The sequence below is a fragment of the Halomonas sp. NPDC076908 genome (genome assembly GCF_050269715.1).
Lineage (GTDB): Bacteria > Pseudomonadota > Gammaproteobacteria > Pseudomonadales > Halomonadaceae > Vreelandella.
The window spans coordinates 1-57,671 of sequence record NZ_JBNNIW010000018.1 but is presented as its reverse complement, the minus strand read 5'-3'; the positions used below and the strand labels follow the sequence as shown (position 1 = coordinate 57,671).

The 57,671-nt window shown below is 52.7% G+C and carries 52 protein-coding genes, 1 tRNA gene, 1 other RNA gene and 1 pseudogene; 22 read left to right on the top strand and 33 right to left on the bottom strand.

Features of this window, described 5'->3' with window-relative positions; translation table 11 throughout:
- Positions 1-12: 12 nt before the first annotated feature.
- The 4 genes from ACQKE4_RS12035 to ACQKE4_RS12020 all read right to left on the bottom strand — a co-directional run bounded on the left by ACQKE4_RS12035 (position 13) and on the right by ACQKE4_RS12020 (position 2,077).
- Positions 13-615, bottom strand: coding sequence for a DUF1819 family protein (locus ACQKE4_RS12035; protein WP_427388602.1), 603 nt, complete (start codon positions 613-615; stop codon positions 13-15).
- 205 nt (positions 616-820) lie between these two features.
- Positions 821-917, bottom strand: an RNA gene (ffs, locus tag ACQKE4_RS12030) — signal recognition particle sRNA small type.
- Between the two features lie 57 nt (positions 918-974).
- Positions 975-1,051, bottom strand: a tRNA-Met gene (locus ACQKE4_RS12025).
- 87 nt (positions 1,052-1,138) lie between these two features.
- A complete protein-coding gene (locus ACQKE4_RS12020) occupies positions 1,139-2,077 on the bottom strand; it encodes a choline ABC transporter substrate-binding protein (RefSeq protein WP_427388601.1) in 939 nt (312 codons plus the stop codon).
- A gap of 205 nt (positions 2,078-2,282) precedes the next feature.
- Here ACQKE4_RS12020 and betI point away from each other — a divergent pair, with 205 nt between their 5' ends.
- The 11 genes from betI to ACQKE4_RS11965 all read left to right on the top strand — a co-directional run bounded on the left by betI (position 2,283) and on the right by ACQKE4_RS11965 (position 17,263).
- Positions 2,283-2,879: a transcriptional regulator BetI gene (gene betI, locus ACQKE4_RS12015; protein WP_427388600.1), complete on the top strand. Its 597-nt coding sequence runs from the start codon at positions 2,283-2,285 to the stop codon at positions 2,877-2,879.
- 49 nt (positions 2,880-2,928) lie between these two features.
- Positions 2,929-4,398, top strand: coding sequence for a betaine-aldehyde dehydrogenase (gene betB / locus ACQKE4_RS12010; protein ID WP_427388599.1), 1,470 nt, complete (start codon positions 2,929-2,931; stop codon positions 4,396-4,398).
- A 221-nt stretch (positions 4,399-4,619) separates the two neighbouring features.
- Entirely contained in the window at positions 4,620-6,293 is a 1,674-nt protein-coding gene (gene betA / locus ACQKE4_RS12005) for a choline dehydrogenase (RefSeq protein WP_427388598.1), read from the top strand.
- A 206-nt stretch (positions 6,294-6,499) separates the two neighbouring features.
- Positions 6,500-8,986: an acyl-CoA dehydrogenase gene (locus ACQKE4_RS12000; RefSeq protein ID WP_427388597.1), complete on the top strand. Its 2,487-nt coding sequence runs from the start codon at positions 6,500-6,502 to the stop codon at positions 8,984-8,986.
- Positions 8,987-9,363: 377 nt separating this feature from the next.
- Entirely contained in the window at positions 9,364-10,461 is a 1,098-nt protein-coding gene (locus ACQKE4_RS11995) for an ABC transporter ATP-binding protein (RefSeq protein WP_427388596.1), read from the top strand.
- Positions 10,454-11,554: an ABC transporter ATP-binding protein gene (locus tag ACQKE4_RS11990; RefSeq protein ID WP_427388595.1), complete on the top strand. Its 1,101-nt coding sequence runs from the start codon at positions 10,454-10,456 to the stop codon at positions 11,552-11,554. The genes ACQKE4_RS11995 and ACQKE4_RS11990 overlap by 8 nt, the downstream gene beginning before the upstream one ends.
- Positions 11,547-12,434 carry a carbohydrate ABC transporter permease gene (locus ACQKE4_RS11985; protein WP_290835663.1) on the top strand — a complete coding sequence of 296 codons (888 nt, stop codon included), beginning with the start codon at positions 11,547-11,549 and terminating at the stop codon, positions 12,432-12,434. Before ACQKE4_RS11990 ends, ACQKE4_RS11985 begins: the two co-directional genes overlap by 8 nt.
- 1 nt (position 12,435) lies before the next feature.
- Entirely contained in the window at positions 12,436-13,332 is an 897-nt protein-coding gene (locus ACQKE4_RS11980) for a carbohydrate ABC transporter permease (protein WP_427388594.1), read from the top strand.
- 12 nt (positions 13,333-13,344) lie between these two features.
- Positions 13,345-13,617: a DUF2160 domain-containing protein gene (locus tag ACQKE4_RS11975; RefSeq protein WP_427388592.1), complete on the top strand. Its 273-nt coding sequence runs from the start codon at positions 13,345-13,347 to the stop codon at positions 13,615-13,617.
- 94 nt (positions 13,618-13,711) lie between these two features.
- On the top strand, positions 13,712-15,490 hold the full coding sequence (locus tag ACQKE4_RS11970; RefSeq protein ID WP_427388590.1) for an ABC transporter substrate-binding protein: 1,779 nt from the start codon (positions 13,712-13,714) through the stop codon (positions 15,488-15,490).
- 126 nt (positions 15,491-15,616) lie between these two features.
- Positions 15,617-17,263: a glycerol-3-phosphate dehydrogenase/oxidase gene (locus ACQKE4_RS11965; protein ID WP_427388588.1), complete on the top strand. Its 1,647-nt coding sequence runs from the start codon at positions 15,617-15,619 to the stop codon at positions 17,261-17,263.
- A 96-nt stretch (positions 17,264-17,359) separates the two neighbouring features.
- Here ACQKE4_RS11965 and ACQKE4_RS11960 read toward each other — a convergent pair whose 3' ends face one another.
- The 5 genes from ACQKE4_RS11960 to ACQKE4_RS11940 form a co-directional block, all read right to left on the bottom strand.
- Entirely contained in the window at positions 17,360-17,584 is a 225-nt protein-coding gene (locus tag ACQKE4_RS11960) for a hypothetical protein (RefSeq protein WP_290835673.1), read from the bottom strand.
- Positions 17,585-18,221: 637 nt separating this feature from the next.
- Positions 18,222-19,709: a glycerol kinase GlpK gene (gene glpK / locus ACQKE4_RS11955; RefSeq protein WP_427388585.1), complete on the bottom strand. Its 1,488-nt coding sequence runs from the start codon at positions 19,707-19,709 to the stop codon at positions 18,222-18,224.
- A 121-nt stretch (positions 19,710-19,830) separates the two neighbouring features.
- The gene (locus ACQKE4_RS11950; protein ID WP_427388583.1) at positions 19,831-20,589 is read right to left on the bottom strand and encodes a DeoR/GlpR family transcriptional regulator; all 759 of its coding nucleotides are present in this window, start codon (positions 20,587-20,589) and stop codon (positions 19,831-19,833) included.
- 114 nt (positions 20,590-20,703) lie between these two features.
- The gene (locus ACQKE4_RS11945) at positions 20,704-22,638 is read right to left on the bottom strand and encodes an SLC13 family permease (protein WP_427388581.1); all 1,935 of its coding nucleotides are present in this window, start codon (positions 22,636-22,638) and stop codon (positions 20,704-20,706) included.
- Positions 22,639-22,918: 280 nt separating this feature from the next.
- Positions 22,919-23,896 (bottom strand): NADPH:quinone reductase, encoded by a 978-nt coding sequence (locus ACQKE4_RS11940; protein ID WP_427388579.1) that lies wholly within the window; start codon positions 23,894-23,896, stop codon positions 22,919-22,921.
- Between the two features lie 187 nt (positions 23,897-24,083).
- Between ACQKE4_RS11940 and ACQKE4_RS11935 the strand changes: the two genes are divergently transcribed.
- Together ACQKE4_RS11935 and nfo are read left to right on the top strand one after the other, a co-directional pair.
- On the top strand, positions 24,084-24,839 hold the full coding sequence (locus tag ACQKE4_RS11935) for a glycerophosphodiester phosphodiesterase family protein (RefSeq protein WP_427388578.1): 756 nt from the start codon (positions 24,084-24,086) through the stop codon (positions 24,837-24,839).
- A gap of 28 nt (positions 24,840-24,867) precedes the next feature.
- On the top strand, positions 24,868-25,704 hold the full coding sequence (gene nfo / locus ACQKE4_RS11930) for a deoxyribonuclease IV (RefSeq protein WP_427388576.1): 837 nt from the start codon (positions 24,868-24,870) through the stop codon (positions 25,702-25,704).
- 10 nt (positions 25,705-25,714) lie between these two features.
- On the opposite strand, the gene ACQKE4_RS11925 is transcribed toward nfo, so the two are convergent.
- Positions 25,715-26,335 (bottom strand): helix-turn-helix domain-containing protein, encoded by a 621-nt coding sequence (locus ACQKE4_RS11925; RefSeq protein ID WP_427388574.1) that lies wholly within the window; start codon positions 26,333-26,335, stop codon positions 25,715-25,717.
- Positions 26,336-26,482: 147 nt separating this feature from the next.
- On the opposite strand from ACQKE4_RS11925, the gene ACQKE4_RS11920 reads away from it, so the two are divergent.
- A complete protein-coding gene (locus ACQKE4_RS11920) occupies positions 26,483-27,676 on the top strand; it encodes a benzoate/H(+) symporter BenE family transporter (RefSeq protein WP_427388572.1) in 1,194 nt (397 codons plus the stop codon).
- Between the two features lie 9 nt (positions 27,677-27,685).
- Positions 27,686-28,539, top strand: a protein-coding gene (locus ACQKE4_RS11915; RefSeq protein ID WP_101146791.1) for an IS5 family transposase whose coding sequence is annotated in 2 segments (ribosomal slippage) — positions 27,686-28,028 and positions 28,028-28,539 — 855 coding nt in all. Because the reading frame shifts where the segments join, the coding sequence is not laid out codon by codon here.
- Positions 28,540-28,898: 359 nt separating this feature from the next.
- On the opposite strand, the gene ACQKE4_RS11910 is transcribed toward ACQKE4_RS11915, so the two are convergent.
- Positions 28,899-29,351, bottom strand: a complete 453-nt coding sequence (locus ACQKE4_RS11910; protein WP_290835691.1) for a hypothetical protein — start codon at positions 29,349-29,351, stop codon at positions 28,899-28,901.
- 258 nt (positions 29,352-29,609) lie between these two features.
- Between ACQKE4_RS11910 and ACQKE4_RS11905 the strand changes: the two genes are divergently transcribed.
- Together ACQKE4_RS11905 and ACQKE4_RS11900 are read left to right on the top strand one after the other, a co-directional pair.
- Positions 29,610-31,328 (top strand): proline--tRNA ligase, encoded by a 1,719-nt coding sequence (locus tag ACQKE4_RS11905; protein WP_427388570.1) that lies wholly within the window; start codon positions 29,610-29,612, stop codon positions 31,326-31,328.
- An 85-nt stretch (positions 31,329-31,413) separates the two neighbouring features.
- Positions 31,414-31,974 (top strand): transglycosylase SLT domain-containing protein, encoded by a 561-nt coding sequence (locus tag ACQKE4_RS11900; RefSeq protein ID WP_427388569.1) that lies wholly within the window; start codon positions 31,414-31,416, stop codon positions 31,972-31,974.
- A 4-nt stretch (positions 31,975-31,978) separates the two neighbouring features.
- Here the strand turns inward: ACQKE4_RS11900 and ACQKE4_RS11895 are convergent, their stop codons facing one another.
- The 6 genes from ACQKE4_RS11895 to ACQKE4_RS11870 all read right to left on the bottom strand — a co-directional run bounded on the left by ACQKE4_RS11895 (position 31,979) and on the right by ACQKE4_RS11870 (position 36,396).
- Positions 31,979-33,187: a PqqD family protein gene (locus tag ACQKE4_RS11895; protein ID WP_427388567.1), complete on the bottom strand. Its 1,209-nt coding sequence runs from the start codon at positions 33,185-33,187 to the stop codon at positions 31,979-31,981.
- An 8-nt stretch (positions 33,188-33,195) separates the two neighbouring features.
- Positions 33,196-33,579 (bottom strand): hypothetical protein, encoded by a 384-nt coding sequence (locus ACQKE4_RS11890; protein WP_427388566.1) that lies wholly within the window; start codon positions 33,577-33,579, stop codon positions 33,196-33,198.
- Positions 33,580-33,732: 153 nt separating this feature from the next.
- A complete protein-coding gene (locus tag ACQKE4_RS11885; protein ID WP_427388619.1) occupies positions 33,733-34,788 on the bottom strand; it encodes a diguanylate cyclase domain-containing protein in 1,056 nt (351 codons plus the stop codon).
- Positions 34,789-34,874: 86 nt separating this feature from the next.
- Positions 34,875-35,375: a hypothetical protein gene (locus tag ACQKE4_RS11880; protein WP_427388565.1), complete on the bottom strand. Its 501-nt coding sequence runs from the start codon at positions 35,373-35,375 to the stop codon at positions 34,875-34,877.
- 225 nt (positions 35,376-35,600) lie between these two features.
- Positions 35,601-35,723 (bottom strand): cytochrome c oxidase subunit CcoM, encoded by a 123-nt coding sequence (gene ccoM, locus ACQKE4_RS11875; protein WP_290695011.1) that lies wholly within the window; start codon positions 35,721-35,723, stop codon positions 35,601-35,603.
- A 154-nt stretch (positions 35,724-35,877) separates the two neighbouring features.
- Positions 35,878-36,396 carry an FKBP-type peptidyl-prolyl cis-trans isomerase gene (locus ACQKE4_RS11870; protein ID WP_427388564.1) on the bottom strand — a complete coding sequence of 173 codons (519 nt, stop codon included), beginning with the start codon at positions 36,394-36,396 and terminating at the stop codon, positions 35,878-35,880.
- A 96-nt stretch (positions 36,397-36,492) separates the two neighbouring features.
- Between ACQKE4_RS11870 and ACQKE4_RS11865 the strand changes: the two genes are divergently transcribed.
- Positions 36,493-37,863, top strand: a complete 1,371-nt coding sequence (locus tag ACQKE4_RS11865) for an AmpG family muropeptide MFS transporter (protein ID WP_427388563.1) — start codon at positions 36,493-36,495, stop codon at positions 37,861-37,863.
- A gap of 31 nt (positions 37,864-37,894) precedes the next feature.
- Here the strand turns inward: ACQKE4_RS11865 and ACQKE4_RS11860 are convergent, their stop codons facing one another.
- Together ACQKE4_RS11860 and ACQKE4_RS11855 are read right to left on the bottom strand one after the other, a co-directional pair.
- Complete coding sequence (locus ACQKE4_RS11860; protein WP_427388561.1) at positions 37,895-39,712, bottom strand: SEC-C metal-binding domain-containing protein; 1,818 nt, start codon at positions 39,710-39,712, stop codon at positions 37,895-37,897.
- Positions 39,713-39,833: 121 nt separating this feature from the next.
- The gene (locus tag ACQKE4_RS11855; RefSeq protein WP_427388560.1) at positions 39,834-41,075 is read right to left on the bottom strand and encodes an ABC1 kinase family protein; all 1,242 of its coding nucleotides are present in this window, start codon (positions 41,073-41,075) and stop codon (positions 39,834-39,836) included.
- A 166-nt stretch (positions 41,076-41,241) separates the two neighbouring features.
- On the opposite strand from ACQKE4_RS11855, the gene ACQKE4_RS11850 reads away from it, so the two are divergent.
- Positions 41,242-43,164, top strand: coding sequence for a DNA topoisomerase III (locus ACQKE4_RS11850; protein WP_427388559.1), 1,923 nt, complete (start codon positions 41,242-41,244; stop codon positions 43,162-43,164).
- 78 nt (positions 43,165-43,242) lie between these two features.
- On the opposite strand, the gene ACQKE4_RS11845 is transcribed toward ACQKE4_RS11850, so the two are convergent.
- From ACQKE4_RS11845 to ACQKE4_RS11790, 12 genes are all read right to left on the bottom strand, one after another.
- A complete protein-coding gene (locus ACQKE4_RS11845; protein WP_427388557.1) occupies positions 43,243-43,797 on the bottom strand; it encodes a GrpB family protein in 555 nt (184 codons plus the stop codon).
- 33 nt (positions 43,798-43,830) lie between these two features.
- Complete coding sequence (locus ACQKE4_RS11840) at positions 43,831-44,361, bottom strand: MgtC/SapB family protein (protein ID WP_290835122.1); 531 nt, start codon at positions 44,359-44,361, stop codon at positions 43,831-43,833.
- A gap of 102 nt (positions 44,362-44,463) precedes the next feature.
- Positions 44,464-44,703 (bottom strand): hypothetical protein, encoded by a 240-nt coding sequence (locus tag ACQKE4_RS11835; protein WP_427388556.1) that lies wholly within the window; start codon positions 44,701-44,703, stop codon positions 44,464-44,466.
- Between the two features lie 72 nt (positions 44,704-44,775).
- Entirely contained in the window at positions 44,776-46,095 is a 1,320-nt protein-coding gene (locus tag ACQKE4_RS11830; RefSeq protein ID WP_427388555.1) for a S8 family serine peptidase, read from the bottom strand.
- Positions 46,096-46,299: 204 nt separating this feature from the next.
- On the bottom strand, positions 46,300-46,701 hold the full coding sequence (locus tag ACQKE4_RS11825; RefSeq protein WP_427388554.1) for a DUF2784 domain-containing protein: 402 nt from the start codon (positions 46,699-46,701) through the stop codon (positions 46,300-46,302).
- A gap of 22 nt (positions 46,702-46,723) precedes the next feature.
- The gene (locus ACQKE4_RS11820) at positions 46,724-48,661 is read right to left on the bottom strand and encodes a M48 family metallopeptidase (protein ID WP_427388553.1); all 1,938 of its coding nucleotides are present in this window, start codon (positions 48,659-48,661) and stop codon (positions 46,724-46,726) included.
- 56 nt (positions 48,662-48,717) lie between these two features.
- Complete coding sequence (locus ACQKE4_RS11815; protein ID WP_427388552.1) at positions 48,718-49,314, bottom strand: LemA family protein; 597 nt, start codon at positions 49,312-49,314, stop codon at positions 48,718-48,720.
- Positions 49,315-49,481: 167 nt separating this feature from the next.
- Positions 49,482-49,979 (bottom strand): DinB family protein, encoded by a 498-nt coding sequence (locus tag ACQKE4_RS11810; RefSeq protein ID WP_290835108.1) that lies wholly within the window; start codon positions 49,977-49,979, stop codon positions 49,482-49,484.
- 15 nt (positions 49,980-49,994) lie between these two features.
- Positions 49,995-50,690: a hypothetical protein gene (locus tag ACQKE4_RS11805; RefSeq protein ID WP_290835107.1), complete on the bottom strand. Its 696-nt coding sequence runs from the start codon at positions 50,688-50,690 to the stop codon at positions 49,995-49,997.
- A 270-nt stretch (positions 50,691-50,960) separates the two neighbouring features.
- Entirely contained in the window at positions 50,961-51,713 is a 753-nt protein-coding gene (locus ACQKE4_RS11800; RefSeq protein ID WP_427388551.1) for a Crp/Fnr family transcriptional regulator, read from the bottom strand.
- Positions 51,714-51,973: 260 nt separating this feature from the next.
- The gene (locus tag ACQKE4_RS11795) at positions 51,974-52,510 is read right to left on the bottom strand and encodes an arsinothricin resistance N-acetyltransferase ArsN1 family B (protein ID WP_427388550.1); all 537 of its coding nucleotides are present in this window, start codon (positions 52,508-52,510) and stop codon (positions 51,974-51,976) included.
- 44 nt (positions 52,511-52,554) lie between these two features.
- On the bottom strand, positions 52,555-53,181 hold the full coding sequence (locus ACQKE4_RS11790; RefSeq protein WP_427388549.1) for a LysE family translocator: 627 nt from the start codon (positions 53,179-53,181) through the stop codon (positions 52,555-52,557).
- A 140-nt stretch (positions 53,182-53,321) separates the two neighbouring features.
- Here ACQKE4_RS11790 and ACQKE4_RS11785 point away from each other — a divergent pair, with 140 nt between their 5' ends.
- Together ACQKE4_RS11785 and ACQKE4_RS11780 are read left to right on the top strand one after the other, a co-directional pair.
- A complete protein-coding gene (locus ACQKE4_RS11785; RefSeq protein WP_427388548.1) occupies positions 53,322-53,480 on the top strand; it encodes a phosphatase PAP2 family protein in 159 nt (52 codons plus the stop codon).
- A 216-nt stretch (positions 53,481-53,696) separates the two neighbouring features.
- Complete coding sequence (locus ACQKE4_RS11780; RefSeq protein WP_290835102.1) at positions 53,697-54,227, top strand: invasion associated locus B family protein; 531 nt, start codon at positions 53,697-53,699, stop codon at positions 54,225-54,227.
- Positions 54,228-54,320: 93 nt separating this feature from the next.
- Here ACQKE4_RS11780 and ACQKE4_RS11775 read toward each other — a convergent pair whose 3' ends face one another.
- Entirely contained in the window at positions 54,321-55,115 is a 795-nt protein-coding gene (locus tag ACQKE4_RS11775; RefSeq protein WP_427388547.1) for a 2OG-Fe dioxygenase family protein, read from the bottom strand.
- 343 nt (positions 55,116-55,458) lie between these two features.
- Here ACQKE4_RS11775 and ACQKE4_RS11770 point away from each other — a divergent pair, with 343 nt between their 5' ends.
- Positions 55,459-57,249: a putative bifunctional diguanylate cyclase/phosphodiesterase gene (locus ACQKE4_RS11770; protein WP_427388546.1), complete on the top strand. Its 1,791-nt coding sequence runs from the start codon at positions 55,459-55,461 to the stop codon at positions 57,247-57,249.
- 212 nt (positions 57,250-57,461) lie between these two features.
- On the opposite strand, the pseudogene ACQKE4_RS11765 reads toward ACQKE4_RS11770, so the two are convergent.
- A pseudogene (locus ACQKE4_RS11765) lies at positions 57,462-57,671 on the bottom strand (hypothetical protein); the annotation flags it as partial.

The following is a 57,671-nucleotide window of genomic DNA, read 5'->3' as shown; positions in this document are numbered from 1 at the left end:
TGATATGAGTACCTATCTCAGCAAGCGACAACATGCGTTTAAGCGAATGTGCTGGTAGGTCTCAAGCAGGATTTTTATCTCTGGCCGAAGCAACAGTGGCTGTAATTTGCGCGATCGGCTGGATTCCAATACGCCAACTTCCGTCAGCATACGATATACCACCTGACCCATTTTACGCCTGGAGCTCTCCGCCCACCCTGCGATTGCTTTATCGCGATGAGTACGCTCGGCTAAAAAGTCAGCCCATTGGTAGGCCTGAAGCGTTTCCGCCTGCGTTAAAAATGCATCAGCGACGACACTTTCGAGGAATTCAACGAGCAGCAGATTACGTGCCATGGCCGCACAGAAAGACACCTGCCTGGCGAGCTGATCGTCGCCATCGCGCAGCGCTTGCCAAAACGGTGGCTCCAGCTTCTCCAGACGCTTGCGAATCGCCTGCCCTGTACGCTTGGCAGTGGCGGGACGGTTCTTCTGAAGGCGGTTATCAACGATGATTGCTTGATGCCACTGCTCTTCATCGGCATCAGACAGCAGCAAATCGGCAACGGCGCGGCTCTCGCGCACCATCAGCCCACCGCCGATCAAGTCAGAATTGTAGCTGAAAGAACCAGTCACTGAGTATTCACCTATACCGTTCGTGTAGCGTCCTATTCCTATTAGGGCGCAGCTCAATAAACAGCATCATCGTATTGATGCATGATCGCCAGGAATCAGTGAGTCAAAGGGGCTCTTGAGGGGAATATAGAGCCAACTTGCAAGTAGTATTCGGCATACTCAGCGGCAATAGCTGGAAATAATAGTAGACCAGAAATGGAGGCGGCCCCAAAAGCCACATCCCGGCACACGCAGCCACCACTACCGTTGCTCCCTTCCGGGCCTGGCGGGGTTCGCAGTTTAGCGTTGCGGGAGGACCTAAGGGGCCACCATAACGGCACATTCTGATGTCTTGCAAAGTGAATGTGCTAAAGCTGATGTGGTGGCTACGCCCTGATTTGAACAGGGGACCCCATCATTATGAGTGATGTGCTCTAACCAGCTGAGCTACGTAGCCTTTCCGTCATCAACGGGTGCAGATTATGCCTACCTTAACTACGAAAGGCAAGCCGGATTCCAGCTTGCCTTCCTCAACTAAATTGGCTTATTGAATGGCAGCACGCACTGCTTCGGCACCAGGCTCACCATCGCGAGTAGTTACGCCCTCTAACCACGCATCCAGCACCTCATCATTGGCTTTTAGATAGCTGCGCGCCGCATCACGAGGATCTACGCCGTCATCCATAATGGCGCTCATCAGCTCGTTTTCCATTTCCAAGGTAAATGTCATGTTGTTTAACAGCGCACCCACATTCGGGCATTCATCTACAAAACCCGCTCGGGTGTTGGTGTAGACCGTGGCACCGCCTAAGTCTGGGCCAAAGTAGTCATCTGCCCCAGAAAGATAGGCCATTTCGAAGTTAGTGTTCATGGGATGAGGCGCCCAGCCTAAAAACACCATCCACTCTTCATTCGGCACCCGAGAACGCAACTCAGCCAGCATGCCTGCTTCGCTGGAATCAACAACCTGCCAATCGCCTAAACCATAGGCGTCGTCGTCAATCATCTGCTCGATCAGCTCGTTGCCATCATTGCCCGCTTCAATGCCGTGAATATTGCTTTCAAATTGGTCAGCGTGCTCCGCTAAATCGTTGACCGATGTAATACCTGCATCATAAACGTACTGCGGCACTGCCAAGGTGTACTTGGCCCCTTCTAGGTTGGCCACTAAGCGCTCGACTTCACCACGCTCAATATACGGATCGCTAATCGATGCCATAGAAGGCATCCAGTTGCCTAAGAAGACATCAAAATCATCATTACGCATACCGGCATAGGCAATCGGCACGGAAACCGTGTCTACCCGTGGCTCATAACCAAGACCTTCCAGTACCTCACTAGCAAGCGCCGTGGTCGCGGTGATATCGGTCCAGCCGACTTCTGCAAAGCGCACGCTGCTGCACTCGTCTGCGTAAGCCACTGCCGGTAAGCCGGCGGCCAGCAATAAGGCACCTGCATAGCGTGTAGAGTTTTTGCTTATCATCGTTGTCCCCTTAAATTGTCTAAAACAAACATCCATTGTACGCAGCTGAGCGCTACATGTAGAATCTATCCCTACCTCTTTATTGATTGAACGTTCAATAAAAAAATGCCATTATGTTTAGGTAATCATGCCTAACCTCCCGTTTCAAGCATCAGCCCTGGTTAAGCATTCAACGTATTAGGTAGAGCCTTTGTAGGAGGTCACCGTGCCAAAGGTGGGAATGGAACCGATACGCCGTCAGCAGTTAATTAACGCGACCATGGCCGCTATTGATGAAGTCGGCTTGGCCGAAACGACCGTCATGCGCATTGCGCGTCATGCTGGGGTCTCCGCTGGCATTATCAGTCACTACTTCGGTGGCAAAGATGGCTTACTTGAAGCGACCATGCGGCAAATATTGACCGACCTAACCGATGCCGTTGCCGTGCGCCGCAACGCGTTAAATGACGACACTCCTCGGGCTCATATTGAGGCAATCATTGAGGGCAACTTTGACCGCACCCAAGTGACAGGCCCCGCTGCCAAAACATGGCTGGCGTTTTGGGCTAGTAGTATGCACAAGCCTATGCTACAGCGTTTGCAAAACGTCAATGACCGTCGCCTTTACAGCAATTTATGCCACCAGTTCCGGAGGGCGATGCCTGCTACTGAGGCACGAAATTCCGCTCGCGCGTTGGCGGCCATGATTGATGGTCTGTGGTTACGCGGCGCCCTCTCCCCTGAAGGTCTTAATGCCGATCAAGCTCGCCTGCTTGCGCGCAATTATTTAGATCAACTCTTTGCCTACCACGGATGCAAATAGTCAGCATCCAACCGTTAACACTAATTTTTATACCTTTTAGGAGACCAGCATGGCCGCTCTAGATGTTCAGCCTCTTTATATTGATGGTCGCCAGGTAAATGCCACCTCAGGCAATACCTTTACTGTTACCAATCCATTTGATGGCAGCCTGCTAGCCACTATTGGCCAAGCTAGCCAAGCCGACGTTGATACCGCTGTCATCTCTGCGCAGCGAGGTCAGCGCGAATGGGCTTCGATGACCGGCATGGAGCGTTCACGTATTATGCTGCGCGCCGTGGCGCTGTTAAGAGAGCGCAACGATGAGCTTGCCGAGCTGGAAACCCGCAACACCGGCAAGCCAATCAGCGAAACCGCCAGTGTCGATATCGTGACCGGTGCTGATGCTATCGAGTACTACGCTGGCTTAGCGCCCGCTATCGAAGGTAGCCAGATTCCTTTGCGCGATAGCTCGTTTGTTTATACCCGCAGAGAACCGCTGGGCGTAATTGGTGCCATTGGCGCCTGGAACTACCCGATCCAAATTGCCTGCTGGAAAGCCGCTCCGGCACTGGCTGCAGGAAATGCAGTGGTATTTAAGCCCAGCGAAGTTACCCCGCTCACCGTGATGAAACTGGCGGAAATATTCACCGAAGCAGGCCTACCCAATGGCGTCTTTAACGTTGTGCAAGGCGACGGTAGCGTTGGCGCGATGCTCACCGGGCACCCCGGCATCGCTAAAATATCGTTCACCGGAGAAGCAGGCACCGGCAAAAAAGTAATGGCCGCCGCCGCTGAATCGAGCCTCAAAGAAGTCACCATGGAACTGGGCGGCAAGTCGCCGTTACTGGTCTTTGCAGACGCCGATCTGAACCGCGCTGCTGACGCCGCGATGATGGCCAACTTCTACTCCAGCGGCCAAATCTGCACCAACGCCACGCGGGTATTTGTTGAGCGCGGTGTAAAAGAGGCCTTTGAAGCCAAGCTGGTCGAGCGCGTTAAGCGCATCAAGGCGGGCGACCCTATGGATCCAAGCGTCAACTTTGGGCCGTTGGTCAGCTTCGAGCATCAAGAGAAAGTGCTCTCCTATATTGCGCTGGGCAAACAGCAAGGTGCTCGGTTGTTAGTCGGCGGCGACGATTGGAACAGCGGCAGCTTTGCGGATGGTGCCTGGGCTGCGCCTACCGTGTTCACCGACTGCACCGACGATATGCGCATCGTACGTGAAGAGATTTTCGGCCCGGTGATGTCAGTGCTCGCTTTTGATGACGAAGCAGACGTCATTCGTCGCGCTAATGACACCACCTATGGCCTCGCTGCCGGTGTCTTCAGCGAAAGCCTGAACCGCGCCCACCGCGTGATTCACCAGCTCGAGGCAGGTATTTGCTGGATTAACACCTGGGGCGAGTCACCCTCAGAGATGCCGGTAGGCGGCTATAAAGCGTCGGGTATTGGTCGTGAGAACGGTATCGAGACGCTCAACCACTATACCCAGACCAAGTCAGTACAGATCGAGATGGGGCCTTTTGAGTCAGTGTTTTAAATCAAAGTACTACTTTCCGCGCAATAACTGACCAGGGCGCTGGGGGTGGCTTGTAGCGAGGGTCTTTTCCCATGGCCGAAACCTGATCCCTTCAGTTTCGGCATTCCCGCCATCCGTGGCGGTCAGATGGGAAAAGTAGCGCCCAAGGATGGGTTCACAGCGCCCTCGCGTAAAGCCTCCGCCAGAAAGCCCCGCCCCATCTTCAGCCTCGGTAACTCACCATGTCTCAACCACGCGAATTTGATTACATCATTATCGGTGCAGGTTCGGCGGGTAATGTGCTTGCTACCCGTTTAACCGAAGACAGCAGCGTTAGCGTGCTGCTGTTAGAAGCGGGCGGCCCCGACTATCGTTTTGATTTTCGTACCCAAATGCCAGCAGCCCTAGCGTTTCCGCTGCAGGGCAAGCGCTACAACTGGGCATTTGAAACCGACCCCGAACCCTATATGAATGGCCGCCGTATGGAGTGTGGCCGTGGCAAAGGTCTGGGCGGCTCCTCATTGATTAACGGTATGTGCTACATCCGTGGCAATGCGCTTGATTATGACAACTGGGCCAAACAGCCCGGCCTAGAAGATTGGGACTACCTAAGCTGCTTGCCCTACTTCAAAAAATGCGAAACCCGTGACATTGGCCCCAACAGCTACCACGGCGGCGAAGGTCCGGTTAGCGTGACCACACCCAAGGACACTAACAACCCGCTTTATCGCATCTTTATAGAAGCAGGCAAACAGGCAGGCTACCCCGAAACCGAAGACGTTAACGGCTACCAACAAGAGGGCTTTGGCCCCATGGACCGCTTTGTCACGCCTAAAGGGCGTCGCGCCTCTACTGCCCGTGGCTACCTGGGTACTGCTAAAAAGCGCCCTAACCTGACGATTGAAACGCACGCCGTTACCGACATTATTGAGTTTGAATGTAAGCGAGCGGTGGGCGTACGCTATGAGCGAAAAGGTGAAAAGCAACAAGCTTATGTTCGCCGTGAAGTGCTGCTGTGCGGTGGTGCCATTGCCTCCCCGCAGATTTTACAGCGCTCCGGTATTGGCAACCCTGAACTGCTCAAGGAACTTGATATTGAAACGGTTCATGCCCTGCCCGGCGTAGGTGAGAACCTCCAGGACCACCTGGAAATGTACATTCAGTACGAGTGTAAAGAGCCGATTTCCCTCTACCCGGCGCTGAAGTGGTACAACCAGCCAAAAATCGGTGCCGAATGGTTATTTAATGGCACCGGCATCGGCGCCAGCAACCAGTTTGAATCCTGCGGCTTTATTCGCAGTAACGATGAAGAAGAGTGGCCTAACCTTCAGTACCACTTTCTGCCTATCGCGATCAGCTACAACGGCAAAAGCGCGGTGGAAGCCCATGGCTTTCAGGCCCACGTGGGTTCAATGCGCTCCGAAAGCCGCGGCCGTATTCGCTTAATCTCCAAAGACCCAAACGCCGCGCCAAGCATTTTGTTCAACTACATGTCTAAAGAGAAAGATTGGCAGGAGTTTCGCGACGCTATCCGCTTAACTCGCGAGATCATCGCCCAGCCAGCGTTTGACCAGTATCGGGGGCGTGAAATAGCGCCAGGCCCCGATGTGCAATCTGACGCAGAGCTTGATGCGTTCGTAAAAGCGCATGCTGAAACTGCTTATCACCCCTGCGGTAGCTGCCGGATGGGTAGCGACGAAATGGCCGTAACGGATGGACAGGGCCGCGTGCACGGCATTGACGGCCTACGCGTGGTAGATGCTTCACTGTTCCCGCTAATTCCTACCGGCAATCTCAATGCGCCGACCATCATGCTGGCAGAGAAGATCGCCGACCAAATTAAAGGCCATGAACCGCTCCCACGCGCCAGCGTTGACTACTATGTCGCCAATGGCGCGCCAGCTAAATGCGCCTGAACATATAGTCCATTTAACACTCCAAATGCCATGGCTTATCGCCATGGCATTTTTTGTCTACGCTGACAGTAACAAGCAGTGTTAAGCGCGCCTAAACACTTGCGTCAGATGGCTCCCATCTGCCAATATTCAAACAAGTGTTCGATTAAAGATGTCATTAACAACAGTTGGCCCGTAAACAAGGCCCACAAATAGAGAGAGAGTCTATGCTCACCCTACTACTTATTGTGCTTGCTATTGTCGGCATGCTGACGGTTATGCGCCGCGAAGCAGGCGCACCTGCTGCCCTGCTAGTGCTCGGCGTGCTGGGCCTGGTTGGCCTGCTGTTTGAGGCCAATGTGATTGGCGTCCTGCTGCTAATTGCAGCCGTCGCCGTCGCTGCTGCAGGCTTGCCCGCACTGCGTACCAAGTGGCTAACGCCGCGCATCTTCGCCACCTTTAAAAAGGTAGCACCTAAAGTCTCTGCTACCGAGCGCACAGCGTTAGAAGCTGGCAGCGTCTCTTGGGATGGTGAGCTATTTTCAGGCAAGCCTCAGTGGGACAAGCTGCTCGCCTTTAAAGACGATGGCCTACGTGACGATGAAAAAGCCTTTCTAGCCAATCAGTGTGCGACCGCCGCTGGCATGTGCAACGCCTGGGATATCGCCCAAGAGCGTGCCGATCTTCCCCAGCAGCTTTGGGACTTCCTGAAAAAAGAGGGCTTCTTCGGCATGATCATTCCGAAGGAGTACGGCGGCCTAGGCTTCTCAGCCAAAGCCCAGTCCATGGTGCTGCAAAAACTCTCTGCTAACGAAACACTAATGGTCACCGTCGGCGTGCCTAACTCTCTCGGCCCCGGCGAGCTGCTGCTGAAATACGGTACCCAAGAGCAGAAAGATCACTACCTGCCACGCCTATCTGATGGACGTGAAATCCCCTGCTTTGGCCTAACCGGCCCCCGTGCAGGTTCTGACGCGACGTCACTTCCCGATACCGGCGTGGTCTGCAAGCAGGTCATCAATGGCGAAGAAGTGCTTGGCCTGCGCCTGAATTTTGAGAAACGCTGGATCACGCTGGCACCTATCGCCACGGTAGTTGGCTTGGCGTTCCGCCTGTTCGACCCTGAAAAACTGCTCGGTGACGAAGAAGATCGCGGTATTACCCTTGCGCTCATTCCTCGCGACACGGCTGGCATGGAAATCGGCCGTCGTCATCACCCTATTGGCAGCCCGTTTATGAACGGCCCGATTATTGGTAAAGATGTATTCGTACCCCTGGACACTATTATTGGGGGCCCGGACATGATCGGCCAAGGTTGGCGGATGCTGGTGGAGTGCCTCTCGATTGGTCGCTGCATCACACTGCCCTCAGGCGCTACCGGTACCGCCCGCTACGCCCTGGGCTGGAGCGGTGGTTTTACTCGCGTGCGTCGCCAGTTCAATGTGCCAGTGGCGGAAATGGAAGGCGTACAGGAGCCGCTCGCTCGCATGGCTGCGCTGGCGTATATCTCCCAGGCCACTGTGTACCAAACAGCCAACATGATCGATCACGGCGAAAAACCCGCAGTGCCTTCGGCCATTTTGAAAAGCCAGTTGACCGAATTCCAGCGTGTGCTGCTTAGCGACGCCATGGACGTTCATGGCGGTAAGGCGGTTACCCTGGGCCCGCGTAATTACCTGGGTATTGGTTACAGTGCGAACCCGGTGGCGATCACCGTGGAAGGCGCCAATATTATGACCCGCAACCTGATGATCTTTGGTCAGGGCGCCATCCGCTGCCATCCCTACGTGCTTGATGAGCTGGCGGCGAAAGACGCTAACGATATGAAAGCCTTCGATAAAGCCTTCTTCGGTCATGCGGGCTTAATCTTCGGTAACGCAGCACGCGCCTTTACGCTGGGCTTCGGAATCGGTAAAGCCAGCGTACCGTTTGACGGCCCCGCCGTGGTGTATGCCCAGGATGTAGCCCGCCTCTCGGCAGGTTTTGGCCTGTGTGCAGACGCCGCCATGGCAAGCCTGGGTTCTGCCTTGAAGAAGCGCGAAATGCTCTCTGCTCGGTTGGGCGATGTGCTGTCTAATCTATACTTGCTCTCTATGGTACTTAAGCAGTGGCACGCTGGTAGTAAAGTAGAGGGTGAAGAAGCACTGCTTCATTACAGCTGCCGTTTCTTGCTCCACCGCGCTGAACAGGCATTTGTCGAAATTTTCGATAACCTGCCCAACCGTGCGCTAGGTAAAACGCTGAACGCCGTGGTAATGCCCGCTGGCCGCCGCTGGGATAAACCCCATGATGATCTAGCACGCGATATCGCGACGCGCGTTTCTACGCATAGCGCCCTTCGCACTAAGCTGCTTGAAAACACCTGGGATGCGGATGACGGCGAACAGCGCAATCCATTGGCGCGTTATAACGCTCTACTGGTGGATTATGACCGTGCAGAGGTAATTTACCGCACTGTCAACAAAGCCTACGCCAAAGGCGAGCTGCCACAAACAGCACTTCATCCTGAAGCGCGTATTGAGGCTGGATTGGAGAAAGGCTTGATCAGCCCAGAAGATGCTGAGTTTATGCGCACCTTTGAAGCGGAAGTATTGGAAATGCTGACGGTAGACGATTTCGCCTACGATGCATTCGCCAAAAACAAGTCCTCGCTAATTGACCATAACAGCAAGCCAGTCGTGGTCGAGCCACAGCAAGAAGCCAGCATCAAGTAAGCTTCATTTAAACCTGTAACACCTACCGGCTCTTCTTCAAGAGCCGGTTTTTTTTGCCCTACGCGCCTGCGTAATACGTGTCGTCGTATGTTTAAAACCGAAAATAAGTGATCACAGGATGATTAACCATTAGCCTAAAATCTACGTTAATCGCCAAAATTACTAAGTGTGTTTTACGAAATGGCTGTCACGTAAATGAAACCTAGGTTTTCTACGCCTAAAAGCGCATAGATAGACGCTGAAAATGCATTGCAAGTTCGAAACCGATCAACTAGCCTTTCGTTATTGAAAGCCTATTGTGCTCGCACATTTCCCGCAAAAAGCTAAACAGTATTTTTACATAACATTTTAATAACAATGACTTTAGCGAGATCGGCATGTCCTTACATTTGCAAAATATCGATCATATCGTCGCCGGTGTACCGCATATAAGCGGTGTAGACCTAGCGTTGGAGCCTGGCTCTTTTAATGTGCTGCTCGGGCGAACATTGGCGGGTAAAACAACGCTAATGCGCCTGATGGCGGGGCTTGAGCCACCCACCCGCGGTAAGGTCATTATGGATGGCAAGGATGTCACCAACGTTTCGGTTCGCAAGCGCAATGTGTCGATGGTGTATCAGCAGTTTATCAATTACCCGAGCTTCACCGTTTACGACAATATTGCATCGCCGCTTAAGCTCGCTAAACACCCCAAGAAAGAAATTGAAAAGCGCGTTAACGAAATCGCCGAAATGCTGCATATCGAGCACTTGTTGCACCGCTTCCCCCAAGAGCTTTCTGGCGGCCAACAGCAGCGCACCGCGATGGGACGCGCCTTAGTTAAAGACGCTGACTTGATCCTGTTTGATGAACCGTTGGTTAACCTGGATTACAAACTACGCGAAGAGCTGCGCGATGAACTACGCGACCTTTTTAAAGCGCGTAACTGTATTGCAGTTTATGCCACTACGGAACCCAATGAAGCGCTAGCCTTGGGCGGCAATACCGCGGTGCTGCACGAGGGCAAACTGCTCCAATACGGCCCTACTGAGCAGGTCTATCGCGAACCCAATAGCCGTTTCAGCGCTGAAATGTTTTCCGAGCCACCGATCAATATTGTGCCTGGTAAGCTTAGCGCGGGTGAAATCACCTTTGACCATAAGCTGCACTTCCCTTGCGACGCTAAGCTTCAGCGCCTTGAGCCAGGTGAATATGATTTTGGCGTACGCGCCTCGCACCTTACCTTAAAGCCCCAGCATGCCGATGATTTAGCCCTTGATGTCCACGTGGATGTCGCGGAAATCAGCGGCTCTGAAACCTTTCTGCATGTGCACCACGAACGCTTTCCTTTAGTACTCCATTTGGCGGGCATCCATCAGTTTAACGTCAACGACCCGCTAACGGTTTACGTACCGACGCATCAGCTTTACGCCTTCGATAACCAGGGCCATACGGTACATATCCCTACACGCAAGGGAGTCACTGCCCATGGCTGAAATCACCCTTAAAGGCTTGGCTCACGCCTATACCAAAACGCCAACCAGCGCGGCGGATTATGCTATTCGCCAAATGGATCACGTATGGCACCAAGGCGGCGCTTATGCGCTATTGGGCCCTTCGGGTTGTGGTAAATCTACGCTGCTGAACATCATTTCCGGCTTGCTCGAACCCTCTGAGGGCGAGGTGCTGTTTGATGGCCACCGGGTCAATGAACTGCCTCCTGAAGAGCGCAATATCGCCCAGGTTTTCCAGTTCCCGGTGATCTACGACACCATGACAGTGTTCGATAATCTGGCGTTTCCACTGCGCAATATGAACACCCCCGAGTATCGGGTAAAACCCAAGGTGTTAGAGGTCGCCGATATTCTTGAGCTAACGCCATTGCTATGGCGTAAAGCGAAAAACTTAACCGCCGATGAAAAGCAGAAAGTTTCCATGGGGCGCGGGCTAGTGCGCGATGACGTGACGGCGATTCTGTTTGATGAACCGCTTACTGTGATCGACCCGCAGCTCAAGTGGAAACTGCGCCGTAAGCTAAAAGAGATTCACGAACGCTTCAATATCACCATGATTTACGTCACTCACGACCAGCTTGAAGCCTCCACCTTCGCGGATAAAATTGCCGTGATGTACGAAGGCCAAGTCGTGCAGTTCGGCACACCTAGAGAGCTGTTTGAGCGCCCAGCACACACCTTCGTCGGTTACTTTATTGGTAGCCCCGGCATGAATTTTATGGCGGTGGAGTATCGCGCAGAGCAGGTCATGTTCGGAGCCCAGCCCTTACCCGTGACCGAACAGCTCAAACGCGATGTTGCCAGTGCTTCCTCCACTAATATCAAGCTGGGTATCCGGCCCGAATTTATCACCATTTCCACCAGTCCGATGGCCGAAAGTGTGCCGATTCAGATCGTCAGCGTGCAAGATTTGGGCACTTACTCCCTGCTCACTTTCAAGCTTAACGAGCAAACCTTTAAGGCGCGCTTACCTGAGGGTCACCCGCCAGTGAGCGTGCAGGCGTATGCCCACTTCGAACATGCCAAGGTAGCGCTGTATATCGACGAATACTTAGTGGAGATCGGCCATGAATAATAAAGTACCTAATAATCGAGCGTGGCTGCTGGTACTCCCCATGCTGGTATTGGTGGCCTTTTCTGCGGTGATTCCATTGATGACCGTAGTGAATTACTCGGTACAGGACGTACTCGGCCCTAATGCACGCTTTTTTACCGGCACCGAGTGGTTTCAAAGCATCCTAAATAACAGTGCGCTGCAAGCGGCCTTCCTGCGCCAAATCTCATTCTCGCTGATTATTCTGGCCATTCAGATTCCATTGGGCATTGGCATCGCGCTGATTATGCCCAAGCGCGGTTGGCAGGCCTCCGCTGTGCTGATTTTGATTACGCTTCCGCTGTTAATCCCATGGAACGTGGTCGGCAGTATCTGGCAGATATTTACCCGTGGTGACATCGGCTTAATGGGCTGGAGCCTGCGCGAGCTGGGCATCAACTACAACATTACCCGCAACGCGGGCGATGCCTGGGCAACGATCATTTTAATGGACGTGTGGCACTGGACGCCGCTAGTCGCCATGCTTTGCTACAGCGGACTACGCTCAATACCCGAAGCGTACTACCAAGCCGCCCGCATTGACCGCGCCTCTAAATGGGCGGTGTTCCGTTATATCCAACTGCCCAAGCTGACCAACGTGCTGGTGATCGCCGTACTGCTGCGCTTTATGCACTCATTCATGATCTACGCCGAACCCTTTGTGCTTACTGGCGGCGGGCCCGGCAGTTCAACCACCTTTCTCAGCCAATCGCTCGCGACGATGGCGATTGGTCAACAGGATTTAGGCCCCTCTGCAGCGTTCTCACTTATCTACTTCCTGGTCATTCTGCTGGTGAGCTGGGTGTTCTACACCACCATTATGAATATGCAGAAAGACAAACCGCCGCATGGGGGTGCCTAATATGAGCTACCAACTCGAAAACAGTCAGCGCGGCGAAAAATACAATACGATTTTTAGTAAGGTTACTCCGGCGCAACGGCGCAATCGCAATGCGCGCTCACGCTGGCGCTCTCGCCTGCTGCTGGGCCTTTACCTGGTATTAATGATTTTGCCGATCTACTGGCTGATCAATATGTCGCTACAAACCAATAGCGAAATATTAGGCTCAATGACGCTGTGGCCGCAAAATCTTACCTTCGATAACTACATCGGCATTTTTACCAACCCCAGTTGGTACATGGGCTACGTTAACTCGATGCTCTATGTAGCGATGAATATGCTCATCACCATTTGCGTGGCATTACCTGCGGCCTATGCATTTAGTCGTTACACCTTTATTGGCGACAAACATCTGTTCTTTTGGCTATTAACTAACTTAATGGCGCCGCCTGCCGTATTTCTACTGCCCTATTTCCAGCTCTACTACTCGGTGGGGTTGTTCGATACCCATATCGCCGTCGCCTTGGCCCACTGCTTGTTCAACATTCCATTGGCCATCTGGATCTTGGAAGGTTTTATGAGCAGCGTACCTAAAGAGATCGATGAAACCGCCTATATCGATGGCTATAGCTTTCCGAAATTCTTTATCAAGATTTTCATCCCCATGATCCGTTCCGGCATTGGCGTCACGCTGTTCTTCCTGTTTATGTTCTCGTGGGTGGAGCTATTGCTGGCGCGCACGTTGACCGCCACCAGCGCCCAGCCAATCGGAATGATTATGACCCGCACATCGACTGCCTCGGGTATTGACTGGGGCACCTTGGCAGCGGCTGGGGTACTCACCATTATCCCCGGTATTTTAGTGGTCTACTTCGTTCGCAACCACATCGCCAAGGGCTTTGCCCTGGGCCGTACCTGAGGGGAGCACATCATGTCTTGGATGGTATGGACGATGCCGACAGCCATATTTTTTTCATCTATCGCTGCCATGCTGGCGGGCATGACGATATGGGAAATTCTGTCACCGACGATAGAGCGCAAAGGGTTTTTACCCATTGCGACCACCCGTGGAGACCGGCTGTTTATTAGCCTGCTCTCTGCGGCGTTTATCCACCTGGGAGTGATTGGCTTCACTTCATTATCCATTTGGATTGCACTAGCGGTATCAGCCGTATGGCTGCTGGTGTTGATGCGTTGGGGCTAGCGTTTAAGAAGCTACTTAAACAACCTAGCCAACGTTAAATCGGTATCAAGGATGGCCAAGGCAACAGGGAAGAACACAACAAAACGAGGTCGACATGCAAATTCACTACAATAAATCCAAACTGACTAAATTCAAACTGACTAAATTCAAACTAACGGCCCTTGCAGCCGGGCTGATGCTGGCATCGGGGGCGCTGTCCGCTCAGGAGCAGGATGCCCGCGCCATCGCTGAACGCTTGGTCGATGAACACTTCCAAAACTCAACGCTGAGCCGTGAAGAGCAGATCGAAGAGCTGATGTGGTTTGCCAATGCAGCCGAGCCCTTCCGCGGTATGGACATTCAAACCGTTGCCGAAGGCCTTACCACACACGTTTATGAAAGCGAAGTGTTGGCCAGGGCCTTTAGTGAGCTTACCGGCATTAACCTAACCCACAACATCATTGGTGAAGGTGATGTGGTGGATACCATGCAGAACCAGATGCAGTCAGGCAACAGCATCTACGACGGTTTTGTAAATGATACCGACTCCATCGGCACACATATTCGTTATGGCACCACCATTAACCTTTCCGAGGCGATGGAGAACGAGTGGGCGGACTACACGTTGCCCACGCTGGATTTGGATGACTTTATCGGCTTGCAGTACGGCACTGGGCCGGATGGCAGTATCTATCAGTTGCCTACCCAGCAATTCGCTAACCTGTACTGGTTCCGCTATGACTGGTTCACTGACCCCGACTTAATGGCTCAATTCGAAGAGCTTTATGGTTATGAACTAGGTGTACCCACCAACTGGACAGCGTATGAAGATATCGCCAAGTTCTTCACCGAGGACGTAGGTGAGATAGACGGTACCAAAGTGTATGGCCATATGGATTATGGTCGCCGTGATCCATCATTGGGGTGGCGTTTCCACGACTCCTGGCTCTCCATGGCGGGAATGGGCAGCCCCGGTGTACCCTTCGGCAACCCGGTGGATGACTGGGGTATTCGCGTCAATGAAGAGAGCCAGCCAGTCGGTGCTAGCGTAAGTCGAGGCGGGGCTACCAACTCACCTGCTTCTGTGTTTGCGATGCAAAAAGCAGTCGATTGGCTACGTGACTATGCTCCTGAAGAGGCCCAAGGGATGACCTTCGGCGAAGCAGGCCCCGTACCTGCCCAAGGCCATATCGCCCAACAGATCTTCTGGTACACCGCATTCACTGCCGATATGACTGATCCATCGGTCGCGGTTACTGATGATGAAGGTAACCCGCTATGGCGCATGGCACCTTCCCCCACGGGCCCTTACTGGGAAGAGGGAATGAAAGTGGGTTATCAAGATGTAGGCGCATGGACGTTCTTTGATTCCACACCCGAAGATCGTCGCACCGCCGCTTGGCTGTTTGGACAGTTCACCGTGTCTAAAACGGTATCGTTGGAAAAACTCATGCACGGTTTAACGCCGATTCGTGAGTCGGACATCTTCTCTGAGCAGATGACCGACATGGCGCCTAAGCTTGGCGGCTTGGTAGAGTTCTACCGCAGCCCCAACGAGTCCAACTGGACACCGACCGGCACCAACGTGCCCGACTATCCACGGATGGCACCACTCTGGTGGCAAAACCTGGCACCGGTCATGAGCGGTGAAGTCACCCCTCAGGAGGGCCTTGATAAGCTTGCTGCCGAGATGGACAGCACCATGAGCCGCCTTGCGCGCGCCAATGTCTTCGACAGCTACGCCCCGCTGCTAAATGAAGAGCAAGACCCACAGATCTGGCTGGATCAAGAAGGTGCGCCGAAACCGAAGCTTGATGATGAAATGCCCCAAGGCACCACCGTTCCTTACGATGAAATGATGGAAGCCTGGATGGCAGCAGGTACGCGCCAGTAATCACTACGTTATAGCTTGCAAGGCGGGTGTGATACCCGCCTTGCCAAGTGTTTCATTGGCGGCATGCACTGCATAAGAGAGAACCCCCACTGCAACCGGGCTTTTTATTGGTTAATTGGAACCGCTATGAAACTGCGTAATAGAAACATAGAGAAATTACCCACCGAAACATTTGATGCCCTGATCATAGGGGGCGGAATTAATGGTGCAGCCACAGCGGCGGCACTGGCAGGTAAAGGCGCAAAAGTCGCGCTGATTGATCGCGGTGACTTTGCGGGCAGCACCAGCATGCACTCATCCAACTTGGTGTGGGGCGGCATTAAGTATATGGAAAGCAAGGATTTTTCCCTGGTCCGTAAACTATGCAAAAGTCGTAATCACTTAATTAAGAGCTACCCTTCTACGGTGCAGGAAATTCGCTTCCTAACCACTATTTCTAAAGGTTTCCGCCATTCTCCACGCTACCTATGGGCGGGCACCTGGCTTTACTGGCTGATGGGCAATGGCTTTACCAAGCTGCCACGCCTGCTCTCGCCGAAAAAAATTAAGCAGGAAGAGCCCATTATCGATATCAATGGCTCGATTGGCGGCTTCGAGTACTCTGACGCCTATTTACACGATAACGATGCCCGTTTTGTTTTTAACTTTGTGCGCCAGGCCCTTAATTATGGGGCAATCGCTGCCAACTATGTTGAATCACTCGGTGCCGAACGGGTTGATGATTTATGGGTCACCAAAGCGCGCAACGTTATGGATGGCAGTACATTTAATATTCGTGCCAAGGTATTGATTAACGCGGCAGGCCCCTGGGTAGATCAACACAATGAGTTGACCGGGCAAAAAACGACTCACCATCATCTCTACTCCAAGGGCATTCATCTTATTGTCCCGCAGCTAACCGACTCCCAGCGCGTATTAGCATTCTTTGCCGATGATGGACGGCTGTTCTTTGTCATTCCTATGGGCAATCGCACCTGCATTGGCACCACCGACACCCATATGGAACACCCGGAGGTCGACGTCACCGCTGACGATATTGCTTTTGTGCTGGAAAACATTAATAAGCGTCTTACGCTGAATAAACCGCTGACCCAAGACGATATTATTTCGACCCGCTGTGGTGTGCGTCCGCTAGCCATTAAAGCCGACCAGGGTAGCGACCGCGATTTTCTCCAGCTCTCCCGCAAGCATGTGGTCGATACCAATACTGAAAGCGCTCATATCAGCATTTTTGGCGGCAAACTTACCGACTGTTTGAACGTTGGGGATGAAATAGCGGAAGAAATTAGCCGCCTGGGCGTGACACTGACAGACCCTGATTTTCAGTGGTACGGCGAGCCGCCTGACCCCGTGAAGCAGCAGTTTATGGATCAAGCCAAACGTATGAACCTGGATGCTATGACGGCGCCCACCTCTTCAGAGATGCTCTCTACTCGACTATGGCGCCGCTACGCGGATCAAGCCATTCAGATGCTTGAAAAAATTCGCCAAGACCCCGCGCAAAGCGAAATTCTAATTGAAGGCACCGAATATATCCGCTGCGAACTAGAACACGCCCGCGATCACGAGATGATCACCCAGCTTGAAGACTTTCTACGTCGTCGTGCCAAAGTATCGCTGGTCGTGCGTCATGAGCAGTTGCGCCAATCCACCGGCTTAAAAGAGGCCTGCCGCGTGTTATTTGGAGACGATGCTGACGAGCGTTTTAATCGTTATTTTGAACAACACCGTGATACCGCATTGCCATTAACACCTTCCGTAGTGGTGCAATAACCCCAACGATTTACTATCAATAATAGTGAAAATGAAAAAGCCCCCTTATTTAAATAAGGGGGCTAAAGGTCACTTATTAATTAATAAGATCGCGTTTTACTCTTCATCTTCAATGCGTCGCTGAGAATCCCCGGATAGTACTTCATCCCAGGCCTCTTCGAGTGTGCAACCTGAGCGGCTATCGACGGTATCGATAACTTCAACCGCGTGTTGCAGTGACTCACGACTACCCTTCAGTGCCACAACCAGCCTGGCTAGATCTTGTTTGCTGAAGGAGCTGGCGATACTGTCGGCTTGTTGGCTAAGTTCTATGCAGTTCATTAGTAATACCTCATGGTATGGTCATCCGCTGCTCGTCCGAAATCGGATTCAAAGCAGCCATCTTATTAATGACGAATGGTGACGTTGCTACTCATGCTGAGCCGGATAAGTGCTCAGTTCGGTAACTGCGAAACGGTCACAAGCTTTTCAAGACCTTCGCCTTTAGCGCTTGGGTTATGCTGAAGCGCTATGGTTCTGTAGCAGGGATCAAGTAAGTGTTTCGGGATAACGAGCCACCCGCCTGATCCATGACTTGACTATGGTTCACTGCAGCAAAATGAACAATGCGTCATTGGCCGCAGGGGCGGTTGTAACTAAACTACATAAGCGAGAATTAAGCACTAACTGTGTTAAATACTTTCACGAGGGGCGCTTAAAGCGAAGAAAGACGGCCAACTGAACAATTGGCCGCCACATTATAAAGAATCGAAATAGTAAATAGATAGTGTTCTTAAGTAGTGCACTTAAAAATAGCTTTTTTATAATTTCATGTGGATTTACTATTCATTCGTTATTTGATGTCTCATTTTTCAAATTGAAATCAATAAGCTATCTATAGTGTAGGAGGGAGCTCTCTGCCTAGCAGAAATAATTCCCCACTGGGTGACGTATAGCCTAAAAATGGCATTTAGGCTATTTAAGGGGTGGAGCGAACCCGTGAGACGGCATCTAGCCAGCCTTTATATAGCGCTTCACGGGTGGTTTCATCCATGGTCGGCGTAAAGCTTTTCTCACAGCGCCAAAGCTGTTCAATCTCTTCCAGCGTCTGATACCAGCCTAATCGCAGCCCCGCTAAGTAGGCAGCGCCCAGCGCGGTAGTTTCCAGAATAGTTGGCCGATCCACCTGGACACCGAGCATATCGGCCAGAAACTGCATCACCCAGCTGTTTTTCACCATGCCACCGTCGACACGCAAATTGCCTGGCGGGATTTCTATATCGTCATTCATACAGTGCTGAAGATCACGGGTTTGGTAACACACCGCTTGAAGGCCAGCGGCCACTATTTCAGCGATACCGGTATCGCGCGTTAAACCAAAAATCGCCCCGCGCGCTTTCGGGTCCCAGTAAGGTGCGCCTAACCCGGTAAACGCTGGCACCAGATAAACGCTGTGACCACTACGTGTTTTCTGGGCCAACGCCTCGGTTTCTGAGGCATCGGCAAACAGATTGAGCCCATCGCGTAACCACTGCACCGTTGCCCCAGCAACAAAAATACTGCCTTCCATTGCATAGGTAGGCTTACCATTAAGCCGATAGCCAATGGTGGTCAACAGCCGATTACGGGACAGCGACGCCGTTTCCCCGGTGTTCACAATCATAAAGCAGCCTGTGCCGTAAGTACTTTTACCCATTCCCGGTTTAAAGCACGCCTGGCCGACCAAGGCTGCCTGCTGATCCCCCGCTACCCCAGCAATAGGTAACGACGCGCCCAACCAGTTGGCCTCAGTCGTACCAAAATCATCGCTGGAATCCTTTACCTCGGGCAGCAGATTGGCGGGGATGTTAAATAGCGCCAGCAGCTCTTTGTCCCACTCCTGGGTGTGAATATTAAACAGCGCCGTACGCGAAGCGTTAGTAGCGTCAGTCACGTGGCGAAGACCACCGGTTAACCGCCAAATCAAAAAGCTATCGACGGTGCCAAAGGCAAGCTCGCCTTGCTCTGCACGGGCGCGTGCGTCCGCTACATTATCCAAAATCCAGGCAAGCTTGGTCGCCGAGAAGTAAGGATCAATCAACAAACCGGTTTTCGCTTGAACGGCGTCCGTATGGCCGTTATCGCGTAATGTCTGGCATAAATCTGAGGTGCGTCGATCCTGCCAAACGATGGCATTGTAGAGCGGCTTACCCGTGCTGCGATCCCACAGGATGGTCGTTTCCCGCTGGTTGGTAATGCCGATACCGGCAATCTGCTCAGCGGAAATTGCTGCTTTTTTAATAACTTCACGGCACGTTGCCACAACCGTGTCCCAAATATCCTCAGGATCATGCTCAATCCAACCATCGTGGGGGAAGTGTTGGGTGAACTCCTGCTGGGCGACAGCAGCAATCTGCCCCTGGCGGTCAAATAGGATAGCGCGAGAACTGGTGGTACCTTGATCAATGGCAAGAATAAAAGAGGACATATCAAGTTCGCTTTTTGTAGGAGTTTCGATTTTGTATGATTTCTTTCGCTTTATTATGATTCAAGGCTACTCCAGCCGCTATCATTGCTCAAGGATGAAACTAGCCTCATCAGGCGCTCTTTCAGGCAATATGTAGCGCCACATCATGCTGAGTGAGCAGTCGCTGAATTGCGTCGGGTGGCTTGCGGTCGGTAAATAGCGCATCTAGCTGTGCCAGATTGCCTTGCCGCACGACCGGATTACGGCGGAATTTAGAGTAGTCCGCCGCCAAATAGATACGCCGTGAATTAGCAATAATCGCCTGAGCAACACGTACTTCCTGATAGTCAAACTCCAGCAGCGAGCCATCCTCGTCGATACCACTAATGCCGATAATGCCGTAATCCACTTTAAACTGATTGATAAAGTCGATAGTGGCTTCCCCAATAATGCCGCCATCACGAGAGCGCACCTGGCCACCGGCGATAATCACGGTGAAGTCCTCTTTGTGCTGCAAGATAGCGGCGACATTAAGGTTATTTGTAATAATCTCTAGGCCTTGGTGCTCCAGCAATGCTTGAGCAATCACTTCATTACTAGTGCCGATATTTATAAACAGCGAGGAGTGGCTAGGAATATGCTGCGCCAAACAGCGAGCAATACGCTCTTTCTCTTCCAGGTGAAGCGTTTTACGAGTGCTATAGGCAGTATTAACGGTGCTTGATTCAATACCTACGCCACCGTGCACACGTCGTACCCGGCCATCATCTGCTAGGGTATTTAAATCGCGGCGTATGGTTTGCGGAGTGACCGCAAAGTGATCGGTAAGCTGCTCGATACTCATGTAGCCGTGCTGACGAACTAGCTCGACAATGGCATCTTGACGAAATTGTTGATTCATAAGCCCGGCCTGTTCGGTTTTTATTGATATCTGAACGTATTAGGGTAGCAAAATTTTCGTAACCTAATAACATCTTCAGTCAAACCTATCAGACCGAGCGCTACTTTCCGCGTTTTAAAGTGGCCATACCAATAGAATCATCGGAATAGCTACCGCCAGCACCACTAATGAAAGCGGTAGACCCAGCTTCCAGTAATCACCAAAGCGATACCCTCCTGGGCCTAGCACCAGGGTATTCGATTGATGCCCAATCGGGGTTAAAAAGGCACAAGAGGCACTGATGGCCACTACCATCAAGAACGGGTCTATAGAGACGTTAAAGCCATTGGCTAGGCTTACTGCTATTGGTGCCATCAGCAGTGCTGCAGCGGCATTGTTAACCACATTGGAGAGCAGCATGCAGAGTAAAAAAAGCCCAACCATGGTGATAACGACTGGCCAGTCGCTACCAAAATAAAGCAATGAATTAGCAACTAAGTCTGCACCACCACTGGTTTCCAATGCCTCACCCACCGGAATCATCGCCGCTAGCAGCACAATCACCGGGCCATCAATAGCTTGGTACCCTTCACGTAGCGGCAGTACGCCAATCAATAACGAGATCAGCGCGGCGGTACTCATCGCCACAGCGGCAGGCAGTAAATCAAACAGCATCGCAATAATGGCCAAGGCGAAAATGGCGATCGACAAGACCAATTTACGCGGCTGACCTAAGTGCAAATCGCGCTTTGCCAGCGGCAAGCAGCCCAGCGAGGCGAGGCTTTCAGATATCTCATTTTCACTACCCTGCAGAAGCAAAATGTCACCATTCTTAAAACGGATATCACGTAAACGCTGCTTCAAGCGCCCGCCATCCCGGGCAACCGCCACTAGGTGCAAACCAAACTGGTGATTAAGGCGAAGCTGACGCACGCTGCGGTTAATCATCATTGAATCATTGCGCACCACAGCCTCAATTAGCTGTAAGCCCTCGGTATCCACTGGCTTACGCTCTTTGGGCGCATCTTCATCTTTCGCATCTTCTTTTTTATCGCTCCCAACGTCATTCTCAGCATCGCCCTCAGCGTTGCGCTCAATGTTATTCTCAGGGTCACTTGCAACGTCCGACTGTTCGGTCTCGATAGTCTCAGCATCATCCTCAAGCTCAGCAATCGCACTCAGTCCGACTTTATCCTCCAGTAACTGAAGTTCATCAGGGCCTGCCTCTAACAGCAGAATATCGCCCTCTTGTAAGGTGCCATGAAAATTGTATCCAGCACGACGGTTATCATCCCGCACCACCGCCAATACAGGGATGGTCTCATCCAGTTCATCGCGCAATTGCTGCAGCGTTAAACCATTAGCTTTTGACTCTTCGCCAACTTTTAATTCGACCAAGTAGTTAGCAGTATCAAACATATCATTAGTCGATGCTTGGCCACTGCGCTTAGGCGTTAAGCGCCAGCCAATCAGCACAATAAACGCGAGCCCTACCAGTGCTACCACAATACCGACTGGCGAAAAGCTGAACATGCTAAACGTATCGCCCGTTACCTCACCCCGATAACTGGAAATAATAATATTAGGCGGCGTACCAATAAGCGTGGTTAGACCACCTAACAAAGAGCCAAAGGCCAAGGGCATCAGCAGTAATGAAGGTGAGGTGTTATGTTCACGTGCCAGCCGCATGGCAACAGGAAGTAGTAGCGCTAAAGCACCTACGTTATTCATAACACCCGACAACATCACCACAGTACCCACTAATACCAATAGCTGAAGGAACAGGTTCTCCCCCACTTTAAGCACTTGATTGGCAATAATATCGACCACCCCAGAGCGCTCAAATCCCCGGCTAAGCACCAACACCGCCGCCACGGTAATAACCGCTGGATGACCAAACCCCATAAAAGCACTTTCTGCGGGCACCAGCCCCAACATTACCGAACCTAGCAGCGCCGCCAGGGCAACCAAGTCATAGCGAAACCGCCCCCATATAAAAGCCGCCAACGTCAGTCCCAACACGATAAACACTAGCGTACTCGGTGTAAGCGCCATGTCTTCAATCGACATCCTTTTCCTACTCCCTTGCCACCCTTTCATAAGGGCAGCCTACGATTGATCTACGCCATGCTTAGGGCATGGCCATCCCCCTTGCACATTAGACGTTTACTATACACACGTATAGCCCCTGCAAACGCCCATTGCGATAAACCTAACGCGTTGAGAAAGCAAAACAGCCCGGCAATGCCGAGCTGTTTTGGAAGCACATACAGCAGTTACGTTGTCTTGAGAAACAGTAGTTTGGAAGACGTTACGAGCGCTAAGCTACATGCCGAGTTAAGCACACTAGCTACGGCAACAGAATCGTCGAGCCGGTGGTTTTACGGCTTTGCAGTGCGTCTTGCGCCTTGCCCACTTCTGCTAATGGGTAACGGTTAGCGATATCGATTCTGACTTTACCGCTTTCGATCATGGAGAAGAAATCTTCACACATCATTTCCAAGCGCTCGCGGGTGTCAGCGTAGCCGTTAAGACTTGGCCGTGTGACGTAAAGCGCGCCTTTCTGATTAAGAATCCCGATATTAACGCCATCGACCGGCCCAGAAGCATTGCCAAAACTGACCATTAATCCGCGGGGCTTCAGACAATCCAACGACATTTCCCAGGTATCTTTACCCACCGAATCATAGACCACATCGCACATAGCGCCATTAGTTAGCTCACGAACACGCTCAATCACATTCTCTTCGCTATAATTGATCGTTGCCCAAGCGCCATTGGCCATAGCGAGATCAGCCTTTTCCTTGGAGCTAACGGTACCGATAAGCTTTACCCCCAGCGACTTCGCCCACTGACAAGCAATCGAACCCACCCCACCGGCAGCGGCGTGAAATAGAATGGTTTCACCGCCTTTGAGTTCATAGGTTTGGCGCAGCAGATACTGCACGGTCAGGCCCTTAAGCATACTGGCCGCCGCCGTTTCAAAATCCACGAAGTCGGGTAGCTTGACCACTTTATCGGCGGGCAGGCTGTGAAGCTCAGCATAGGCACCCAGCGGGCCTTGGGCATAAGCCACGCGGTCACCAACGTTTAAATGCGTGACACCTTCACCCACAGCATCCACCACGCCCGCACCTTCAGTGCCTAAACCAGAAGGCATCGCGGGGGCAGGATATAGGCCGGTGCGAAAATAAATATCGATAAAATTGAGACCAACGGCTTTATTGGCAATACGGACTTCACCCTGGCCGGGTTCAACAGGCGCAACGTCGACCAGTTCAAGTACTTCAGAACCACCTGTACGAGCAAATTGAATACGCTTGGACATTAGTATTTCCTTATTAGTTGTAAGTTTCTTGGCAAGAGCCGCTATACAAGCGCGTCGGGGGCGATAAATCAAGCCAGCTACTTTGCGTATTTATACCCACGCCATTACCTATTAGGCTGAAACCCAGTTGTCATGCACCCATGCTAGACTAATGTTAATTTTTCCGTCTAAGGCTTAGAGATTTGTCATGACGCACCCCGCTATTCAAGTCCCCCCTCTGGTTGCCCACCGTGGTTACTCCGCTGCGGCCCCCGAAAACACCTTAGCGGCCGTCCGTGCTGCTCATCAAGCGGGTGCCTCCTGGGTAGAGCTAGACGTGCAGCTACTAGGCGACGGCACCCCGGTCATTTGGCACGATGCTGACGTAGCACGCTGCTCAAACGGGCGTGGGGAGTTGGCGGCGATGGATTGGGAAAAAGCCAAGAGCTTAGATGTAGGCAGTTGGTTTGGCGACCGCTTTTCAGGCGAAAAAATGGCGAGTTTAGAGGCTATGCTTGCATTGCTAAACGAGCTGGAAATGGGCGTCAATATGGAAATCAAGGTCAACAAAGGCCGCGACCCTATCGCGCTGGTTGATCGCACCCTACCAATAATGTTGGATACCCTACCCCCAGAACGGCTGATTATCTCTTCATTTAATGCCACAGCCCTAAGCCACTGCCGTCAGTTTGCAAGCAAAGAACGGCTAGCGCTTGGCGTGCTATTTGGCAGCGTGCCCAAAACCTGGCGGGCACAGTGTGAAGCCATTGAAGCCTTCAGCGTGCATCCTGACTGGCCGCGCTTAAAGCGCACTCAAGCCGATGCCATGCAGCGCGATGGTTATCAAATTCTATGCTACACCGCCAATGACCCTAGCGCCTTTCATAGCCGCTGGGAGTGGGGCATCGCCAGTGTTATTACCGATGAGCCCGCGGCTTTTAAGCGTTTTTTAGATAGCCATTAAGCACACTCATCAAAATAAGGAGTCAACCGTGAAGTACCTAGGAGCCCACGTGAGCGCCGCCGGCGGCGCAGACCAAGCCGTTCACCGGGCAGTAGAAATAGGCGCGGATGCCTTCGCCTTATTCACCAAAAACCAGCGCCAGTGGCAAGGTAAGCCGCTGACGGATGAAGCGATCCAAGCCTTTCGTGATGCCTGTAGCGAACACCACTTCACCCCTGAACAGATTTTGCCCCACGACAGTTACCTGATTAACCTCGGCCACCCAGAACAAGAAGGCCTGCGCAAATCTCGCCATGCCTTCTTGGATGAGATGCAACGCTGCGAGCAACTCGGGCTGACGCTACTTAATTTCCATCCGGGTAGCCACCTGAACAAAATCAGTGAAAGCGACTGTTTAAAGCGCATTGCTGAGTCCGTCAATGAAGCGTTAACGCATACCCAAGGCGTCACGGCGGTAATTGAAAACACTGCCGGGCAAGGTACCAATTTGGGTTGGCGCTTTGAGCATTTAGCCGAAATTATTGCTCAAGTGGATGACAAAACCCGGGTGGGCGTATGCATCGATACCTGCCACGCTTTCGCGGCGGGCTACGATTTGCGCAGCGCTGAGGCAACCCAAGCTACACTCGATGAACTAGGTAGCGTGGTGGGCTTTGAATACCTGCGTGGCATGCACTTAAACGATGCCAAAAGCGAGTTCGCCAGCCGCGTTGACCGGCATCACAGCCTGGGTAAAGGCAATATCGGCTTGCCAGCGTTTACAACGATTATGCAGGACAAGCGCATTAACGCTATTCCAATGATTTTAGAGACCATTGAACCCGAAATATGGGCAGATGAGATCGCCTGGCTACGCGCACAATAGCCAAGCGCGCTCAAGCACCAGAGGCCGCGCCGGGCAAGTAGTGAATCACATCGTGGCAGCGCAGCCGCGTATCGGTGGCATTGCGCATTGAGTGAGGCCGGTCAGCAAAAAAACGAATGCCCTCGCCTTCATGCAGCGTTTGCCACCGCCCATCAATGCACAGCTCCATCTGCCCCTCTATGACTACAATGTGTTCAACCACCCCACTGGCATGGGGAGACGATTCACTCAAGGCGCCTGGGGCAAGCTCAATCATAAACATTTCAAAACCAAGTAGCGGGTCATAAGGGAACAGTAAGCGGGCTTTCATGCCGACGCTATCATCTCCCCAGACCGACTCCAGGCCATTGCGATGCAGTTCGCCTAACGCAGGTTTTGCGCTATCAAACAGCGTAGAAAACGACACTCGAAAACCGCTGGCGATTTTCCATAGCGTTGAGACTGTTGGGCTGGATTCGCCACGCTCGATTTGGCCCAGCATGGCCTTGCTAACGCCGGTTTCACCCGCGGTACGATCCAAACTCCAACTGCGCTCTTTACGCAACCGCTTTACGGTGCCCGCGATATGCCCCGCAATGGTCGGGGGCGGCTCTATCGTCTGGGTTTGTGTGCCTGAATCATTCTCTGCCATATCTCCCCCATCTCATTAGACTATTTAATGTCATCCATTCGGCTTGATACTCTACCGCGCGCATTGTGCGTTATTACGCACAATGATAGCATGCCCGATTCGTGCGCTATAACGCACACCCAAGTTGACGCTTCGCGGGAGGTTGTCATGCATAAAACGACAACACAACATTTAGCCCAAACATCAGAGCGGCGACCTTCGTTGCGCCGAGATATTAGCCTATCAAGCATTACCGCAGGTTTTGTCGCGGTGATTATTGGCTATACCAGCTCAGCGGCGATTATTTTTCAGGCCGCTGCGGCGGCTGGAGCATCACCTGCTCAAATCAGTTCCTGGCTGTGGGCCTTGGGCATTGGCATGGGAGCCACCTCCCTAGGCTTGTCATTACACTACCGCATGCCTTTGCTCACGGCCTGGTCTACGCCTGGCGCGGCGTTCCTCGTTACCAGCCTACCGGGTATCCCCATGGAAGAGGCCATTGGTGCGTTTCTATTTTCTGCATTGTTAATCACGCTATGCGGTGTCAGCGGGCTATTTGAACGCTTGATGCGCTATATACCCAGCTCGATCGCCTCGGCCATGCTGGCGGGTATTTTGCTGCGCTTTGGGCTAGAGCTGTTTGTGGTGATGGAAAGCCAGTGGTTAATGCCACTTACTATGCTAGCCACTTGGATAGCAGGAAGACGGTTATGGCCATCATTAGCCGTACCCGGTGTGCTGATCATTGGCTTAACGGTTGCTGCCATGCAAGGGCAGATTAACTTACAGGGTATTTCGCTGGCGCCCACCATGCCTGTGTTTACTGCGCCAACGTTTACCCTCGCAACACTGATTGGCGTTGGTATACCGCTCTTTGTCATCACTATGGCAACACAAAACCTGCCAGGTGTCGCCGTACTGCGTGCAGCGGGTTACCGCCCAAATAGCTCACCACTGATTGGCTGGACAGGTGGTGCCTCGCTGCTATTAGCCCCTTTTGGTGGCTATGCATTTAATATGGCGGCGATTAGCGCAGCGGTTTGTTTAGGACCTGATGCTCATGCAGATCCAAAACGACGCTACACCGCAGGGGTAGCCGCCGGGGTTTTCTATCTTGGGATGGGTATTTTTGGCGCTACCGTGACGGGTATTTTTATGGCACTACCTACGGTATTAGTGATGGCCTTGGCGGGCATTGCACTACTGGCAACATTAGGCGGTGGTCTAGCGAACGCTTTTCATGACCCCACACATCGCGACGCAGCCATTATCACATTTCTGTTGACGGGCTCCGGCGTCACGCTATTAGGTTTTGTACGAAAAGCCTTATCTGCTAATTTTACCTATGCAAAAGCAGCATAGGGGAAAAAAATGGTCGGACGTTACGAGATCTCTGATGACGGCTGGGCACAGATTGAAGATATCGTGTCGCCCCCTCAAACCATGGGCAGGCCCAGACGGGATGACCGAAAAATGCTCAATGGTATCTTCTGGGTGCTGTGCTCTGGCGCCAAATGGCGTGATTTACCCGAGCGATATGGTCCTTGGTCGACGGTGTATGACCGGTTCCGCAAGTGGCGTGATGACGGCACCTTTGAAGCGGTACTTTCTCGCTTGCAGCTCAAATTACGTGAAGATGGGCTTATGGACTTGGACACGTGGATGATCGACGCCACTTCCGTGCGGGCCACACGCGCTGCCGCTGGAGGCGGTAAAAAGGGGGCTCGAAAGAACCGCTAGACCATGCACTTGGCCGCAGTCGCGGCGGTTTAACCACCAAAATTCATTTGGTTTGTGATCGCCATGGCTGGCCACTGGCGTTCACGCTGTCCCCTGGTCAAGAGGCAGATTCTCGGCACTTCATTCCGACATTGGAGAGAGTTCATCTACCAGGTAGCGTCGGGCGCCCTCGCAAACGTAGTCGCTATATGGTGGCTGATAAAGGATATGACAGCGATGAGCTGCGTCATTACTGCGACAGGCACGGCATGAAACCCGTGATTGCTCAGCGCAACATGCACCGAAGAATCCGGCCTGGTCTACCCAGACGGTTCGATAAACCCAAATATCGTCAACGGAATGCGATAGAACGCTGCTTTGGCTGGCTTAAAGAATGTCGCCGCATCGCCACACGCTATGAAAAGCTGGCAAGTAGCTTTAAGGCGATGGTATGCGTGGCGTGCATCGACCGTTGCTTGCGAGCCAACTTTTCGTACAAAACCTAGGCATTGGCGGTGCTTTCTGGGGATTAGTGGCAGGGTTAATCACGCTGAAGTTGGCTTCTTTTAAAACTGAGTGAGGTTAACTCGTTAAAAGGTAGAGCTATAAAAAACTATCCATCACTCCGTGTGGAATTATCTTTGCTAGGCTAATAACTAAACTTGAGGGAGGGCGCTTTAGCTCGCGAATATTTGAGCTTATAGCCCGCGTATCCTAAGGGGTGCCTACGGCACCCTTCGCGCGCTAAAGCGCCCTCCCACACAGTATGGATAACTTTGCGCCTTCTCACCCTGAAACGTGTGGCGCAAAAAAGCTCATGTCTGTGCAGTCTGAGCTTTTAGGCTTAACTAAATGCTGATGCCGCCTAGCTTTCAGTAATGACTTCCATGTTAGCCAGGTTCTCTTCATCCAGTACGCCTGACATCCGCACCATGGCCAGCGCTTCATCTAGGCTATCCATCTCTTCAATCATGACGAGTTCACTCTCTAAACTCACCGGCTGGCCGGCTTTTTCAGAAAGCAATTTTTCCAGAGAAGCCACATCCATAGCGTCGTCTAACTGGTGAACATCTACTGAGGCGCTATTACGGCCCGGCAGGTAGATGGTGCCATTAGAGAAATCCACGGCGTAAGCAATTACCCCAGGAACAATAAAGAACAGCAGCCCAACGCTATTGGCGATAGCAATAACGGGATCGATATCACCGCTCAACTGGCCTTTGCGTTCGGGATGAAAAAGCGTGCCGCAACCACTTAATGCCACGACAGAGGCGCCAACGACGGCCCCTGTTAGCCAGCGACGAACTGCTTGATGCATGGAGGTTCCCTCAAATCAATAAACGTAACGGTAATCGGTGTAGAACGTTGTGACGTAGCGATTTTTTTCCGACTCACGTATCTTAAAACTCGACTAGTCTAGCACAACCTGACAAAAGCATAGGCTATGTGCCATTACTTCATATTTTGCCGCTTTACCCACTAAGCCGTACAATGCCTGCATTCAACGCTTCTAAGCACATTTTCAAGAACCTATTTTAAAAACCCCCTTTTCAAGAACCAAGGAATGCTCACGCCCATGCGCGCCAGCCAATTATTGATTGCCACTCTGAAAGAAACCCCGGCCGACGCCGAAGTCATTAGCCACCAGTTAATGCTACGTGCAGGGATGATTCGCCGCCTAACCTCAGGCCTTTATACGTGGCTGCCGCTTGGTCTGCGCACCCTGCGCAAAGTAGAAGCCATTGTGCGTGAAGAGATGGATCGTGCAGGCGCTCAGGAAGTCTTGATGCCCGCCGTGCAGCCCGCTGAGCTTTGGCAGGAGTCTGGCCGTTGGGAGCAGTACGGCCCTGAGCTTCTCCGCCTGAAAGATCGTCATGATCGCGACTACTGCGTTGGCCCGACCCATGAAGAGGTGATTACCGATTTAGTGCGTAAAGAGATTGCCAGCTATAAGCAGTTGCCGGTTAATTTCTACCAGATTCAGACCAAATTTCGCGATGAAATTCGCCCGCGCTTTGGGGTAATGCGTTCGCGTGAATTCATAATGAAAGACGCCTACTCTTTCCACCTGGATGAAGCGTCGCTCAAGCAAACCTACCAGGATATGTACGATGCCTATACGCGCATATTCACCCGCTTAGGGCTTAACTTCCGCCCGGTGATCGCCGACAACGGTTCAATCGGCGGCACTGGCTCCCACGAATTCCACGTGCTTGCGGACTCCGGCGAAGACGATATTGTGTTCTCCAACTCTTCGGACTACGCGGCCAATATGGAAAAAGCCGAGGCGCTACCTGCCCCACTTGGTAGCCAGGCGACACGCACAGCGCCCAGCGAAGAGCTGCGCTTAGTCGACACTCCAGACGCCAAGACCATCGCAACACTGGTGAAGCAGTTCAATCTGCCAATTGAAAAAACCGTTAAAACGCTGATGGTTCACGCAGCTGAAGGGGGACTCATCGCGCTGTTGGTTCGCGGTGACCATGAGCTTAACGAAGTGAAAGCAGAGAACCTGGCCGCCATCGCCGCGCCGCTGACGATGGCCAGCGAAGAAGAGATCCGCGCCGCCGTTGGCGCTGGCCCCGGCTCGCTTGGCCCGATCGGCCTTAACATGCCGGTGATTATTGACCGTAGCGTAGCGCTAATGAGCGACTTCGGCGCTGGCGCCAATGTCGACGACAAGCACTACTTCGGCATTAACTGGGAGCGTGACGTTGCCCTGCCAGAAGTCGCCGACCTGCGTAATGTCGTCGAAGGTGATCCTTCTCCCGATGGCCAAGGCACACTGTCGATCAAGCGCGGCATTGAAGTCGGTCACGTTTTCCAGCTTGGCCAGAAATATTCCCAAGCCATGAATGCCAACGTACTGGGCGACAATGGTAAAACCAGCCACCCGTGGATGGGCTGCTACGGCATTGGTGTGACCCGTGTGGTCGCCGCAGCGATTGAGCAGAATCACGATCAATCCGGCATTATCTGGCCCAATGCGATTGCCCCGTTCCAAGTGGCGCTGGTACCGATGAATGCGCACAAATCCCAACGTGTTCGTGAAGAGTCCGAGCGCCTCTATCAAGCGCTCAGCGCGGCGGGATTAGATGTGCTGCTGGATGACCGCGACACCCGCCCTGGGGTCAAATTTGCCGATCTTGAGTTGATGGGCATTCCCCACCGCTTAGTGATTGGTGACCGTGGGTTAGACAACGGCGAACTGGAGTACAAGGGCCGCCGTGATAGCGATGCAACGATGGTGCCTGCGGATCAAATCATCGATTTTTTGCGTGAGAAAGCCCGCTAACATTACTAAGCTTGCCACCGCGCATAGTGCTTCACATGGCACTTTGCGCAGTCTCGCGCGGTGGCTGGGCTCTGGGTGGCCAAGCATGCTGGCAGCCAACCTGAGCGTGATCACGCTTTTAATGCTGTTCGGCATGACACCGCTAGCTGCCCAGCCCTTACCCCAAGCGCTGCGCCCTACGCTTGAAGCTGCCAATCAGCAACATCAAACGGCTCAGCAACAGTGGGCAGCGCAACAGTGGCGCATGCGTAAGGATGCGCCGCTAACGCGCTTTATCAGCGACCCGGAACAGCGGCAAACGCTACTCACTCGTATCTACCAAGAAGCTAGGCTGGCTGGACTGCCGCCTGATTTAATACTCGCCTTGATTCAAGTTGAGAGTGCCTTTAAGGCAGACGCCATTTCATCTGCAGGTGCGGTCGGGTTAATGCAAATCATGCCTTTTTGGGTCAGCGAGCTGGGGTTACCCATTGATGATTTAACGCACCCGCCACGTAATCTACGCTATGGCTGTACCATTTTGGCGCATTACCTCGCCATCGAAAATGGCGATTTTACCCGCGCCCTAGCACGCTACAATGGCAGTTTAGGTCAAACCTGGTACCCAGAACGCGTCATGCGCGCTTGGCGTGATACGTGGCGCTAAACGCTCATTTGGCACAATCTACTGACTCAATTAACCCGGCCGCTAAAAACTGACCCAGCAGCAACGCCACATCTTTAGATACCTGTTCTCGTGAAATCGGCATAAAAAACGCCGTAAGGGTTTTGCTTAACTCCTCAATATCCAGCGCTTCATTTTGCAAAAGTAGCCACACTGCCCGGCTAGTCACGTTCATGCGATGAATGGCTCCCCCCTCTTCGATAATGACAAATAGCTCATCGCCTAGGGGATACTCATGCGCGGTTGAACGTGCACGCCAACAACGCTGATCGCTTCTACTCAGCGAGGGCGCTTGAGGCATGACGGCTTCAAAGGAGGGAGACGTATAGCTAGACGGTTGCCCTTTCAGTGCCTCTCCAAGATGACGCCCGACAAATTCCGCCGCCTGATAAGCATCCGAGTAACGCAGTAAAAAACAGGGCATGCCCTGCACTAGAGGCCAAAATTTAGTCATCAGCACTTGATCAGAGAGCGTGTCGGCAAAGTTCTGCTGTAGCAGTTGCCAGAGCCCCTCGCCATGCTGCAAAGAGGTCAGCTGTGGCTTGGTGACACTATTGTCACGATCAATCAATATGATGGCACCGATCGGACGCTTTACACCGTGGCTAGCCAGTAACGTATCATCAAGTGCTAAATAGCCATACCGGTCATCGCTGGGGCCTTGGTGGGTGCTAACAAAGTTTTGAAACTCGCTATCAATCCCCGTGGGTAGCGGCAAACGAAGTCTTGGGGCAATACCCAGCGATACGCCTTCGCCTTCAGGGGTTAACGCCACCACATCATCGCCAAAAACACGAAACCCAACGGCTGCAAACGCAGACGTGAGGGTACTTTTACCGGCACGGTGGGATTCTGGGAAAATCACTAATTGGCCGTCTATTTCAGCCGAGCCACAGTGCAAACCAATGTAATCGGGATGCTGGCGTAAAAAAGCACCCGAAACATCAGCAATAACGCTGCACGCCGTTCCCACGGCGGTTTCCAGCCACATCCCTTTCGGCAGTGCAGGCGCCTGCTGCCAGAAACCTTCTTCTTGCTGCCATACACAGATATCTGGCTCAACGGGCTGGCGTGCGCACTCCGTTAATGCCCAGCCCGGCATCGCCGCCTGGAGAACGGGTAACAATGGCTGCGCATCTACCAGCCTTAAGCAGGGACCTAACCCAGGCAACGCATAGTCAGTTATGGCGTTCATATTTGACCTCACCAGCGATTTGGCAGCAGCCGACTGATGCGCAGTTCGATCACTCCATCACGCTCCCAGCGCGGGCGGGATTGATAGCCACGGGCATACGGGTCATGCCGATGACGTGGACGTGAATATTGTGCACGGTGGTGATGCGATTGAGAGTGATGGTGACGGGAATGATTCGGACGAGAGTGGCGTGGTCTGGAATAGCTGGGGCGTGAATAGCTTGGACGTGAATAGCTGGGCTTTGAGCGATGTTTGCCGCGCGCTTCCGCTTGATCCATCGACAGCAGGCTCGGTGCCACGTATAGCGCCGCCGCACCTAACCCAAGGCTTGCCAGCACCTGCCGGCGCGAACGAGGCTGCTTTAACAAAGTGGACGTTTCATTGTGACTCATCTCTTTTCTCCGCAGTTATCGAACACCGTTTGATTTCAGTATTCACTTTAAACAACGTAGCGTAAGAGCGCCACTGAACGAGGCCACTTCCCCATTGTTTACTCTTTTTTTGCAAAGCACTTACATGATGAGCGGCGTTTGTGGACTAAAACGCTATTTTGCGTCTTCAGTCACCTGCCACCCGTCGCGTCCGGCTGTTTTAACCTGGTATAGGGCTTTATCAGCCGCTTCGTAAGCAAGTGAAAATGCTTTTTCACCGGCTATAAAACATGTACCACCCACGCTTAGGGTGACCCCTTTTTTATCTGGATGAGCGGGGTGCGGAAAATTAGCTCCGTGAAGTCCCTGGATCAGCTCACGACAGTAACTCCCCAGGGTGTTTGAATCGGGGCAGTCGATCAATGCTGCAAACTCATCGCCCCCCAATCGGTAGAGCATCGCTTCATCTTTGAGGGTATGGGCGATTAACTCCGCTAACTGACGTAATAACGCGTCGCCCTGAGGGTGCCCCACAGCATCGTTGTACTGTTTGAAGAAATCGATATCAATCAGAATAAGGCCTAGCGAGTGATGCTGATTAGCCATCACATCCTGATGCAAAGCACTCCGATTTCCAATGCCGGTCAGCGGGTCGCGCATAGCGCGCTGCATCCACTCAAAGGTTTGTTGTGTAGCATGATCAGTGCGTCTTAATTGGCGCTCGTGGAGCCACCAAAATGCTAATCCCAGCACAAAGATTAATAGACTTGAATACGTCAACACCTGGTTGTGCTGGCGGGTGCTTTCAGAAAAATCATTGATCGCTTGGCCACGGCGGTCTAGCTGGCTCATTTCAATATGTGTCAAACACTGAATCGGGGCGAATAACTCGCTCAAAGCGTCAATGCGGCCAATACCGCGCTGCTCTAAACGCTCCATTAGTTGATTTAAATCCCGCAAGCTTGGTTCAGTACACTCGTACTGGCGCCGATAAACGTGCACATCAAATAGCCCGTAAGCTATTTCTATTTGCGCGATAGAGGCATCAAACGCTTCCACTTCAGGTTGTTCAGTCAATAACTCAGTTTGAGCGTTTTGCAGATAAACACGCGAGCGTGTTGCCAATTGCTGGCCGGTTAAACTGCCGGTTTGACTGAAATAAGCTTGGATTTCGGGGTATACCCAACGCGACTCATAAACAATCAGCACCATGAGCCCCAAAAAGCTCATCAGGCTCAACGACAGCCACGTTAAATAACGGTGCTGCCGCGCAAAAGGCCGGGGCCGCATTAGCGACTGCTCAACGCGTTTGAGTGTCACCACTTCGCCTCAATACTGCGGATCATCCAAATCCAGTCGTTAAACTCGCGTAGGCTCTCAACGTCACGATCACCGTAGTCTCGCTCTACTAGCCGTACAGGCCCGCGCGAACGAAGTGTTAGGGGAGCGCCATCTTCCAAGGTAATCAAATACCAATTAGGATCATCCCACTCTTCGAGCGTCACTTCGTAGTCATCCCAAGCGGTAAAGTGCAACGCTGGTGGTACTTGGCCAAAATGATCGATCAGAAACGTCTGAAAAGCCACACCCTGCATTTCGACCTCACGGCCTTGGTAGGGGTCATAAAGCGTAAAGCTGGTATCGGATATATCGCGTAAGTCACTTAGTGCGATCTTCTCGGTGACATCACCATTGATTAAATTTAAGGCCTGGGCAAGCACGGTCGCGGGCAGCGCTAATCCAGCGACCAGCAAGACGCTCGCAAACCGATCACGTGCACGAACCCATGGGCTGCGGTGTAAGGCAACTGCGTTCATGTAAAGCTTCCTGGTGAATTTTCACTTCACTGGACTTTACCAGAGCACGCCTGATTTTGCTCTTAAACCATGTCTCTCAACGCATGGCTTTTAAATCACAGTTGAGCAGGTTCAACCTGAGGTTATTTTAAACCAAAAAAAGCCAGCCCAAATTGGGCTGGCAACAGGAAGCTTACTAAATGTATAAGCCCCCTCCCCTGACAACATTGACGTAAAATAGCTGGGCTACTTTTTACGCTCATCCTTGCGTAGATGATCGCGAATCACGAAGCCCACCCAACCCACCATAAAAGCGATCACCAAAGCGACGGTGGCTAACCCAAAAACTACTGTGTCATCCCAATACATGATGATTCCTCCCGCCGTGATGTATGCATTCATACTAATCACTCAACGGCGGGAGAAAGCTGATCCAGGTCAAGTTATAAGGGTCGGGGGAAAGTGCTTAAACAGGAAATTGATACCGATCAATTTCTAGCGCTGCTTTTAGCTCTGCATAAGGCTACAACACTTTTCGGTCTTCAACTTTACTATGCTCGGTGCCTGGCGGTAGCGGATGCCCTTTGGCAAGCTCTGCGCGAGTGGCTTCACGTATGTCTAGGATAGTCACCCGATAGTTAAGCGTGCGACCCGCTAGGGGATGGTTAGTATCAACCGTAACCCGATCACCATTAACTTCCAGTACAGTAACAATTTGTGGGCCAGCTTCACCTTCTGTTTGAAAACTGCTGCCGGGCGACAATTCAGCGCCACCAAAAGAAGCACGGTTCACCTCTTGCACCAGCGCCTCGTTGCGCACCCCGTAGGCATCGGCAGGCATCAGTTGCACGCTTAGCTCAGCGTCTTTGGCTTGCCCTGCTAAGGCACGCTCCAGTCCCGGTACAATATTGTCATGGCCATGTAAGTACTCCAGCGGCTTATTGCGCGCATGGGAGTCATCCAATATTCGCTTGCTGCCATCGCTTAGCACATCACTCAGAATATAGTGCAAGGTAACTACCTGATGCGCGGTAATCGACATGGAAAACTCCTCTCCGGTAAGCTGTCGGCTTTGTGATGGATTATTGGCTTAGTTTATCACTTGGCCCTTGCCAACGTCTTTGAGGAGTATCGCTTGATGCCCACCCCCACCCCCCAGCGCAGTTGGCTTGCAGCGCTGGCAATTTATTGTCGCGCACCCGTTATCACCATGCTGTTTTTGGGGTTTTCGGCAGGCCTGCCTTTTCTATTGGTGTTTTCAACGCTTTCCGCTTGGCTGCGTAGCGATGGCGTTGAGGTGGCGGCCATCGGTTTTTTTGCCTGGATCGGCATGCTTTATTCCATCAAATTCTTCTGGGCCCCGGTGGTGGACCGCCTAGCGCTGCCGTTCTTAACTCGCGTATTCGGTCAACGGCGCGGCTGGATGCTATTGGCACAAGGCCTCATTGTGACTGGACTGGTGGGCCTTGCCGGTATTAGCCCGGTAGGCAACCTCGGTTTAGTGGCCATGTTTGCGCTTCTTGTCGCGTTTGGCTCAGCGACCCAAGACATTGCGATTGACGCCTACCGTATCGAGTCGGCCGACGACGATGTTCAAGCCGCCATGGCCTCAACTTATATTATTGGCTATCGCGGAGGATTACTGGCCGCAGGTGCAGGGGCGCTCTACATTGCAGCCTCTGCCTCTTGGGATGTTGCCTATCTCAGCATGGCAGCACTGATGGGTATTGGTGTGCTAACCGTACTAATACGTCCTGAGCCCAAGCGAGCATCGCTCTCCATTCAACTTATTCACGAACCCAAGGTACGTGCGTTTATCCGCGCTAGCCGTGGAAAACCCAAGATTTTCCGCCGCTTGGGTGCGTGGAGTATTGGTGCTCTTGTCTGCCCGTTCACCGATTTTTTCAGCCGATACGGGGTGAAAGCGCTGTGGATTTTGGTATTTATTGCAGTGTTTAGAATTAGCGACTTGGCCATGGCATCTATGGCCAACCCGCTGTATATCGATTTGGGGTTCACGCTGGCAGAGATTGCTAATGTGACCAATATCTTTGGCATTGCGATGAGTATTACCGGCGGGATTTTAGGCGGACTTTTCGTGGCCCGTTATGGCATCGGCCCGCTGTTGATTTTCGGTGCCGCCATGGTGATGGTAACGAATTTACTGTTTGCAGTACTTGCCATGGTCGGCAATCAGCTACCTATGCTGGTGATCACCATTATTGGTGACAACCTCGCCAATGGCTTGGCCAGTGCGGTGTTCATCGCCTTTCTTTCAAGCCTTACCTCGCGCGCATATACCGCGACACAATACGCGCTGTTCTCGTCGCTAATGACACTGCCAGGTAAATTTTTAAGCGGTTTTGGTGGGCTGGTGGTTACAGCTCAGGGCTACCCGAGCTTTTTCGTGATTGCCACACTGCTCGGCATACCAGCGATTGTTTTAGCGATCTGGATCAGCCGAGACAAGCAGTTGGTGCCTACGCCAAATGCTACCAAGCCCGCATAAGCGGGCTTGGTAGTAGGGTCTAATAATGGGCCTAGCGATGGGCGTCTAGCCAATCCAACGCGCCTGGTGTTGTCCGCCACTGATCACGCATCAGTGTGCGGTACTGCCATGCTTCCGCGCGTGAGCCAGGATCAACCTGCCCATCAGGGTGGGGCATGGAGGGGCGTGGGCTCTCAGCGCAAATTAGCTCTAACGCATGGCGATTATGTTTAACCACATCACCAAGCGAGGTCTCTGCCGCTTCATGCCGTTCAAGCCGATAGAGTGCCAGGGTTTTACCCATTAACAGTCCCAGCACTAACGAGCCATCGTCGTCATTCTCTTCAGCCAGCGCCAGCGCTTCCTCGTTACGATGATCGCGTAACAGTTGATCTAGCACCAATTCGCGCAGCCCCAAGCTATCTTCCTGGTCGATCAACAACAGCTCTTCAGCCAGTTCACGGGAGTGCTGGCGAGCACCACGCTCCATACCTACCACCAGTGCTAAGCCGGTGCGCAGCAGCATGGCATTATTGGCATCATCCCAACACAGGTTGCCATCGCCTTCGGCACGGGCCTGCTCTAGCCAGCGTGATAAACGCAACGCCAGTGGCTCTAGTAAGCTCGGCGCCATCCACGGCAGGCTGCCAAAGCGGCTGGTCAGCGCCAGGGTTAAGTCTTGCACTACTTGAGGCGCATCAAGCCATTCTGGATGCGAGCAGAGTGCTGGCATCCACTCCATCGCGTTAATCCAAGGGTCCGCTTGAAAACCCAGTGCAACGTCTTCATCGACGAGCACTTGAAAATGCTCATGCCAGGCAGCAAACAGCGTCGCCTCGCGGGCACTGGTGTTGTAAAGCAAACGTCCGCTTTCAGGGTCCGCGCTCACATCGATTTTGGGTGCGGTGGGCAATTCAGTCAGTAACGCTTGCAGAGCAATCAGTGGCGTTGAAAGGTCTTCTTCAGCGCTGAGTAGTTGGTCAGCTAGCGTGGCACCTGGGTTCTCCGCCAGGGCGGCCAAAAAATCCAGCTGATCTTCATCCAGTTCACCTTGGCGAACCAGGCGACGATACCAGAAGTTGGCGCGCTCTTTGGCTTCCTGTTCGTGACCTTCATGGAGCAGCAGCATAGCCTCAATATAGGCAAGCGTGGGCGAATCAGGCAGCGCTTGCTGAGCTTTAACAAAAGCACCACGGGCGCTATCCAGGTCATCGTTATCAAGGTGCATCAGACACAAACGCTCAAGTGCCACACCACGCAAAAACAGCGGCCCGCGCTCCATGACGTCATCAAGCAGATCCGCACGCTTACGGGTGAAACCACGCTCCTGATAAATATCCAGCAGGATTTCAAAAGCAGGTTCAGCCTGCTCCGGCAACCGCGACCAGTCGCTGCCATCGAATAACGATTCAAGGATTTGCATAGCGCGGCCGGTCTGTCCGCTTTCAGCCGCAATTAGACCAGCTTCCAGCAGTGCTTGAGGCGGAGCTTGCTGGCTATCCAGCGCGGCTTTCAGAGTTGCGCCTTTCCATTCGCGTAGCGAAAGCATCCACATCATCTGATCAGGAATTTCAGTGGGGAAATCAATCCGGTAGCAGCACTGCTTAAATTTGCGCCCAGAATCACACCAACACGGCTCATTTCGCCCAGGCGTGGCCAGCGGCTCACAGGCAAAACCTAACCGCTCCAGCGGTGTTTGCGACCACAGCACCGGTGCCAGCGCCTGGGCCATTGCCACATCGCCTTCGAATGCGTCCGCGCCCTTGGCACGCACCCAGGTCATGAAATCCGGATAGTGTTCTTGTTGCCTGATTGCCGAGAGTGCCCCGGAGGCAAATCCCAGCAGCTGATCGACCCATACCGCCAGCATTGCCGTCTCCACTGCGTTAAACGATGTCTATAAACGATGTCTTTAAATCACGATGACTAAAATGAAAGCGACATAGTTTATCACGAAGGCCGACTTCACCGCAGCGGCAATCGGTTCATCGTTAATGGGCCCGTTTAAGCAGTGGAATCGAACGTTCTTGCATATCTAACCGCGCCCCTAAACGCACCAGATTCCAGTAGTGACCGTTCAACGCGCGAGACAGTAATAAGGTATCCGCCGGGGGCTGCAGGCGGTCCATGGCGGCCCATACTTTAGGGGTTAGTTCACGCAGCCGGTAATGCACCCGGACATCGCTGAAATCTTGTTCGCCTGGGGCAAACAGTGGTGCAATACACTCCGCGGACTCTTTATATAGCGCCAGTGGCGCCCCCTGCCCCTGGCGCCCACCCATTTTCATTAGCGCCTCATCCATGCCCATAGGATCATGCTTCAGTGTGGCATCAAGCAGTTGCATCATCGCCTTAATGCGCGCTTCAGGTACTGCAATCACCGCGCCTAAATCGTAAATGATCAACCGCCCTTGATCATCAGCGGCAAAGTTACCCGCATGGGGGTCGGCGTGCAGTTCACCGTAAGTAAATAGCTCTTGGGTGATCCAATCTGCCAGTGCATGGGCAACGCCTTGGCGTGTGGCATCATCAGCTTGTGCTAACTCACGCAGCGGCGTGCCGCCTACATAGCGCATCGCTAGTACGTGCTGCCCGGAAAGTGCTGGTAGCGGCTCAGGAATCACTAGTCTCGGATCATCTTTATAGCGCTCGCGATAACGCGCCAGGGCATCAGCTTCTGCATGGTAATCCAACTCCCCACGCAGGCTTTCGGCAAGCTCATCAAACAGCGCGTCCAGTCTGGCCTGGGGCACTTTGAACCAGCGACCTAAGCGCATAATGCGCCGCACCTGAACCAAATCACTCTCTAATACCTCAGCCAAGCCAGGGTACTGAACTTTCAATACAATGGTTTCACCTTTATGGGTGGTTGCCCGGTGCACCTGCCCCATTGAGGCACTGGCAAACGGACGCTCTTCAATCTCACTGAAGTAGTGATCAATATCTCCATACTGCATCGCCAAAGCTTCACGAATTTTTGACCAGGGCATAGGTTCGGCCTGACGCTGCAAGCGGGCGAGCTCCTCAGCTAGGTCAGGCGGTAGCAGGTCATCCCATTGAGACATGATTTGGGCAAGCTTCATGGCCGGGCCTTTGAGTTCAGATAACCCCTCAAACAGCGCTTCGCCGAGTGCCCGCCAATCTGCTTGGCCGCCGAGCCGTGTCTTCAACAGCGCACCACCGGTACGCGCCCCTAACCCCATCAAGCGTCGTGTTCTGCCGCGCTCACGCATTGGTTATGCCCCTTAAAACTAACTACACTCAATTATTTATACACAATCTATACAACTTAACAGCATTGATAACTTGCCGCATCACTATCCTCTCCCCTTCAACCTAACCTCCAAAGCGTCTGCTACTATAGCCGCCACCGATGGATACGATGAAGGCCCCGCTGCTATGCGCCTGATAATTGCCGAAAAACCCAGCCTCGCCCAAGCCATTGCCGAAGCGTTACCGGGCACTAGCAAGCGCCAGGATGGTGCCATTATGTGCGGTGATACGACGGTAACATGGTGCCTGGGCCACCTGCTGGAGCAGGCACCACCCGAAGCCTATGACCCCGCTGATAAGCAGTGGCGGCTGGATCGGCTACCTATCGTGCCGCAACAGTGGAAACTAATGCCCCGCTCGAAAGCGCGTGGTCAGCTAGCGGTGATTCGCAAGCTGATTAAACAAGCGACGGATGTGGTACACGCAGGCGATCCTGACCGCGAAGGCCAGTTGCTGGTTCAGGAAGTGATTGAGTACATGAAGTATCGCGGCCCAGTGCAGCGGCTACTGATTAGCGATCTTAACAAGCCAGCCGTCAGCCGAGCACTGGCGAAACTGCGCTCTAACGTTGAGTACCAGCCGCTGTTTGAAGCTGCACAGGCACGCTCCCGTGCTGACTGGTTGTATGGCATTAACCTTACCCGCGCCTGGACACTCACCGGCCGCCAAGCGGGTCACGACGGCGTGCTCTCTGTTGGTCGCGTACAGACGCCTGTACTGGGGCTAATCGTGCGCCGCGACAACGCCATCCGTGACTTTGTCCCCCACCCCTTTTATCCGCTATGGGTGGATTTAAGGGTTGCCCAGGGGCAGTTGCGTGCCTGGTGGGCACCTAAAGAGCACGAGCCGCTAGATGACCAAGGGCGCTTAATTGATCGCACTCCCGCTGACACTTTGGCCGCTCAGCTGCCCGGCGCATCTGGCAAACTGACCAAACTCGATCAGCAAGAGAAACGCCAGGCTCCGCCGCTGCCCTACTCGCTCTCTGCCCTACAGGTAGACGCCGCCCGCCGTTACGGGCTCTCTGCCCAGGTGGTGCTGGACATTTGTCAGCGACTTTACGAGCGCCACAAACTGATTACTTATCCGCGTTCAGACTGCCGCTACCTGCCGGAAGATCATCTTCAGCTTGCCCAACGCAGTCTTTCCAGCTCCTGCCAGAACGATGAAACACTTCAACAGTGGCTTAATGGCGCTGACTTCACTCTGCGCTCAAAGGCCTGGAACGACAAGCAGGTAGGTGCGCACCACGCCATAGCGCCTACCGGAAAACCGGCTGATTTCAGTCAGCTTTCCGACACCGAAGGCCATGTGCTTCGGCTGGTGGTACGCAACGTGATGGCGCAGTTCTACCGCCCGCTACGTACCTTCGAAGTCAAAGCCGAATTCACTTTGCTTAACGAGGCCTTCCGTGCCCGTGGCCAAAGTATTCTCGACCCGGGTTGGAAACCGCTGTTCACTACTCGCGATGAAGCCCCACCGCTACCGCCGCTGACTCAAGGGGAGCCTTGCCAAGCGCTAGGCGCGGGCGTTGAGGAGAAGGAAACCCGCCCGCCGGAACCCTTCACCGATGCCAGCCTGATCAAAGCGATGATGAATATCGGCCGCTACGTGGATGATTCCGCCGTTCGCCGCACCCTGCGCGACACCGATGGCCTGGGCACCGAAGCCACCCGTGCAGGCATTATTGAAACCCTGGTGCAGCGCGGCTACTTAGTTCGTCAACAAAAAGCTCTGCGCGCTACTAGGCTTGGCTGTGCATTAATCGCCGCTCTGCCAAGCGCCGTGAGCACCCCAGAGCGTACCGCATTATGGGAGCAGCGCCTGCGGGCGATTTCCGAACAGCAAGATGACCCTGGCGCCTTCCAGCAAGCATTACTAGACGACTTACGCGCCCTGCTCACCCACAGCGATGCAGCCAAATTAAGGCAGAGTCTTCAAACCGCTCAGGGTGAAACTGGCGCTGGCACACCCACAAAACGTTCCGATAAGCCGAGAAAGCGTTATACCAAAAGGAGAAGTACCGGAAGCAGAAAGAAGACAAGCTGAAAAGCTTGCTCTACTACTCGACCGATAGGCATTCGACAAACAGAGAAGCGGCTATCGCTACTTACGGACATCCGCTCCCTAATGCACTTTTGGCACGTTTTGAACTAGCAATGCATCCCTAATAAAACTCCCTTTTGCCGCGGTGTAGGCCTCTCTATCCGTTTTGAATTCCTCTGCCCACCGCCGCTTTCTGTTTCCGTACTGCCGGGCTAGCTCAGCGCTTTGACGAAGGCGATTGCGAAACGCCAAGCGCTGGTTCCACTCTTCACCGCCATACACCATAAGGTGCAAGTGATGGGTTCTGCGCCCGTTTGCAAACCGCATTAGCCAACGTCTTTCTACTAGCGAAGCGTTGTATTCCATTGATGTGGCATAGCTAGCTCGGCAAAGCGGCTCCATCAATTCATCGGCGCGCGCGATTGAATCAACGCCCGCCAGGATATCAATAATCGGTTTGGCCGAAAGGCCAGGCACGGCGGTACTACCGATATGCTCAATCGCCCGAAAATCACCTGGAAACAGTTGCTGAAGCCGCTCGCGCTCTTGCTCAAATAGGGTAGGCCAAGCCGCGTTGTATGGGAAAAGCGCCACTTCCTCATGAATCGCTTGGTTCAAGGACTCCATTTTATTCATGGCTTTGGTAGCTCCTTCTTTAGCGGCTCAACCTCATTTGATACCAGGATCATCGACACTCGGCTCTGAACGGGCAGGTTTTTTCTTAGTTACCGAGCGTGAGAAGAAAGGTACTAAATAGAGCACCATCCAAGCCAATAATGTACATAAAACTGCTGTTTGCTCACGCCCCAAGCCAATGGCTATTCCTATGGCAGCCGTAAACCAAATTCCTGCTGCGGTAGTTAGCCCTGTGGCTGCCAATTTATCCTGACGAGTGATAATACTTCCAGCACACAAAAAACCAATACCGGCAATAACACCTTGAATAACCCGACTCATCTCCGCATCAGAAATACCGGACTGTTGGGGAATTAACACAAATAACGCCGCTCCCATGCAGACAAGCATGTGGGTACGTATTCCAGCCGCCTTGCCACTCTGCTCTCGTTCAAGCCCCAACAAGCCCCCTAGCAAGGCAGCCATTAGTAACCGAATGACCAGAATAATAAATTCACTCAAGTCATTAAAATCGGAAAATTCAGAAATAACGACACTGCGGATCACTTCCATCGTTTCACTCATATAAGTCCATTCATTAGCAACCCCACCAGCGTAGACAGCCAGCGGGGTTGGTCACCGTTATTATTTCCAAACGACTTAAGGGGCAGTGCGAAGTATGCGGGTTTACCAAGTACTGTCGGCGCCAGGAGGTCCTATATCGACCTGTATATCAGGAGCAATATCTACCACACCTTGAACCTTTTTGAGTCGCTCAACGGTGACATTATCTGCCGATCCGGTGATGCACCCAATCTCTTCAAGTATATCTCTGATAGTTAACCCTTCAGCACTTAGGCGCGTAGCGATTTCCTTGATCGATTGTTCATGAGAAACCGTAATAATCCAAAGCTCAATATTTGGCATAGATCATACCTTTGAAGTCAGTTCCCAGGGCAGCGCCAACGTGGGCCACTGCCTAAAGATAACCCTTCTTTGTTAGGGAGCCTGGACCAAACCCGCCCCTACCTGGGACTCGGAAAATGGCAGCTGCCGCGTTGAATCCAACAGTCGTTGCCAGAGTTTCGTACCACGTAACGAGGCATCGGATTCTGCCCAAAGCGCGGCACAGCCAGCCACGTGAGGCGTCGCCATACTCGTTCCGCTAATCGTTTTATGGTGAATGGGACGCGGCCAAGACGAAAATATATCCCCGCCCGGCGCGGCAATTTCGATCTTGCCAGCATTCGAAAAGCTTGAAGGCTTCAAGTTAGTGTCTAGCGATGCAACCGACATAATGGTCGGTGAATTGGCCGGCGCACCCGTGTTTGTAGCGGAGTTTCCTGCAGCGGCGATAATTAGGCAGTCATTGCGAAGTGCCGCCGCCCCTGCGTGGGTATAGGCTTCTTGCACTGGGCTTTGACTGCCAAGGGACATAGAGATAACTTCACACCGATTCGCGACGGCCCAGTTCATACCCGCCAGTACCCCTGCCCCGGTACTGCTTCCTGAGTTGGTGAGTACTTTACCTACCTGAATGCGAGAGCCGTAAGCGATGCCGTAACGAGGCGTATCTCCAGAGGGTGTTTGGGGGCCACAGGCTGTGCCAATACAGTGGGTTCCGTGGCCATTGATATCATGGACAGGCTCGCCAACGAAAGATCGGGTATCAAACTCCCTGCCAACGAAATCTGGATGGCCCAGGTCCATCCCAGTATCAAGCACCGCCACTTTAATACCGGTGCCACTCCACCGGCTTTGTAACACCTTGCACTGGGTTAACCCCCAAGTTGCCTTTAGCTCGTCAGGCTCAAGCTCCTCTTCGGCTTCACCCATATCTAGCTCTGCGCCCAGGTCATGGGCAATGATGCTGGCGGCGCGTAAAAAGCCCCGCAGGTACTCAGCGCTTTCTGAAAACGCAAAGTACTCAGGCTCAATGATTTCGATTGGGCTGTCTGCAGCGATAGGATCGTGCATGCTCATTCCATGTAGCTGTAAGGCATCACCGCCCACTAGCGCGACCCCAAGCTCTGGGAAGACCATGGCTTCGGCATCCCCGGCATCTTCCAAATTAACCGCTTGATCGGCAAAATCCCGCGCGTCAGCCACTCGAAAGTTCTGGGCCTTCAGGGCTTTAATGCCATCTTCGAGCATGCCCTCACGATAGCTAATCAGGAAGCGTCCCGTTTCAAGGCAGTTGCTTCCGCGCTCCAGGGCCGCCAATAAGAGTTTCTCAGTTCCGCAGGAAACTGAGTTAAGTGACTCATTGCCACCAGCAGGCTTGCTACCGCTGCCACTTTCTTTCGGTTTTCTAGCCATCGTTGACCTCCGTTTCGTTTGGCTTTGCAGCAGTATTAATACGAATAAAACCTGCTGCTTTCAGCTTAACTCAACTCATCAACTTCACCAGATGAATTCCGAACCAATAGGAGCCATGGCCGCAATACTCCCGCACCACAGAGTAGCCATGCTTTTCGGCATGCGGTTGTTTCGAAGAAGATAGGAAATAGCAATAGAAGGGGATCAACGAGAGGGATTACGAGGCCGCACCACGAACCAGCTCGCCAGCACCAAGCTGCCGAATAAGGTATAAACCACCACAAACACCCACTCCGGCAGCGTGAAGTAGAGCAAACTATGCAACCAATATTGAATGAAAGAGCCTGAATAGGTGGCCGCCCCCGCTTCTGCCCGCAGCGCCATTTCCCATGTCGTTAATGGGCAAACCACACCTAACCAAGCCTGCCCCACCACATAACCAATGGCGCATAGATGGATAATGCGGAAAACGCGATTGCGAACCCATCGCCAGTTCAGAAAATAGCCTGCATACACAGCAAACAAGCCAAGCACGACGAAGGCCACAAACAGTACATGAAGGATTAAGATAGTGTCGGCTAACAGAAGGAGCGACGGAGGAGACATCTTTATTCACCTAGCGCAGACATTAATCTTCAACCAATAACGGCGGCACCGGGCAGTCGAGGATATCTGCCACAACACGGAACAGTTCAGCTTCGGCCGGGCGAATAATTCCGCTGTGCTCAATGCAGCGTGCCATTGCTTGCAGTAAAGCGGGTTTCTGCAAAGGCTGTAGGCGCCTTAACCGTTCAACCGCCAGGCTAAGCGCGCGCATATCGCTTACATCGTCAGCGGCCGTTAAGGCAAACGGCAACTCACGCTCAGCAGCATGCAGTGCTGCGCTGATCTCATCAGGGTGTTCCTGACCGGCCGCTGCTAACACCGTCAGAAGTAACTGACACTCCCGCTGTAGGTCGTTTAACTTAAGATTGGCAGGCCCGTTATCCTGCTCGCTCAAATTATTCAGCAGCAACTGATACAGCGTCCACTCCCACAGACTTACCTGACCATCCGCACTCATTAAGCGCTCCATACAAAGTCGAAAGTGCTGCCCCTGCTCTACCGAAAGCGATTTCAGCGCTGGTAGCGCCAGCTCAACCAGCGGCAAGCGCAGTTGAATATCCAGCGTCATCACATCAGGGGCATGCTTAACCAACGCTAGATAAACATCCGGCAGCGCGATTTTCTGCAACGCTTCTAGCTGATGTTCACGCACCCTTTGGTCGTCACTGAGCAGTAGCGCATATATCAAAGCGCGGGCTGCATAGGCCTCATGGGCGGCGATTTTAATCTGCTCTGGCAGTGCTTCTAACGTTGCTTGGGCCTGGGTAATATGGCGCTGGTCGGGTTGCCCCATAGAATTAATCGCCGTTTGAGCAGAAGCGCCCGTTAAGACAGCGGCCAGGGTTGCCGTTCTCAGTCCCGGTTGTGCGTGTGGCGCAGCTTCTGCTGAATCAGCTGTTTCGCTCTTGGCCTGTTGAGTGGGCAACGTTGCCTCAAAGCGACCATTCCAGTTAGGCATCACACGCTGAATACGATCTTTTAACGGCGGGTGGGTGGCCATCATTTGATTAAACCCCAGCCGCACGCCCTGACCGAAATACAAGTGGCTGAACTCCGCCGCCTGCGCGGCTTGCAGGTTAGAGCCCTGACTATGAGAGCCAATCTTAACCAGCGCGTTACCAATCCCCTGGGGGTTGCGGGTAAACTGCACTGCTGAAGCATCCGCTAAATACTCGCGCTGCCGACTGACCGCTGACTTAATCAAATTACCAAAGAAGGTGCCCGCGTAACCGACCAGCATTAGCACCGCCCCCAGCACCAGAATGACCGCTCCAGAGTTGTCGCGCTTACCACCGCCCATCCGCCGAAACCGCATACTACGCAGCAGTGTTCCACCCAACAAACCAATCAGCAGAATGCCGTGCAACACACTGACCAACCGCATATTTAGGCGCATATCGCCATGCAGAATATGGCTAAACTCATGGGCCACGACTCCCTGCAGCTCTTCCCGTGTCAGGCTGCGGATGGCACCCCGAGTAATGCCGATCACCGCATCACTCGTTTGATGCCCTGCCGCGAAAGCATTGATGGCCTCCTCCTCCAACACATAAACCGAGGGCACCGGCGTTCCAGACGCAATCGCCATCTCTTCAACCACATTAAGGATGCGGCGTTCGTCAGCATCACGTGTGTTGAGATTGATTTCCCGGCCACCGAGCGCTTCCGCCACTGCACGGCCGCCATGGCGGAGCTGGCTACGTTTAAACAAGCCGCCCAACACCACAATCGCTAACACCGCAATCGCCACACCGGCGACAAGTTCAATGGATAGCGCTGACAATATCCCCTGATCAGCAAGGCTGGATTGTGCTGCGGGTTGGCCCCCATCCATCAATTGGAGCGTGATGGCAATCGCCAGCGTGGCGACAACAATCAGCGCCACTACGGCCAGCACTAGCAATATGACCAGACGCCCGGTTTTACGACGTGCTTGATCCTGCGCAGTAAAAAAATCCATATGCTACTTTCCCTGTGCAGTGGCTTAGACGTTGAATCGCTAAGAACTTGAGTGAATCAAAACGACACCTTAGGCGCCGCTTGAATCTGAGCACTATCTTCGAACGCTAACAAGGAAGCATCCTGGCCATGCCCAAACATGCCCGCCACCGCCACTGGCGGAAAGCTCTGCCGATAGGTGTTGTACTGCATCACCGCATCATTAAATGACTGGCGTGCGAAGGCCACTTTGTTTTCAGTGCTGGTGAGCTCTTCAGACAACTGCTGCATGTTTTGTGAGGCTTTTAGATCAGGATAGGCCTCCATCACCACATTAAGCCGCCCCATCGCCTGGGTAAGCGCCCCTTCAGCACCCCCAAGATCAGCAATCGCCTTTGCGCTGCCAGGATTTGCCGCCGCGGCCTTTAGCCCCGCCGCTGCTGTATTGCGAGCCTCAATGACCGATTGTAGGGTTTCCCGCTCATGATTAAGGTAACCCTTGGCGGTTTCTACCAGATTAGGAATCAGGTCATGCCGACGCTTTAGCTGCACTTCAATCTGGGCAAAAGCGTTCTGGAATCGATTGCGCAACGACACAAGTCGGTTGTAGATAGAAACGACATAAAATGCGACAGCGGCGATGATCGCCAAGATGATAATAAGAGTAAGCGCCATGATCCTTCCTTAACGTAAATGGGGTTCAGTGGCAAAAATAGTAACATCTAAGCGGTTGGGGCGTATTTTAGTGCAGGCATGCAAGCAGCTATACAGCGAACCTACATGCCTAAACCATGGAATGGCTGGGAAGGGAAAGCTAGCAATAATGTTGACTTGTGGCTGAGCTACTTCTTATTTCGCCGGAACGGCTCCTGCTCGTGGAGAAATCGCGTAAAGGTGTCTTTGGGCCGCTCAAGTCCATGTGAGCCTAACGCGCGTGATGCCATCCCCCTGTGATTACTGCCATGAGTCAATAAATGAAGCAGAATTTCATCGACAGATAGCTGACCAACATCGCCATCGATAAAGCGAAACGAAATGACGCGATCCAAATCATTTAAAGATGCTGATTCGGCAAACATCACCAGCCATGAATCACTCTCCTCCATCCTTTCCCTTAATTCTGAAAAGGATGGCGTTTCTACCGTATTGTCTGCAGCAAATTGCTCTTTCGTGCCAGCAATACGGCTAATGAATAGGCTGTCGACGACTGCGGTATGATTCAATATGCGCAGAAAGAAAGTTGCATCGTTTTCTGGGAGTAAATGAAACTGGCGCTCTCCAAACGAAAGAAGCTCATTATTAGCCCACTTCTTATATCTAAAAGCATTTACATACCGCATCTTGAACGCTCCAGTTTATTCAGTCACTTGTGCTTCGTCGCGCATCGCTCTGAGCGAGGTGATTTCCACGGTGAGCGCATCCCGCTCTTGTTCTAGTTCACTTACCTGCTCACCGAGTGCGGCCAACTGGCTATTAGCCTGCTCAATCTCGGCGTTTAACGCTTCAATATCTGCATCAACCTGACTGCGGGCCTCTTCTGCCTCTTGGTGAGACTGTTGAGCAGCATCACGAGCGGCTTCGGCCTCCTCTTTCTCAGCTTCTACCTCAGCGTATGTTTCATTTAGCTCGTCAAGACGGCTCTGCCTTTCATCTATTTGCTCGTTAAGGTTATCTACTTCTTCTTCGCGGGTTTCGAGCTCACCCCGTAAAGTAGATAAATCCTCTTCAGCATTGGCAATGTCTGCACGCGTTGCAGCAAGCTCGGCTTCCGCTTCGGCCTGCTCAACCTCAAGGGCTTCTGTTCTCTGCTGCAGTGTTGCTAAATCCAGCTCAGCGGCTTCAACCTCAGACATCTGCGCCTGAATCTGTTGATGCTCACGCTCAGTGGCCGCTAGCCGCGCTTCGATCGCTTCTAAATCGTCTTGTCGCGACCCTGCAATGGTGTGCGCCACAATGGCCCATAGCACCGCAATAAACGCAATGGCCAAGATCACCTTTACGCGGTTATCGCTCAGCAATGCTGTGGTTGAGGCTTTATTAGTCCCTGTCATTGGTAACACCCTCTCGCTTAAGTGCTATCGCTAATTAATATAGTAGCTAACGTGTGGCCAACAGCGGGTCGTCGTATGACCCGTTATCAATATGAAGGAAAATTACTTCACAAGTGTTATTACTAAGTTAGCATAAGCCCCATGTCGATAGGAGTTCTCTACACAAAGCTTGGCCGCTTTATCTGTCACGTTGGCGTTTACACCCCCTACCCTTGTTTGAATGGCGACCCAGTGCCCTGAATACACTGCGGCTTGGTCAACGACATACCTTTATGGTTTAGCTTTTAAAAGCTCAGAGAATGACGGAGGGAGGTATTCATCGATATAGCTATCATTGAATTCAACTAATCGCGCCAACGCTTCGGGGTCGGGTAACTTCACGTGCTGGCGGTCTCGGATCACCAACCCTTCCTCTCGCAACATCGAGAAAGTCCTGCTCACATGTACCGGGCTCATCCCCAGCGCGTCGCTAATCAACTCCTGAGTGAGCGGCATGAGGAAGCTGTTGTCCTTAACGGCGTTGATCCGCTTGAGCCGCAAATAGATTTCGTAGAGAAAGTGTGCCAGCTGCTCGTGAGCTGAATACTTACCGAGGTAGATCAGCCGCTCGGAAAGCTGCGCCTGCTGGCGCGTTGCGGTGGCCACAATGCCGGCGGCTAAGCTAGAACGCCCAAAGAGTTTAAAAAGCTGCTGATACGAGAATGGACAGATTACGCCTTTATTAATCATTGCCGCACTTGCCAGACGACGAGTGAAGCCAAAATCGCGAATGCCGATAATATCGCCGGGTAGGTAAAACTTGAGAATCTGCTTAAAACCATTTTTCAAGTTGCGGTAAGAGTATGCCCAACCTTCCTTGACCACACAGAACAGATCAGCCTCGGCTCCCTCGTCCCACAGTATTTCGTTAGCTGATATATATCTTGGGCTGAGCTCAAGGCCCAGTAATAGCGCTTTGTCTTCAGAAGATAGCACACCTTGGGTACTGAGGCCCTGCATCACTATTGTATCGATGAGAGACACTCTGTTACCTCTCAGGCAAATGATTTATTTACCTTATTCTAAAACATATACTGACTTGAGCAGCCTAACTTAGGTTATGAATTATGCGTATTATCAAACGGTTGCATGCAACTTTTTTTAAGCTGCGTTAGGAGTGGATTTCATCATTTCAGCAATCTTTGATGATTATCTTCTGTGGCATAAAACAGCCTGGGGTTAGCCTGGAACACTACACTGGTACTCGGTGCGCTTATGATTTATGGCTTCAGCCCAGCCCTCAATTATCTACGAAGTCGCCTGATATGGTCTTCGGCTTCAAGAGGCAAATGCTCATTCAGATTTATCTGCCAGTAGCCAACGTCATGCCACTGCTCGAACTTAAATCCCACCTTTTCAAAATGGGCCACTTTTTTCATGCCCATTTTTTCATGCAGTGCAATGCTAGCAGGGTTGGGAAGCGTGATGCCGCCAATCACCGTGTGATTCCCGCACTCTTTAAGCTTGGAAAAGATAGTTTCATATAATTTTGCGCCCAAGCCCCTGCCTTGCAGTTGGTTGGCAAGGTAAACGCTGATTTCAACTGAAAAACGATACGCGCTTCTTTCTTTCCATTTAGTCGCGTAGGCATAGCCCACCACCGCATCATCTTCCAATGCCACCACCCAAGGTAAACCTGCGCCCTGTACGTTCTCAATTCGGCTCTGAATGACGGAGCCCGATACAGGCTGCTCTTCAAATGAAATAGCGGTATTTTCAATGTAGTAATTATAAATGTGCGCAATTGCTTCTGAATCGCCCTTTTCGGCATCTCTGATCATGATTTATTCCATTTATATTCCGACGGTTTAAGTTAATCGAACGCTTACACAGGCCGCTTAGCCAGTAGCGCCCATATACCCGCTGAAGAGAGCAACGTACCGCCAACGACGTTAAAGCGACGCTGGGCACGGCGCGATGCAAGCACCTTGCGCACCGAGGCCGCAAACACGGCATAAAAAGTGGCATTCAGCGTTGCCAAAACTACAAACGTAACCGCCAGTACCCAAAGCTGTTGCCCTGCATCGGCGCTCGGGTTAACAAACTGGGGTAAAAAAGCGACGAAGAAGATAATGCCTTTCGGATTAAGGGCAGTGACGAGATAGGTATTGGTGAAGAGCTTTAAGCGCGACCCTGATAAGGACGGTGTCACCGGCTGCACCGATGATATACCGGCACTCAACAACTTGATGCCCATATAGAGCAGGTATAACCCACCGATCCATTTGATAACGGTGAACCAGAGTGCCGAAGTGGCTAACACCGCTCCCAGTCCCAATAGTGAAAAGAGCAGCGCCGTTGAATCCCCTAACGCCACCGCAGCGACAAGCGGCACATTCGCGCGCCTGCCTTGGGCAATAGAGTAGCTGACCACTGTTAATATCGTAGGTCCCGGAATGGCGAGCAAAGCCACTGATGCAAGAGCAAAGGCAAACCAAGTTTCAATTGACATGGTCAATAATCATGGATGGCTACCCCATAGGCTATTAATACAAAGTTAGCATAAGCCACCTTCCAGCTGGAGTGTACTAAGCAGGTTTTTTTGGCTGTGACGATGATGCTGACGTTTAACCGCCACTATTTTGCTGCGGCTTGGTTAACGCCTTACATCTCGGGGTTCACTGGCCAACCGATGTGCTTGCTGGCTGGACGGCCGGAGCAAGCTGGGCAGCGCTGTGCTGGATCGTAATGCGCTGGATGCAGCGGCGCGGGCAGGTAGAATCGGAAGGAAGCGGTTCGGGCATCGAATAACTTGGCTCAAGCCAAGCTGCCAGCCATTTCAGAACACCACTCGCAAAATAGAACACCACTCTCAAAATCTGCATTTAACCCAGGTTTTTAGGGGCGTTCTTGAAAGCAAACCGCCCAATCACGCTCGCGTAACGGATGGGGCTCGACCTCCAGCGCACAGGCGGGCATGGTGGGTGTTATTATTCACCATCAGCGAGCCACCAGGAGGGTATGCTAATGCCGCGCTATCTCACACAAAACCTCTGCAGAATGGGGCTATTATCAATCTTGGCGTTGTCGCCCAACGCTTTCAGCCAACAACCGGGGACGGCTTCCGGTAATGATGTCACCACCGAATCGTTCCGAGACTGGGAGGTTCGTTGCCAGCGTAATGCCGAAGGCCCAACCCCTTGTGCGATGGCGCAAATGATCACGCAACCTGACAGCGACCAGCCCTTAATGCAGGTAATTCTCGACTATCCGCCTGAGATCAATGATCCGGTGATGAGCTTCTTCGTGCCATTGGGGGTACGTTTGGCTGCGGGCTTGCAATTCAGTGTGGATAACGGGGAGCCCATCCAATTCCCCTATCAGGTCTGCTTCGAGCAAGGGTGCCGTGCTGACATCCCCATTGAATCGTCGATGTTGCAGGAACTGCGCAGTGGCAATACGGCAACCCTCAGCTTGTTTGGTCCTCGCGGTGACCGAATGGACATAGATATTTCGTTGATGGGCTTTACCGATGCCAGTACCCGTATCGCTCCCTAATCTCAGCCGCTTTAAGCAAAAACGCCCCCGAAGTGCCGGGGGCGTTGGTGTTGCTAGGCTCTCACTTTACTGAGCGTGTCATGACCGAGCGTATCAGACGCTCTCATTGAGAACCGCTTCCGGGAAGTAGCGACGCAACATCCGGTTCTGAAACGCATCCACGAAGCGGCTGTTGATGATGATAATGAACCGCTCGAAGGGTGCCTCGCTGTCGAGCTGTTCGATGCCATCGACACTGTGAAATAGCCGGTCATCGCGTAGATGAAGAATATCACCCGGATTGAGGGTGATATCGACCAAGGGTTGCGTGCCAGCCTTGTCCGCGTAGAGGTGGTTTTCACCCCCTGCTACGTTTTCTCGATTGAGGACAAGAATGCTGAGGGCCTTGCAGCCATCGGCATGAATCCCCTGCCCCTGAAGGGGGTCGATGCTGCCTTCTCCGCGCACCCCGGTGATCTGCATCAGGATGGGTTCGTGCGCCCCGATACTCCAAAGCCTTGCCCAGGCGCGAACGAAGGCCTTCACATCCGGGCGTGCCATGAACTCCCTTGTCAGCGGATCATAGTACCGCAGGCGATCCGCCATGCTTTCCGCGTCGTTGAAGGCTCCTCCTTGGGCCATGGGACATTGGCCCATGTCTTCGACATCTCCCTGATCATTCAGAGCGAGCCAGGACATCCGCTTCCAGCGCTGGTTAACATAGGGATCACGTGGCAGGTCCGCAGTAAATCCCTGCCAGGCGGTCAGGTCAATTCGCTCTCGAATATCGGTTTTGGCCCACTCTTGATGCCTTAGCGCCTCGGTCACGCCCAGATGCCAATAATCAGTGAGTGAATCGTTAGGCATGAAGGCGAGATCGAAACCGTGCTTGAGGGTATCGAGTTTCATGTGGCTATTCTCCTGTTAACTGGGCGGAATTGCCCTATGTGGCCGGTGCAAACACCGCGGCCAACAGGAAGAAAATGAAAAGATCTGCAAGGTTATGTCAAAGCAATGTACGCAAAAAGAGCATTTTTGTTGAAAAAGAATCAAACCGTTGATGAGGCATATGTGTAGGTTATCTCCTACGATTGGATGTAGGATAATCACCATAAAGTGACGATTGTTGCCATTATGATGGCTACTGACAGGGTTTTTTCTTTAAGTGAATCCCATGACTGCCAGCGATTCCCGACATTACAGAGATCCGGCACGCCTGAAGAAGAACCGCAGGGCGTTTTCCGGTGCGTTGATGTTGAACATATCAAAGGCACCTTCAACGGATGGCAGCGATTCGCATGATGCCGGCAGGCAAGAAGTCGAGTTAGTACGCCGCCAGTATCTGGAGAGTGAACAGCGCTTTCGCGCCCTGCTGGAGAGTCTGCCGAAAGTGGCGGTTCAGGGCTATGATCGCGATCGGCGGGTAATTTACTGGAATGAGAGCAGCACTCGTCTTTATGGCTATACCGCTAAAGAAGCCCTGGGACAATTACTGGAAGATCTGATCATTCCTGACGTCATGCGTGATGGCGTGATCCTGGCGCATGGTGCCTGGATTAAACAAGGGATTGAGATACCTGCTGGTGAACTCGAACTCAAGCACAAAACCGGTGAACGAGTACCGGTCTTTTCGCAGCATCTGATGCTCAATGAGCATACCGACTCCCCCTTGATGTTCTGCGTGGATGTCGATCTTTCCGACCAAAAGCGTGCCCACCGTGACTTGGAATTCGCCACCCGTTTCGACAGGCTCACCCATCTCCCTAATCGCCAGACCTTCGAGGCCGACCTGGACAGTCTGTTGGATTCCTGCCGACGCCAGGGCAATGGCCTGGCAACCCTCTACCTGGATATCGATCACTTCGTCGAGATCAATGATGCCCTTGGCTATGATCAGGGTGATCACCTGCTCGTTGAGCTGAGTCGGCGACTGAAAGAGTGCCAGCGAGTCACTGATCTGGTGTCCCGTGTCTCTAGCGATGAGTTCGTGCTGGCCTTTCCCGGCGTCCACTTGGAGGCCGATGTCAGACGGGTCGTTCGTCATGTCCAGAATGTCTTTCTGGAACCCTTCGTTCTGGATGGTCGGGAGCGTCAGGTCACGGCCTGCCTGGGTGTAGCGCTGTTTCCCGAGAATGGTGAATCGTCACGCGAGTTGATCCGTAATGCTGATGTCGCCAAGAATCGTGCCAAACTGGAGGGCCAGTGTGCGGTACGTTTCTTCCATCAGCAGCTTCATGATGAGCTGGTTCGCCAGCACTATCTCTCGGCGCGTCTCGAGGAAGCCATGGATAACGCTGAGTTCTCCCTCTACTACCAGCCCCAGGTGTCGGCGGCCAGTGGGCGAATAGAGAATATCGAGGCATTGATACGCTGGAAGCCTGCCGAAGGCCCAACGATCTCGCCTGACGAGTTTATCCCACTGGCCGAACGCTCAGGTTTGATCCATCGCCTGGGCGCCTGGGTCATCGAAGAGGCTTGCCGCCAGCAGGTGGAGTGGCGTGCCAAGGGGTTTAATCAGCACCGCATTGACATCAATATCTCCGGGCGTCAACTAGTGCGTCCCGGTGCCCTCAAGAGCTTTGAGGACACGCTGCAGCGTCATGGCTTAGTTCCGAGGGATATCGGCATCGAATTGACCGAGAGTGTTCTGATCGAAGCCGACGAGACTGTCCTCAAGGACCTGCGACGCCTCTATCATCGCGGTTTTCGCATTGCTATCGACGACTTCGGGACTGGCTATTCGTCCCTGAGCTATCTCAAACACTTTCCAGCCACCGCCCTGAAAATCGATCGCTCCTTCATCCACGATGCCCCCACGCAGCCAAAGGATAGGGCCATCATGGAGGGTGCCATTTTCATCGGGCATCGGTTGGGGTTGGAAGTGGTGGCCGAAGGCGTAGAGAACGCCGAACAGTTGTCACTGCTTCGCGATATGCATTGCGACCTCGTCCAGGGGTTCTACTTCTTCCGCCCGATGCCTGCCCAGGAAATAGAGCGCCTGCTGAGCGGTTTTGTGCCTAATCATGAAGGGCTTTCGAGCTGAGTCTTGTTGTGATTTGGTTAAAAGTTTCCGAGGCTGCCATACCCTGACCTTCTACACCCCCCGATGCTATTTACTCTCTGGGATTACCCTGTGAGTGTGCTGGGCAGTTATGGGCAAGAGCTGTCATTCAGACGAAACTGATATAACGCCTGCCGTCACCGGTGACAAAGCCGGAGCGAAGCGGAGGTTTTGGCATCCGGTACACGGCTTGGTTATGCAGCATGTAGCGGCTTGATTCGATCCACTTCTTCCTTCACCGACTTCGCAGCATTCCAAAGATCAACAGACTGCTGTGCATTCAGCCAGAATTCTGGCGAGTTACCAAACTGCGTATTCCGGCGAACGTGACCGGTCATTCCGGTGATCGTGATCGATTTGCACACGGCCTTCACGCTGGAGAGAGTTTTGTACGCTGAGCGGTC

Coding starts and splice junctions, on each gene's coding strand:
- ACQKE4_RS11945 (WP_427388581.1), bottom strand. CDS start 22,638: ATGTCGATTGAAGACATGGCGCTTACACCGAGTACGCTAGTGTTTATC.
- ACQKE4_RS12000 (WP_427388597.1), top strand. CDS start 6,500: ATGCTCACCCTACTACTTATTGTGCTTGCTATTGTCGGCATGCTGACG.
- ACQKE4_RS11885 (WP_427388619.1), bottom strand. CDS start 34,788: ATGAGCTTTTTGGGGCTCATGGTGCTGATTGTTTATGAGTCGCGTTGG.
- ACQKE4_RS11935 (WP_427388578.1), top strand. CDS start 24,084: ATGACGCACCCCGCTATTCAAGTCCCCCCTCTGGTTGCCCACCGTGGT.
- ACQKE4_RS11880 (WP_427388565.1), bottom strand. CDS start 35,375: ATGAACGCAGTTGCCTTACACCGCAGCCCATGGGTTCGTGCACGTGAT.
- ACQKE4_RS11805 (WP_290835107.1), bottom strand. CDS start 50,690: ATGACAGGGACTAATAAAGCCTCAACCACAGCATTGCTGAGCGATAAC.
- ACQKE4_RS11950 (WP_427388583.1), bottom strand. CDS start 20,589: ATGAATCAACAATTTCGTCAAGATGCCATTGTCGAGCTAGTTCGTCAG.
- ACQKE4_RS11865 (WP_427388563.1), top strand. CDS start 36,493: ATGCCCACCCCCACCCCCCAGCGCAGTTGGCTTGCAGCGCTGGCAATT.
- ACQKE4_RS11995 (WP_427388596.1), top strand. CDS start 9,364: ATGTCCTTACATTTGCAAAATATCGATCATATCGTCGCCGGTGTACCG.
- ACQKE4_RS11795 (WP_427388550.1), bottom strand. CDS start 52,510: ATGATCAGAGATGCCGAAAAGGGCGATTCAGAAGCAATTGCGCACATT.
- ACQKE4_RS11830 (WP_427388555.1), bottom strand. CDS start 46,095: ATGGCTAGAAAACCGAAAGAAAGTGGCAGCGGTAGCAAGCCTGCTGGT.
- ACQKE4_RS11835 (WP_427388556.1), bottom strand. CDS start 44,703: ATGCCAAATATTGAGCTTTGGATTATTACGGTTTCTCATGAACAATCG.
- ACQKE4_RS11790 (WP_427388549.1), bottom strand. CDS start 53,181: ATGTCAATTGAAACTTGGTTTGCCTTTGCTCTTGCATCAGTGGCTTTG.
- ACQKE4_RS11860 (WP_427388561.1), bottom strand. CDS start 39,712: ATGCTGGCGGTATGGGTCGATCAGCTGCTGGGATTTGCCTCCGGGGCA.
- ACQKE4_RS11770 (WP_427388546.1), top strand. CDS start 55,459: ATGTTGAACATATCAAAGGCACCTTCAACGGATGGCAGCGATTCGCAT.
- ACQKE4_RS11920 (WP_427388572.1), top strand. CDS start 26,483: ATGCATAAAACGACAACACAACATTTAGCCCAAACATCAGAGCGGCGA.
- ACQKE4_RS11965 (WP_427388588.1), top strand. CDS start 15,617: ATGAAACTGCGTAATAGAAACATAGAGAAATTACCCACCGAAACATTT.
- ACQKE4_RS11810 (WP_290835108.1), bottom strand. CDS start 49,979: ATGCGGTATGTAAATGCTTTTAGATATAAGAAGTGGGCTAATAATGAG.
- ACQKE4_RS11775 (WP_427388547.1), bottom strand. CDS start 55,115: ATGAAACTCGATACCCTCAAGCACGGTTTCGATCTCGCCTTCATGCCT.
- ACQKE4_RS11815 (WP_427388552.1), bottom strand. CDS start 49,314: ATGGCGCTTACTCTTATTATCATCTTGGCGATCATCGCCGCTGTCGCA.
- ACQKE4_RS11910 (WP_290835691.1), bottom strand. CDS start 29,351: ATGCATCAAGCAGTTCGTCGCTGGCTAACAGGGGCCGTCGTTGGCGCC.
- ACQKE4_RS11990 (WP_427388595.1), top strand. CDS start 10,454: ATGGCTGAAATCACCCTTAAAGGCTTGGCTCACGCCTATACCAAAACG.
- betB (WP_427388599.1), top strand. CDS start 2,929: ATGGCCGCTCTAGATGTTCAGCCTCTTTATATTGATGGTCGCCAGGTA.
- ACQKE4_RS11925 (WP_427388574.1), bottom strand. CDS start 26,335: ATGGCAGAGAATGATTCAGGCACACAAACCCAGACGATAGAGCCGCCC.
- ACQKE4_RS11840 (WP_290835122.1), bottom strand. CDS start 44,361: ATGAGTGAAACGATGGAAGTGATCCGCAGTGTCGTTATTTCTGAATTT.
- ACQKE4_RS11980 (WP_427388594.1), top strand. CDS start 12,436: ATGAGCTACCAACTCGAAAACAGTCAGCGCGGCGAAAAATACAATACG.
- betA (WP_427388598.1), top strand. CDS start 4,620: ATGTCTCAACCACGCGAATTTGATTACATCATTATCGGTGCAGGTTCG.
- ACQKE4_RS11825 (WP_427388554.1), bottom strand. CDS start 46,701: ATGTCTCCTCCGTCGCTCCTTCTGTTAGCCGACACTATCTTAATCCTT.
- ACQKE4_RS11855 (WP_427388560.1), bottom strand. CDS start 41,075: ATGCGTGAGCGCGGCAGAACACGACGCTTGATGGGGTTAGGGGCGCGT.
- ACQKE4_RS12020 (WP_427388601.1), bottom strand. CDS start 2,077: ATGATAAGCAAAAACTCTACACGCTATGCAGGTGCCTTATTGCTGGCC.
- ACQKE4_RS11845 (WP_427388557.1), bottom strand. CDS start 43,797: ATGAATAAAATGGAGTCCTTGAACCAAGCGATTCATGAGGAAGTGGCG.
- ACQKE4_RS11820 (WP_427388553.1), bottom strand. CDS start 48,661: ATGGATTTTTTTACTGCGCAGGATCAAGCACGTCGTAAAACCGGGCGT.
- ACQKE4_RS11780 (WP_290835102.1), top strand. CDS start 53,697: ATGCCGCGCTATCTCACACAAAACCTCTGCAGAATGGGGCTATTATCA.
- glpK (WP_427388585.1), bottom strand. CDS start 19,709: ATGTCCTCTTTTATTCTTGCCATTGATCAAGGTACCACCAGTTCTCGC.
- ACQKE4_RS11850 (WP_427388559.1), top strand. CDS start 41,242: ATGCGCCTGATAATTGCCGAAAAACCCAGCCTCGCCCAAGCCATTGCC.
- ACQKE4_RS11960 (WP_290835673.1), bottom strand. CDS start 17,584: ATGAACTGCATAGAACTTAGCCAACAAGCCGACAGTATCGCCAGCTCC.
- ACQKE4_RS11905 (WP_427388570.1), top strand. CDS start 29,610: ATGCGCGCCAGCCAATTATTGATTGCCACTCTGAAAGAAACCCCGGCC.
- ACQKE4_RS11890 (WP_427388566.1), bottom strand. CDS start 33,579: ATGAGTCACAATGAAACGTCCACTTTGTTAAAGCAGCCTCGTTCGCGC.
- ACQKE4_RS11985 (WP_290835663.1), top strand. CDS start 11,547: ATGAATAATAAAGTACCTAATAATCGAGCGTGGCTGCTGGTACTCCCC.
- ACQKE4_RS11870 (WP_427388564.1), bottom strand. CDS start 36,396: ATGTCGATTACCGCGCATCAGGTAGTTACCTTGCACTATATTCTGAGT.
- ACQKE4_RS11970 (WP_427388590.1), top strand. CDS start 13,712: ATGCAAATTCACTACAATAAATCCAAACTGACTAAATTCAAACTGACT.
- ACQKE4_RS11895 (WP_427388567.1), bottom strand. CDS start 33,187: ATGAACGCCATAACTGACTATGCGTTGCCTGGGTTAGGTCCCTGCTTA.
- ACQKE4_RS11975 (WP_427388592.1), top strand. CDS start 13,345: ATGTCTTGGATGGTATGGACGATGCCGACAGCCATATTTTTTTCATCT.
- ACQKE4_RS11900 (WP_427388569.1), top strand. CDS start 31,414: ATGCTGGCAGCCAACCTGAGCGTGATCACGCTTTTAATGCTGTTCGGC.
- ACQKE4_RS11940 (WP_427388579.1), bottom strand. CDS start 23,896: ATGTCCAAGCGTATTCAATTTGCTCGTACAGGTGGTTCTGAAGTACTT.
- ccoM (WP_290695011.1), bottom strand. CDS start 35,723: ATGTATTGGGATGACACAGTAGTTTTTGGGTTAGCCACCGTCGCTTTG.